Source organism: uncultured Methanobrevibacter sp., from assembly GCF_937881195.1.
Taxonomy (GTDB): Archaea; Methanobacteriota; Methanobacteria; order Methanobacteriales; family Methanobacteriaceae; genus Methanobinarius.
In genome coordinates, this window is record NZ_CALGFC010000072.1 from 1 (window position 1) to 52,914 (window position 52,914).

At 24.5% G+C, this 52,914-nt stretch carries 40 protein-coding genes and 2 tRNA genes; 9 read left to right on the plus strand and 33 right to left on the minus strand.

Going from position 1 to position 52,914, the window contains the following annotated elements:
• The 5 genes from Q0087_RS09475 to Q0087_RS09495 all read right to left on the minus strand — a co-directional run.
• Positions 1-5,321 (minus strand): carboxypeptidase regulatory-like domain-containing protein (locus tag Q0087_RS09475; RefSeq protein ID WP_297899842.1); only part of this gene is annotated, 5,321 nt, incomplete at its 3' end.
• Between the two features lie 1,096 nt (positions 5,322-6,417).
• Positions 6,418-7,461 (minus strand): epoxyqueuosine reductase, encoded by a 1,044-nt coding sequence (locus Q0087_RS09480; RefSeq protein ID WP_297899844.1) that lies wholly within the window; start codon positions 7,459-7,461, stop codon positions 6,418-6,420.
• 310 nt (positions 7,462-7,771) lie between these two features.
• The gene (locus Q0087_RS09485; protein WP_297899846.1) at positions 7,772-10,723 is read right to left on the minus strand and encodes a transglutaminase domain-containing protein; all 2,952 of its coding nucleotides are present in this window, start codon (positions 10,721-10,723) and stop codon (positions 7,772-7,774) included.
• Positions 10,724-11,415: 692 nt separating this feature from the next.
• Entirely contained in the window at positions 11,416-12,654 is a 1,239-nt protein-coding gene (locus tag Q0087_RS09490) for a hypothetical protein (RefSeq protein WP_297899848.1), read from the minus strand.
• A gap of 443 nt (positions 12,655-13,097) precedes the next feature.
• Complete coding sequence (locus tag Q0087_RS09495) at positions 13,098-13,592, minus strand: hypothetical protein (protein ID WP_297899850.1); 495 nt, start codon at positions 13,590-13,592, stop codon at positions 13,098-13,100.
• A 493-nt stretch (positions 13,593-14,085) separates the two neighbouring features.
• On the opposite strand from Q0087_RS09495, the gene Q0087_RS09500 reads away from it, so the two are divergent.
• Positions 14,086-15,666 (plus strand): FAD-dependent oxidoreductase, encoded by a 1,581-nt coding sequence (locus Q0087_RS09500; protein ID WP_297899852.1) that lies wholly within the window; start codon positions 14,086-14,088, stop codon positions 15,664-15,666.
• A gap of 178 nt (positions 15,667-15,844) precedes the next feature.
• Here Q0087_RS09500 and gdhA read toward each other — a convergent pair whose 3' ends face one another.
• From gdhA to Q0087_RS09530, 6 genes are all read right to left on the minus strand, one after another.
• A complete protein-coding gene (gdhA, locus tag Q0087_RS09505) occupies positions 15,845-17,188 on the minus strand; it encodes an NADP-specific glutamate dehydrogenase (protein ID WP_297899915.1) in 1,344 nt (447 codons plus the stop codon).
• Between the two features lie 324 nt (positions 17,189-17,512).
• The gene (locus Q0087_RS09510; RefSeq protein WP_297899854.1) at positions 17,513-18,079 is read right to left on the minus strand and encodes a DUF1523 family protein; all 567 of its coding nucleotides are present in this window, start codon (positions 18,077-18,079) and stop codon (positions 17,513-17,515) included.
• A gap of 68 nt (positions 18,080-18,147) precedes the next feature.
• Positions 18,148-18,921, minus strand: a complete 774-nt coding sequence (gene xth / locus Q0087_RS09515; protein WP_297899917.1) for an exodeoxyribonuclease III — start codon at positions 18,919-18,921, stop codon at positions 18,148-18,150.
• Positions 18,922-19,371: 450 nt separating this feature from the next.
• Positions 19,372-19,569, minus strand: a complete 198-nt coding sequence (locus Q0087_RS09520; RefSeq protein ID WP_297899856.1) for a 30S ribosomal protein S17e — start codon at positions 19,567-19,569, stop codon at positions 19,372-19,374.
• Positions 19,570-19,580: 11 nt separating this feature from the next.
• Entirely contained in the window at positions 19,581-19,922 is a 342-nt protein-coding gene (locus Q0087_RS09525) for a chorismate mutase (RefSeq protein WP_297899858.1), read from the minus strand.
• Positions 19,900-20,808 (minus strand): shikimate kinase, encoded by a 909-nt coding sequence (locus tag Q0087_RS09530; RefSeq protein ID WP_297899860.1) that lies wholly within the window; start codon positions 20,806-20,808, stop codon positions 19,900-19,902. Before Q0087_RS09530 ends, Q0087_RS09525 begins: the two co-directional genes overlap by 23 nt.
• Positions 20,809-21,283: 475 nt before the next feature.
• Between Q0087_RS09530 and sppA the strand changes: the two genes are divergently transcribed.
• Positions 21,284-22,102 (plus strand): signal peptide peptidase SppA, encoded by an 819-nt coding sequence (sppA, locus tag Q0087_RS09535; protein ID WP_297899862.1) that lies wholly within the window; start codon positions 21,284-21,286, stop codon positions 22,100-22,102.
• A gap of 192 nt (positions 22,103-22,294) precedes the next feature.
• On the plus strand, positions 22,295-23,107 hold the full coding sequence (locus tag Q0087_RS09540) for a DNA alkylation repair protein (protein WP_297899864.1): 813 nt from the start codon (positions 22,295-22,297) through the stop codon (positions 23,105-23,107).
• 285 nt (positions 23,108-23,392) lie between these two features.
• Here the strand turns inward: Q0087_RS09540 and Q0087_RS09545 are convergent, their stop codons facing one another.
• The 10 genes from Q0087_RS09545 to Q0087_RS09590 all read right to left on the minus strand — a co-directional run bounded on the left by Q0087_RS09545 (position 23,393) and on the right by Q0087_RS09590 (position 33,655).
• Positions 23,393-24,049 (minus strand): protein-L-isoaspartate(D-aspartate) O-methyltransferase, encoded by a 657-nt coding sequence (locus Q0087_RS09545; RefSeq protein ID WP_297899866.1) that lies wholly within the window; start codon positions 24,047-24,049, stop codon positions 23,393-23,395.
• Between the two features lie 181 nt (positions 24,050-24,230).
• Positions 24,231-26,309 (minus strand): DEAD/DEAH box helicase, encoded by a 2,079-nt coding sequence (locus Q0087_RS09550; RefSeq protein WP_297899868.1) that lies wholly within the window; start codon positions 26,307-26,309, stop codon positions 24,231-24,233.
• A gap of 132 nt (positions 26,310-26,441) precedes the next feature.
• Entirely contained in the window at positions 26,442-26,912 is a 471-nt protein-coding gene (moaC, locus tag Q0087_RS09555) for a cyclic pyranopterin monophosphate synthase MoaC (RefSeq protein WP_297899870.1), read from the minus strand.
• A gap of 328 nt (positions 26,913-27,240) precedes the next feature.
• Entirely contained in the window at positions 27,241-28,353 is a 1,113-nt protein-coding gene (locus Q0087_RS09560; protein ID WP_297899872.1) for a glycosyltransferase family 4 protein, read from the minus strand.
• 342 nt (positions 28,354-28,695) lie between these two features.
• Positions 28,696-29,925: a cobalt-precorrin-5B (C(1))-methyltransferase CbiD gene (gene cbiD, locus Q0087_RS09565; RefSeq protein ID WP_297899874.1), complete on the minus strand. Its 1,230-nt coding sequence runs from the start codon at positions 29,923-29,925 to the stop codon at positions 28,696-28,698.
• Between the two features lie 537 nt (positions 29,926-30,462).
• The gene (locus Q0087_RS09570; RefSeq protein WP_297899876.1) at positions 30,463-30,705 is read right to left on the minus strand and encodes an MJ0307 family thioredoxin; all 243 of its coding nucleotides are present in this window, start codon (positions 30,703-30,705) and stop codon (positions 30,463-30,465) included.
• A 501-nt stretch (positions 30,706-31,206) separates the two neighbouring features.
• The gene (locus Q0087_RS09575) at positions 31,207-31,710 is read right to left on the minus strand and encodes a DUF308 domain-containing protein (RefSeq protein WP_297899878.1); all 504 of its coding nucleotides are present in this window, start codon (positions 31,708-31,710) and stop codon (positions 31,207-31,209) included.
• A gap of 399 nt (positions 31,711-32,109) precedes the next feature.
• Positions 32,110-32,619, minus strand: a complete 510-nt coding sequence (locus Q0087_RS09580) for a DUF308 domain-containing protein (protein WP_297899880.1) — start codon at positions 32,617-32,619, stop codon at positions 32,110-32,112.
• Between the two features lie 325 nt (positions 32,620-32,944).
• The gene (locus tag Q0087_RS09585) at positions 32,945-33,244 is read right to left on the minus strand and encodes a DUF2098 domain-containing protein (protein ID WP_297899882.1); all 300 of its coding nucleotides are present in this window, start codon (positions 33,242-33,244) and stop codon (positions 32,945-32,947) included.
• A gap of 186 nt (positions 33,245-33,430) precedes the next feature.
• Positions 33,431-33,655, minus strand: coding sequence for a PRC-barrel domain-containing protein (locus Q0087_RS09590; RefSeq protein ID WP_297899884.1), 225 nt, complete (start codon positions 33,653-33,655; stop codon positions 33,431-33,433).
• A 566-nt stretch (positions 33,656-34,221) separates the two neighbouring features.
• Here Q0087_RS09590 and Q0087_RS09595 point away from each other — a divergent pair.
• The 4 genes from Q0087_RS09595 to Q0087_RS09610 all read left to right on the plus strand — a co-directional run bounded on the left by Q0087_RS09595 (position 34,222) and on the right by Q0087_RS09610 (position 38,196).
• Positions 34,222-35,835: a tRNA uridine(34) 5-carboxymethylaminomethyl modification radical SAM/GNAT enzyme Elp3 gene (locus Q0087_RS09595; protein WP_297899886.1), complete on the plus strand. Its 1,614-nt coding sequence runs from the start codon at positions 34,222-34,224 to the stop codon at positions 35,833-35,835.
• A gap of 199 nt (positions 35,836-36,034) precedes the next feature.
• A complete protein-coding gene (gene deoC / locus Q0087_RS09600) occupies positions 36,035-36,748 on the plus strand; it encodes a deoxyribose-phosphate aldolase (protein WP_297899888.1) in 714 nt (237 codons plus the stop codon).
• Between the two features lie 325 nt (positions 36,749-37,073).
• Entirely contained in the window at positions 37,074-37,421 is a 348-nt protein-coding gene (locus Q0087_RS09605; RefSeq protein WP_297899890.1) for a hypothetical protein, read from the plus strand.
• A gap of 523 nt (positions 37,422-37,944) precedes the next feature.
• Positions 37,945-38,196, plus strand: a complete 252-nt coding sequence (locus tag Q0087_RS09610) for a hypothetical protein (protein ID WP_297899892.1) — start codon at positions 37,945-37,947, stop codon at positions 38,194-38,196.
• Between the two features lie 224 nt (positions 38,197-38,420).
• Here Q0087_RS09610 and Q0087_RS09615 read toward each other — a convergent pair whose 3' ends face one another.
• The 4 genes from Q0087_RS09615 to Q0087_RS09630 form a co-directional block, all read right to left on the minus strand.
• The gene (locus Q0087_RS09615; RefSeq protein ID WP_297899894.1) at positions 38,421-38,852 is read right to left on the minus strand and encodes a pyrimidine dimer DNA glycosylase/endonuclease V; all 432 of its coding nucleotides are present in this window, start codon (positions 38,850-38,852) and stop codon (positions 38,421-38,423) included.
• Positions 38,853-39,122: 270 nt separating this feature from the next.
• Positions 39,123-39,195: transfer RNA gene (locus Q0087_RS09620), tRNA-Phe, on the minus strand.
• Between the two features lie 3 nt (positions 39,196-39,198).
• Positions 39,199-39,270, minus strand: a tRNA-Val gene (locus tag Q0087_RS09625).
• A gap of 431 nt (positions 39,271-39,701) precedes the next feature.
• Positions 39,702-39,902 (minus strand): histone family protein, encoded by a 201-nt coding sequence (locus tag Q0087_RS09630; protein ID WP_042703508.1) that lies wholly within the window; start codon positions 39,900-39,902, stop codon positions 39,702-39,704.
• 637 nt (positions 39,903-40,539) lie between these two features.
• On the opposite strand from Q0087_RS09630, the gene cofH reads away from it, so the two are divergent.
• Positions 40,540-41,646 carry a 5-amino-6-(D-ribitylamino)uracil--L-tyrosine 4-hydroxyphenyl transferase CofH gene (gene cofH / locus Q0087_RS09635; protein WP_297899898.1) on the plus strand — a complete coding sequence of 369 codons (1,107 nt, stop codon included), beginning with the start codon at positions 40,540-40,542 and terminating at the stop codon, positions 41,644-41,646.
• Between the two features lie 236 nt (positions 41,647-41,882).
• Here cofH and Q0087_RS09640 read toward each other — a convergent pair whose 3' ends face one another.
• The 5 genes from Q0087_RS09640 to tes form a co-directional block, all read right to left on the minus strand.
• Positions 41,883-43,184 (minus strand): tRNA (N(6)-L-threonylcarbamoyladenosine(37)-C(2))-methylthiotransferase, encoded by a 1,302-nt coding sequence (locus Q0087_RS09640; protein ID WP_297899900.1) that lies wholly within the window; start codon positions 43,182-43,184, stop codon positions 41,883-41,885.
• A 324-nt stretch (positions 43,185-43,508) separates the two neighbouring features.
• Positions 43,509-44,150 (minus strand): HVO_0476 family zinc finger protein, encoded by a 642-nt coding sequence (locus Q0087_RS09645; RefSeq protein ID WP_297899902.1) that lies wholly within the window; start codon positions 44,148-44,150, stop codon positions 43,509-43,511.
• A gap of 444 nt (positions 44,151-44,594) precedes the next feature.
• Positions 44,595-45,080 carry a homoaconitase small subunit gene (gene hacB / locus Q0087_RS09650; RefSeq protein WP_297899904.1) on the minus strand — a complete coding sequence of 162 codons (486 nt, stop codon included), beginning with the start codon at positions 45,078-45,080 and terminating at the stop codon, positions 44,595-44,597.
• A gap of 405 nt (positions 45,081-45,485) precedes the next feature.
• Positions 45,486-46,475, minus strand: a complete 990-nt coding sequence (locus tag Q0087_RS09655; protein ID WP_297899906.1) for a beta-ribofuranosylaminobenzene 5'-phosphate synthase — start codon at positions 46,473-46,475, stop codon at positions 45,486-45,488.
• Between the two features lie 412 nt (positions 46,476-46,887).
• Positions 46,888-48,387 carry a tetraether lipid synthase Tes gene (gene tes, locus Q0087_RS09660; RefSeq protein WP_297899919.1) on the minus strand — a complete coding sequence of 500 codons (1,500 nt, stop codon included), beginning with the start codon at positions 48,385-48,387 and terminating at the stop codon, positions 46,888-46,890.
• Positions 48,388-49,262: 875 nt separating this feature from the next.
• Here tes and Q0087_RS09665 point away from each other — a divergent pair.
• Positions 49,263-49,778 (plus strand): CDP-2,3-bis-(O-geranylgeranyl)-sn-glycerol synthase, encoded by a 516-nt coding sequence (locus Q0087_RS09665; RefSeq protein WP_297899908.1) that lies wholly within the window; start codon positions 49,263-49,265, stop codon positions 49,776-49,778.
• A 363-nt stretch (positions 49,779-50,141) separates the two neighbouring features.
• On the opposite strand, the gene Q0087_RS09670 is transcribed toward Q0087_RS09665, so the two are convergent.
• The 3 genes from Q0087_RS09670 to Q0087_RS09680 form a co-directional block, all read right to left on the minus strand.
• The gene (locus Q0087_RS09670) at positions 50,142-50,828 is read right to left on the minus strand and encodes a hypothetical protein (protein ID WP_297899910.1); all 687 of its coding nucleotides are present in this window, start codon (positions 50,826-50,828) and stop codon (positions 50,142-50,144) included.
• A 57-nt stretch (positions 50,829-50,885) separates the two neighbouring features.
• Positions 50,886-51,944, minus strand: a complete 1,059-nt coding sequence (locus Q0087_RS09675; protein WP_297899911.1) for a hydantoinase/oxoprolinase family protein — start codon at positions 51,942-51,944, stop codon at positions 50,886-50,888.
• Between the two features lie 163 nt (positions 51,945-52,107).
• On the minus strand, positions 52,108-52,914 hold an 807-nt coding region (locus Q0087_RS09680), incomplete at its 5' end, for an ATP-grasp domain-containing protein (RefSeq protein WP_297899913.1).

Sequence of the window (52,914 nt, forward strand, 5' to 3'; positions counted from 1 at the left end):
ACAATAACTCCACTAATAGCCAATAATTTTCCAACTTTACCATTAGAAACATTAACTGTAGATTTAGTAGTTGTTTTTGAAACAATGAAATTTACATTTTTTGCAAATCCTTCATAAATATCATTACCTATCCAAGAAGCATAAACATCATAACTTCCATTCTTTAATGTAGTAAAATTAACACTCCACTTACCATTACTATCAGTAGTAACATTATATAACATACTACCTACAGAAACAGAAACTCTAGCATTAGCTACAGGATTACCACTTTCATCAACAATAACTCCACTAATAGCCAATAATTTTCCAACTTTACCATTAGAAACATTAATAGAGGAATTAGTAACTAATTTACTTATTTTTAGTTCACCATTATTGATCATAATTGGATAATATCCAATTCCACCATATAATCCACTTACAGATAAAGTGTTATTAGGAAGTCCAGTTACTGTGTAATTTAATTTAGCAGAACCCTCATCAGATTCTACACTACCAATAAATATATTATTTACATAAAAACTTATATTCTGACCAGTAATCGGATTCCCCCTATCATCAACTAAATTAGCATTTAATTGTATAATAGAATCTTTTAAAACTTTAAGTGTATTATTTCCTAATAATGATAGATTTAGATTACTTATTGAGCCATTATTGTAGATATAATTCCCTTTAAGGCCAGCAGAGCAGTTAATCATTGTGTTATTTTTAATGTTTAATGTTCCATTATTATATATTGCCCCACCTACATTTGCACTTTCATTAGTAAATTTTGAGTTTGTTATATCTAATTTAGAACAATTATTACCATTGAATACTGTTCCTCCAAACTTAGCAAAATTTTTAGAAAATTCACAATCGTTTATTTCTATGTTTCCCCAGTATATATCAGGGAATTCATAATATCCATAGTTAGATATCGCTCCTCCATTTTCTCCAGCAATATTCGAAAATATTGAGCTAGAATTAATATTTACAATTCCACAATAATTTAAAATAGCACCACCATCAATTAAAGCACTATTATTATTAAACCTAGAATTTAAAATATCTACTTTAGAATATGAATTATAATTATATACTACTCCTCCATTATTTGCAGAATTATTTAAAAAAGTACAATTATCTAGAGTAATATTTCCCCAATATTCATATGGGAAATTATAATGACCATAGTTAAAGATAACCCCACCATTTTCTCCAGCAATATTGTTAGAAAATCTAGTATTATTTATGCTTAAAATTCCAAAGTAATTTGAAATAGCACCACCATTTCCAGATAATGCAATATTATTCTCAAATATAGAATTAGTTATGTTACCATAAGGTACAGAATCATAACCAGAAAATATAGCACCACCATCAACACCAGCAGTATTATTTATCAAAGTACAGTTATCTATTACAAACCAATCAATTTCAGTTGTAACATTTTCACCAGAATAAATAGTTGTATAAGTATTTGCTAATTCAAGAGCTCCTCCATTATTTAAAGCAGTATTATTAATAAATTCTGAATTTTTTAAGATTAAATTTGCAGAATGATCATAAATAGCACCACCAGATGCAATATAACCAGTACCTTTATCAATAGCCTTATTTTTAATGAATGAACAATTAAGAATATATGCAGGAGCAATATTTAAAAATATAGCGCCTCCACGATTTGCTTCATTTTCAATAAATTTACTGTTTGTTATTGTGGTATTACTTTCTGGATAAGTGCTACTATCTGCATAAATCGCACCAGCATAAGTATTTGCGCTATTGTGAATAAATGTTGAGTTATCAATAATTAAACTACCATAACCACTATTTTGAACTGCGCCAGCATAAGCAGAGGTAGCAGTATTATTTCTAAATATAGAGTTTTTAATTATTAAAATACCCCATGACTGAATAGCACCGGCTTCACCAGCAGTATTATTTTCAAAAATACAATTATCAATAGTTAAATTTCCACCAAATTGAACATGAATAGCTCCACCATATCCATCATAATAACTTGTAGAGGCATTACCATTAGCAAGTATGAGATTAATCAATGTTAAAGAAGAACCTTTATCAATATTAAATAACCTTGTAAGATAATCTCCAGAAATTATTACAGGATTAGATGAATCTAAAGAAGTTATAGTAATAGTTTTATTAACTTCCCATGGTTCAATTGGCATATATCTATGTCCAACATCTATTTCAGAATCAATAATATATAAACCACCGATACCTCTAATTACATCATTTATATTAGCTGCATCAACAGCTAGTTGTAATGTTCTATATCCTTTATCACCAATAAACCACCTATAAACCGCTTTTTCAACAACTACATCAAAAGTCTGATTATCAATTTTTGCTTTAATGAAGCCTGAATTTTCACCACCAATAAATGATACAATAGCAGTGCCATTTTCTAGTAATATATTTGTTCCATTTAGTGTACCAGAACTATTGGTAACATTTAGAGTAACCCAATCATTTGGCAATGTTTTTGATAGATTATTATAAGTTATACCATCAGTAACAGTATTTAATCTAATAGTTATATTAGAAATTTCACTAGTGTAAACTTTGGTAGTATTAATAGTCATTATTACCCAATAATCAACATTTACGCAAGTTGGTTTATTATTATTACCCCACCAATTATAATTAGCAGAAACATTGCCATTATTGTTGGTTATAATGGTATTATTTAGAATTGAGTAACTAACATCTAAAATACCACTGTTATTAATAGCTAGGTTACCTTTCTTATTATTAATAGTTGAAAATGAAATAGATAATTTTCCACCCCTAATAACAATTGCACCACTAGTAGAATTAGCATTTAATGTTAATCCATATAATGAAACATTTCCATTAGTAATATTAAATATCTGATTATATCCATATCCAGTAATTATAACAGTTCCATTAGCTATAATTTCTAGATCATCACCAATAGTTAAATTACCTTCATTATATGTTCCATTTAAAATAATTATCTTTTTAGATCCCCCTTCAAGTGTAGCTATTTCTATAGCTTTTGAAATTGAAGCTACAGGAGCTTCTTTTGAACCTATATTTGAATCAGTTCCAGAATTAGAAACATAAACAGTTCCAGAATATTGAGGACCTACAGTAAAATTATATTGTTTAAAATTACTTGGAATATTAAAATTTATTGATTCATAACCTACTTTTAATGCATTATAAATCATATTCTCCTTTGTATTAATTATAATAGAATTTGAATCAAATGATCCCAAAGTAGAGTTTCCATATATTGTTATTTCTGGCATTATTTCAGATAGATTATAATTATTTACACCATCAGTATATTTAGTAAAATCAATGGTAAAATTAATACTATCTCCAGGATCTACTTCAGTAGAATTTGAACTAATAATTAAAATAACCCATTTAGTAACATTTACTCCACTAGAAATTGTTGAGTTGTTTGGTTTGGTATTTGTTCCCCAGAAATTATAGTCTGCAAAAACCTTAACACCACTTTTTGCATAAATTCCATTTAAACCATTACTACTAGTAGCAGAATTATTGAGGAAATTACAATAGCTAATAGTTAAATTATTATCTTGAACATTTATAACTCCACTATAAGCTTGAGAACTAGTAGCAGTGTTATTTATAAATGAACAATTAGTTATTATTGTTATTGCAGTTGTGTAAATTACTGCCCCATTACTACCTTTATTATTAATAAAGGTACAGTTATTTATTATTAAATAACGACCAGCATTACCACTTCCACCACTAATAGTACCTGTATTAATACAACCAGCATTACCATTACTATTAATAAATGTTAATCCTTCAAATTTAGTATATTTTGCTGAACTTCCAGATATATAAAAGTTTCTAGAATTATTCCCATCAATAATTACATTACCAATACCTATCATAGTAACATTAGCATTTATTGTGTAATCTTTAACATAATAATAACCTTCCTCAATAATTACAGTGTAATTACCGCCTAGAGCAGTATTTTGAGTTAATGCTTTTGTTATTGTAGCGTAAGGATTTTCTTCAGAACCATTACCTGAATCATCATTTCCTCTACTACTTGAAACATAAATAATATTAGTAGGAGTTATAGAATTAACAGTAATTGTTCCATTAAAAATATTAGATCCATAATCAACAGTATTTGAACCAGAGTATAAACCAGTGATTATATATTTTCCAGTTTGATTGAAAGTAAAATTATAAGTGGCTAATCCTTCATTTAAAGAACTAGAATAAGTATTTCCCCCAATTATAAAACTTAAATTTCCCCCAGTAACTGGATTTCCCATATCATCAGTGACAGTAGCATTTAATAATAAAGTACTATCTTTAGTAATATTAACAGAAATATTATTTAAAAAAGATACATTTGTAACTCCTATTTTACCAGAATTATAATAAATATAATTGCCAGTTATAGCACTACAATTGATCATATTATTGTTATTTAAAATTATATTGCTATTACGAACTACAAGTGCTCCCCCAGTAGAAGTTGCATTATTTGAATCAAATTTCGAATTTTTTATATTCAATGTAGCAGTTGAACCATAAGAATAAATGGCCCCACCATTTTTTGCTTTATTGAGTCTAAAAGTAGAATTATCAATATTAGTTTTACCACTTCCAGAATAAATTGCCCCTCCTTCCTCAGAAGCAATATTATATTCAAAAATACAATTACTAATATTTAATGTTGAATAACTATAACCATTAATAGAAACTGCAGAACCATATTCTGCATTATTATTAATAAAATGACTATTTCGAAGAATTAAATCTCCACCACCTTGATAAATGGCACCACCATAAGTAGAATATCCATTAGCAACATTATTATCAAAATAACAATTATCAATAGTAGTAGTTCCATCCCTTATATAAATAGCTCCTCCACCATCATAAATATAATCATTCTCATTATTTCCATTTTTGAAAGTTATATTTATAAAAGTAACTTCAATATCAGAGTCTATTAGAAAAATTCTTCCATTATTCTCAGCATCAATAATTACATTATTTCTGTCTTCTCCAACAATCCTAATAGATTTTGTTATTTCATAACCAGAATCCTCGTAAACACTATAAGTTCCATTTTTTACAAATATAGAACCTCCTTTATCTACTGCTTCTTGGATATTATTAAATGGATTGTCTATTGAACCATTTCCTCCACTTTGAGCATCAGCAGAAACATAAGAATCATAACCACTTGGATCTTCTGCAAAAACTGAAGGAACAGAAATAATTACAAATAAAAATGCTAAAATAATTGTTATGCTTTTTATATTAGCTTTCATTTTTATATATTTCCCCTTATTTAATCTTATTTTTCTTATTTTAAAAAAAAATCTTATTTTCAGAATTCTAAAGATTTATTTTTTATTTTCACTATTTAGGGAGTTATTTAGCTTATTTCCCTATTTTAAATATATTATTTAATATTTAATTTTCTATTTTTTCATAACATAATCACAATTTCTAATTTTTATTTAGTATTCACCACCCATTCAGCAATTAATTTTATTCAATCATATTAGAATAAATTAATTTAATTCAATATATTGAATAAATTTACAGATATGATATGAATTAATATTCATAAAGACAATTATTTTCAAAATATATTTTATAATTTTGATTCTATATGAATTAATATACATATCGATATGTGTAAAAAATAATATATATTAAATAGCCTATTTAAATCTTATTACTTGAAAATGATAATAAAATAAATATTAATAAAAAAAAATTAAATACAGAAATATTAAAATATCAAAACTAATTTGAAAAGATTAAAAAGAAATTTATACTTAGATTCTATATTTATTAAATTTTATACAATTAATATATTAATATTATTCATATCGATAAAATCAATGAGAAAAAATGAATATTAAAAGTTTATATGAAAATAATGCAAGAATTGCATATATAATAATTCATATCGATGCAGATTATTAAAATTTTAGAATACCCCATAAATAATTAATAAAAAAAATATTTATAAAATATAGAAAATAAGAATAATAAGTTAAAAATAACTAAAAACAGATAAAAAGAAACTAAAAAATAGTTAGAAAATAAGTAAAAAATTAGGATAAAAAATAACTAAAAAATTAGGATAAAAAATAATTATAAAAGTATGATAGAAAACAATACTAAAAAAAATATATGCTTAATATGTCAATAATATATTGTAAATTTTACAAATAATAGGAAAAAATTAATTAAAAATAAATTAAAATAAAATATACATCTAAAAAAAATATTATAAATAGCTAAAATATTTAATAGAAGTAAATATTTAATATAAATAATTTATAACTAAGTGATTTTTTAAATTCATTATATTCTTAAATCCGTTGTATAAAATATATTTTTAGCATTCATTTAATCAATATATAACTTTTTTCGATCATTTTCCATATTTTCAATGAAACTATTTGCATAATCAGGAGATACTTTTTTTCTATTACCCATTTCATCTTCAATAATTACACCACTATTTTTAAACAAGAGATATCTTTCCTTTCTCACTTTTTTATCAGGATTACAAACAAGTTGACAAGTACTACAAGTATATTGCATCTTATGATTTGGTACTCCTGGGTGATAAAATGAAGGATCTTTAAGTGTTCTTTTAACATATGAAGGCATAGCTTTTTCCCTTAACTTTTCAAAATCTTTATCTTTTTTAGGAATTTCAAATCGTCCAGGTGACCATGTTGAGTATTTTCTAGAAGGATGGAGACCAGTTGCACCTCCACAAACAAGTATACAACGCCAATGGCTTTTAGGATTTTGATATTCAAAATCAAAACCTCCGATGTTAACTTTTGTTTTTTCATCAGATATATAATCAGGAATACATACAGCTTTACACAATTTACATCCATCACAGTAATTATCTGATTTTTTAATTGGGTCAGTAGCAATTAATTCTGCATTTGTAACAACTGAACTTAAAACAATTGCAGAACCATTATCTTTAGTTAATATATGACCAGAATGTCCAAAAAAACCAACTCCTGCTCTTGCAGCTAAATATTTATGAGAAATTATTGGTTTTCGATCCCTTATGCCATTTGGAGTATCTTTTCTATATACAAAATTAGGAGCTATTGGAATAGCTCCATAATCCATTTGATCTAAAAATCCTGCAATTTCTAAAGATATACCTCCTGCAAATGTTGTTTTCCTGATTTTATCTTCATTAAGTGAAAAATCTTCTTTTGATAAGTAAGGATTTATTAAATCCTGATTAAGTGGAACAGCAAAAATAATAGCAGATTTAGCTCCTTTCAATGCATCTTTTAATCTTGTTGATTCTGGACCCCCTTTTAAAGAATCATTAGTAGCTATCCCCACTTTAGATGCTCCTAATTCTAGAGCCATATTCTTAAGAGTTTCAGAAAGTTTTTCTTTAGTATACACAATATCCCTTATTTTTTATTAATTTATATTATTAAATTATATATCAATCAATATAAATATATATTTATTGGTCAATAAAATGTACCAAATATAATAAAGAAATCTAAAAATCTAAAAATGAACAACTAAAAATCAAAAGAGAAATGTGAAAAATTTAAAATAAAAAAATAATAGAAATAGAAAAATAAGAGAAAAAAGGTATTGCAAATAGTAGATAATTATTATTATCATATAAAAGAATAAAATTAAAAATTGAAAAAATTTGATTATTAATAAAGTAAAATAATCAAAAAATTTTAAAAACTAAAATTTAAAAAGTTATTTCAGCATACTTACCATATACTGTAGCAGTATTGGTGTTCCAATTAGTAATTTTACCTAATGTATTACCAGAACTAGTTGTATCTGCAATAACCCATTTTCCATCAATATATATTTCTGCCCATACATGCCCATATACATTTCCACTACTAAAAGTTGCTTGTCCATTAACATATCTTGCAGCAATTCCACTTGCTCTTAAAAGGGCTATTAATAAGTGAGTTTTATCTACACAGTTCCCAGATTTTGCACTTAATGTTCCTACAGCACCTTTAACTGTATTATAATAGAAAGAGTAAGAAATTTTATCCCTAACATAGTTGAAAATTGCAGTTGCTTTAGCTAAATCTGTTGTTAGGCCAGATGTTAATTGACTAGCTAAAGATTTTATAGTTGAATTAGTTACTTGACAATTTTTTGTAGCTTTTAAATAAGGAGCTAAACTACTATTAGTACTTGCATTACTAGTAGAATTACTACTAGAACTAGATCCACTATTAAGAGTACTAGGATTAGATGTATTAATAGTAAGTGTATTTGGCATTGCTCCATTGACATTTAAATATGCCAATACTTTTGAAAGTTCATATATTAATGATTGAAATTGTATGTTTCCAAGTTGTGAACTTGCATAATTTGGTGCTTGTCCATTAGCTATTATATAATTTGATATTCTTAATGCAAGGTCAGTGTAATTTCCAATGTTAATTGTTCCTGCAACTTTAGACCCAGTTGGACTTGAAGGACCAATAACAGTAATCGGAGAAACTCCACTAGTTGAACCACCATTAATATTTACAATAGCTTTAGATAATAGATATAAAAAGCTTGACATGGAATATTGAGTTGTGCCTATTGTTACATAACTTGGTAGGACACCATTAGCATCAACATAAGCTTTTATCCTTGATGCTGCATCTATTATACTGTTTAAACTTATAGCTCCTGAAGAGTTAGTAGTTGAACTTTCAAAATTATAAGAATCCACTGTAGAAATTAATTTATTTATTAAATTAGAAGTTACAGATGAATTTTCATACATATAAGTTTCATATAATATAGTAGGTATTCCTGCTTGCACAAGAGGATTAGTTAAATATTGTGGACTTGTTTGTGAAGAAGGATAATAATAAGTTAATTCAGGTATTTTACTTATTATTGAATCAGCGATTATTTTTGATGCAGTATGATTTAAAGGAGCAAATATAAAGTTAGTTTCTTCATAATTACCTCCAACTGTTCCCTGATTAGAATGAACATCAATAACTAAATTGTAACTATTATTTATAATATGAGGAAGTACAAATTCCTGTGCAAGTAATTGGCCATTCATCCTACCTTTATCATAGTCAGTTGAATCTTTTGTAACATTTATTCTATAAATATAATAACAATATTTTAAATTACTTTTTGAAATTATTGCATTATATAATGCACTATGTGCAGCATACTCCAAAGGATGTAAACCAATTACATAAGCAATCTTTATCTTTGAAGAAGTATTACCAAAAGCACCTATTAATTCCACAGTCCCCTTATCATTAGACCCTAAAATCTTTGTAGATATACCACCCGCAGTACTATTAGTGTTAGAACTGCTTGAACTATTATAAACTGGTAAATATTTATTTAATGAGTTAGAACTGGATATTTTTATAGTTAATGTAGTTGGAATTGCCTTATTAGTAGCAATATAACTTCCTACACAAGCTAACCCATATATTGCTGTTTGATATTGTATATTCCCTACACCATAATTAGAACTTAAATAATTAGGCGCTTTATTATAATTAGTTATATAATTTACAATCCTTTTAGCCATATCATTATATTGAGCTTTTGTGAATGTTTTACTAATAGTAGCTCCACTTGGAGATGAAGGATTTTTAATGTTATACTTAACAGTTATTGAACTAGTTGATCCAGCTAATCTTGTGTTTATAGCTTTTGATAAAAGATATAAAAACTCAGGCATTGGATATTTATAACCAGATATTGTAACATAGTTAGGTAATTTTCCATTTGAGGAAACATAATTTTTAATACTTGATGATGCCACCCATATAAGACTTTGGGAAATAGTAGTTGGTTTAGATGTATTTGAATTAGTAACTTCAGACCCTAAATTACTTGAAGAACTTCTTTCATATTTAGGTAAATTTTTATTTAAACTACTTGACTTAGAAACACTTAAACTAACTGATGATGGCAAATATCCTTTAACTGCAGCATAATAAACAATTTTATTAAGCATATATATAGCAGTTTGATATTGTATCTTACCAAGTTTTGTAGTAACATAGTTAGGTGCCTTGTTATAATTTTTAATATATTTAATTATATTTTTAGTATAAGCATAATATTGGGCTTTCGTTAAACTTCCTTTAATTGTAGCTCCACTAGGACTACTTGGATTTTTTACATTGTATTTAATAGATATTTGGCTTGTCTTTTTATTATATTTGTAGTAGATAGTTACACTAAGTAAATACATGTACTCAGTCATTGATATATTAGTTCCAGAAATAGTTATATAATTAGGTAATTTATTATATTTACTTATGTAGCTATTGATTGATTTAGAAGCTTGTAAAATTTGGCTTTGACTTAACTTAGTAAGTTCACCTGCAGCTTTAAATTCTGTATTTGAATTTGTATTAGAACTTGTATTAAAAATCTTTACAGTAGTATTTGAATCATTAATACTATTAACAATAGTATTATTTGTTTTTGAATCAGTATTAGAACTTATATCGGAATTTGCATTAGCATTTACATCAGAATTCTCACTAGTGTTTTCATTAATAACACTACTATTAATATTATCTGAATATATACTATCAGCATTTTGATTATTGTTTTGGTCAATATTTGTATTAGTGTCTTCTGCAAAGCTTGAACTTATACTAATGAAAAAAACACATAATAAAGCAATAATCAATATCGTTTTATTTAATCTAATTTTTCCACCTCTTGATTAAAATAAAATTTAATATCTAATTCATCTTAAAAAATTAAAACAACATTATAAATTCATAAATTTAAAATAAAATATATATTTTAAAATCCATGATAAATACCATATAATTGTGAATTAAATTATATAATAGTAAATTAAATTATATACTTGTAAATTTTATCATAGAAACTTTTATAATAATATAATGATTTTATATAATTATTTTAATTAAATTTTACCATTTTTTATATAATACAGTATTATATAGAGTTAATAGTTTATAAATATTCCTAAAAAAGATTAAAAAAAGAAAAAAAGGCATATTTTAAAAAACTAGTAATTAAATAGAACTATTCAAATCTTGGATTTAAACAATATAGGATTATGGTCTAATAGTATGAAACAAAATAAAAAATTCAAAACTCATATATAATTTATAAATTTGGAAAATAAAAATAAATTAGCCAACTATAACTAAAACTAATCTAAAATACTCTTTTTTAAGAAAAATTAGAAATTAAAAATTATTTTTATAAATATTAAAAAAGTTAAATTTTAGATAAATTAACTTAATAGTCCATAAAAACTTTATAGACTTTTTATAGATTTAAAATATATAAAATAAAAAAAATTTAAATTAAAAAAATTGAAAAAAATCCTAGTATATTTAAACACTAGAATTTAAAATATAAAGTCTTTGAAACTTCTTTTTTACCCGCAGAATTGTAAAAAATCATATTAGCTACTTTTTTATATTTAAAACTTGAATAAGTAGCAGGAAGAATTACTTTCACTGTGATAAGTTTCCCCGGACTTATTCCTTTTACTTTAACAGTTTTTTTAAATTTACCTGCAGATATTTTTAAATAAGAAGTTTTAGATTTTGATTCCCCGATATTGGCTATTTTAAAAGTGTATAATCTACTATTGGTATATCTTGAAACTTTCAATGGAATCATCCTTGGACCAAAATAGTAAACACCTGGAAAGCCACTTTTAGATATCATTGAAGATCCTGAAACTTTAACATATTTAGAAACAGCTGCCGCTATTCCTTTTTTAGCATGTATAGTGCTTTTGTAAATTGAACCTTTTGAATTAGTAGAGTTAAATCCATAGGATGAGGATCCACTTAAAATAATCTTAGATCCTGAAATTTTACCATCCCATTTTTTAGCATATATTCCATAATCTTCAGATTTTCCACTTATCTCACTACTTACAAAATTTCCTATCCATTCAGATGAAGTTATTCCAGAAGAAATACTTTGCATAGAAATTTTAGTATTTGTAAAATTGCCAGTTAATTTATTTAAAATAAAAACTCCAAAACAATAATTTTTACTAAAAGTAATGGAACTTTTCTGAAAATTAGTATTTAAATTATTAGCATACACCCCATAGTTATATATACCATTTCCTCTCACATTAGAATTTATAAAATTAAGATTACCCTCACCAATACTAACCCCAATACTATAATTTTTATTTAGATTAATGGAAGTGTCTTTTATTGTAACATTTTTGGCAGGTAGTGGTGCGAAAATTGTGTAAACTGGGGATTTATAAACACCTTGCCCATTATTATTTATAACTAATCCAGAAAAGCTGATTTTATTTGCAGCAACTACAAACATGTGTTTATTTTGATTAAAATTAATTTGAGTTTTTTTATCACTTTTAATATTAATAGATTTAGTTAATAATAATGTGTCTGATAATTCATAGCTAGAAACATTAAAAATTAAATTATTTCCATCTACAGTATCCCAATCATCAAGCCAATTATTAATATCTTCATGAGAAGTGTTTGAATTAACAGTGAAATCTGCAACAGAAGCGGAACTCAACAATATTAACATTAAAAAACAAAAAATAGATGTAATTACCATTAATTTACATACTTTAGACATTAAGTTACCTCATTAAATATTTTATTCATTAGATAGTTCATTCAATAGATATTTTTATTCACTAAATAGATATTTAACAAATTTTATTAAGTATATTCAAAAAAAATTTTATTAATTTAATATAATCTATTAACAAAATAATCATAAAATATAAAATTTACTATGTATCCCTCAAATAAACATTAGATAATTTTATGATTAATATATACTAATCTATAATAATATATTATTAGTAATATAATCCATAATAAATATTTCCATTTAATTTTAAAAAAATTAAAGTTAATTTTATTTTTATAATATATTGAAATTTAAAAAATATTTCTTTAATATCAATATTCATTTTTTATTAATATTCATTCTCTATTAATATTCATTTTAAATAAATCCCTAAAAAATAGATTTTATTATATCTTAGAATAAATAAAATAAAAAAATATTTTTTATTTAAAATTAAAAGTCTCAGCCATATGAATCGCATCCTTTATATCATGGGCAGTTATTACTACAAAACCATACCTTTCAGGAAAATCAACTATTATTATATACCCATTGACATAAAAATTTTCTGAAGGATCTACTTTATAAATAGTACCACTATAATTATGCTTTGAATCATTCATTGCATATTTTGATAACCTATTTTTTTCCTCGGCAGAACTTTTTTTATATACCTCTTGAGCATACTGAAAATTTGGGTCTAAAGAAATAGCTATAATCCCCTCTTGATTATCATCAGTGCTATATGCACTACTATTCATATAACTATTGTCTTTTTCATCAAAATTGAAATTGAAATCATATGGGATTTCTACTTGAATTCTGTCATCACTAAATTCTTTATATTCTGGCACTAAATAATCATAAGCTAGAAGGCCAGATACTCCCGCAATTATTATTATAAAAAATATTATGACCATCGATTTTCTTTTATTCATTTACATCACATTATAAATTTTAAATTAATTTTTTAAAAATTTGACATATATTAAAGTTTAATACAAAAATTTTCATGAAAAATATCATATATGAAAATAATCATGAATTTATTGAAATAAATAATAATTAAAAAATATAATTTCAAAAAGTATTACTCTGAAAGCTGAAAAACTGAAAAGAGTAATACTAAAAACTATTATTTTACTACAATTCTATTTATAAACATCATATATAAATCTTTATAAAAAATATGACATATTTATAGAAAATATGGAATAATTTGATAAAAAATATTCAAAATTCAATTAAAACCATACAAAAAAAGAGTTAAAATCATATTAAAATGCAATTATTAATATTTAATTTAAAAAAAGTTATAATTATTTAATGATTGAAAAACATCATGTAAAAAGATAAATTAAACAATATTTATATTAACTTTTATAAACATAATATATAACTAAATCATTTCGAAAGGTGTTGATTTTTATTATGAAAAAACATTACTCAATTTGGTTAGATAATGAGGAGAATATAAAATTCCCTCATGTTAAAGATGGGATAAAAGTAGATGTAGCTATTATTGGAGGAGGAATAGTAGGGATTACAGCAGGTTTAATGCTTAAAAAAAAAGGTTTTAAAGTTGCAATAATAGAATCGAAAAGAATATGTTCTGATGTAACAGGATCTACAACAGCTAAATTGACAATATCTTCAAATTTAATTTATAATCAATTATTATCAAATTTTGGGATTGAAACTGCTTTGAAATTTAAAGATAGTAACATATTAGCTTTTAATAGAATATCTAAAATAATTAATGAAAACAAAATTGATTGTGATTATAAAAAACTTCCATTATATATTTATTCTACAGACAAAAATAATTTTAAAGATATTGAAAAAGAGTACGATGCAATAAAAAAACTCAATATAGATGCTGATTTAATTGATGATTTTCAATTACCTTATGAAAAATCATTCAAAGAAATTAATGAACAAAATAAAACAACGATAATAAAAAATAATATTAGTGATTCTGATAATAAGATTATAAATAAAGCTATCAGATATAATAAACAAGCCCAATTTCATCCTAAAAAATATTGCAATGGATTAGCAAAACTTATATCTGGAAATGGATCATATATATTTGAAAAAAGTAAGGCAATTAATATTGAAGAAGGAAAAACAAATAAAATAATAACTGAAAAAGGAAATATTTTTTGTGATGATATCATCATAGCTACAAATTCACCAATATACGATCCAAATTCAACAGTTTCATATATGAATCCGATTAAATCTTACATGTTAGGAGTATATGTTAAAGAAAAAATACCTGAAGCTATGTTTGTTGATATAAACCCCTTTCACACATATAGAAAAACTCAAAATAATAATAATAATAATAATAATAAAGATTTATTGATAATTGCAGGAGAACATCACATAACTGGTCATGGTGAAGATACCAATGAACACTACAAAAAATTAATTGAGTTTACAAAGAAAAAATTTAACATTGAGTCCATTGAATATTTTTGGTCAGATCAAGATAATAGAACTGCTGATGGATTACCAGTCATTGGTGAAACTTCTCAAAAAGGAATTTATTTAGCTACTGGTTTTAGTAGCTGGGGATTAGTGAAAGCAACATTAGCAGGGATAATTTTAAAAGATTTAATATCAAATAAAGAAAATAAATATGCTAAAATTTTCTCTCCAAATAGATTTAAAAAAGAAAAATCAATAAAGAAAAAATGCATGAGTAATTTCAATAAAAAAGATCTAAACCAAGAAGAATTAAAATTATTAAATGAAGAACTATTAAATTTAAAAAAAGATGAAGTTAAGATAATTAAAATTAACAACAGAAGGATATCTCTCTATAAAGATTTAAAATCCAAGATTTTTGTGCTTCAAGCCAATTGTACTCATTTTGGTTGTCCTCTTAGCTGGAATTCAGCAGAAAAAACATGGGACTGCCCACAACACGGCTCTATTTTTGATTACAAAGGTAATTCTATTCATGGACCAGCTATTAAAGATTTAAAAGATTACTTAAATTAGGAAATACCAATGAATCAATTAAAAAAAATAAAATAATTAAAAAAATGAAGATTTATTAATAAAAAAAATGAAAGATTTAACTAAAATTGACCATATTGAAACTGAGAGGACTAGATCATCCTCAAAACTAAATAAAAAGATAAACAAAGCTTTTTAAAAACATTATAAACTCAAAAAATTAAACCACACCTTGAGCAAGCATTGCATTAGCTACTTTTATAAATCCTACAATATTAGCACCAACTACATAATTACCTTCAGCACCATATTTTTTAGAAGCTTCATCTATATTTTTATATATATTAACCATTATCTTTTTTAATTTAGAGTCAACCTCTTCAAATGTCCAAGATAATCTTGAACTACGTTGAGCCATCTCTAAAGCACTTGTTGCAACTCCACCAGCATTTGAAGCTTTACCTGGGAGATAAACAAGATTACTATTTAAAAATACATTTATAGCTTTCAGTGTTGAAGGCATATTTGCCCCTTCAGCTACATACTTTGTTCCATTGGAAACTATAATCTTTGCAGATTCTTCACTTAATTCATTTTGAGTTGCACAAGGCAAAGCTATGTCGCATTTAACATTCCAAATAACACTTTTTTCAACATATTCAGCAGTTAAATCTTCTTTTTTAAAATAATTTAGATAATCAGATATTCTGCCTCGATTAACTTCCTTAATCTCTTTTATAAAAGGTATGTATAAACCATTTTCATCATGAATGTAACCAGAAGAGTCACACATAGCTATTACTTTAGCTCCCATCATTACAGCTTTTTCTGCAGCATAAATAGCTACATTTCCAGAACCAGAAATAACAACCTTCTTATCTTTAAAAGAATCATTTCTAACTCTCAAAGCTTCATCAGTAATGTAAATAAGACCATAACCAGTAGCTTCTTTCCTTACAAGAGAACCTCCAAATTCCATTGGAGCACCAGTTAATACAGCTACATGGACAGTAGATAGCTTTTTATATTGTCCAAATAAATAAGCTACTTCTCTTCCACTAACACCCATATCTCCTGCAGGAATATCAGTATCTGGACCTATAAATCTAAAAAGTTCACTCATGAAACTTTGACAGAACCTCATAACTTCTCCATCAGACTTTCCCTTTGGATTAAAGTCACTTCCACCTTTAGCTCCACCAATTGACATACCAGTGAGACTATTTTTAAAAATTTGTTCAAAACCTAAAAATTTAAGAATAGACAAGTTTACAGTAGGATGGAAACGAAGCCCACCTTTATATGGACCTACTGCACTATTAAATTGGACTCTGAAGCCCCTATTTACTTGTATCTTTCCATTATCATCAACCCAAGGAACTCTAAACATTATTATTCTTTCAGGTTCAACTAATCTCTCAAGAATATTGTTTTCCTCATATTCAGGGTGTTCATCAAGAACAGGACCTATAGATTCTAAAATTTCAGTTGCTGCATCAATAAATTCCACTTGATCATGATTTTTAGCTTTTAAATCTTCTAAGATTCTTTTTACATAGGAAATAAAATCACCCCAGTTATTAGTTAATTAAAAAATATACTCAAATAATTTCAATTTGAACTTTAATAATCATTATCTAAATAATTTGAGTATATTCTTTATTTTTAACTTTGTATTATTCATTAATAAAATTTTACTTTATTATTAAATTAATTTTATTAATTAAATTAAGATAGATATTTATAAATAGTATAAATATATACATTATCTGAAAGTTTATTAATATGATTTTTCCTAATTTTATAAAAAAATGAATTTTTTGTTTTTAGAATAATAAATTAAATTAAGAAATTTATTAATTAATTTATTAATTCATTAATTAATTTATTAATTTGCAAATTTAACACCAAAATAATCTCCATATTTATTATTTGATGTATTATTATCATTAACAACTTTTTCAACACTTAAAATATTAGGGAATCCACTGTTAAATCCATTTCTCCAACCATAATACTTAATTTTATATGTGCCATTAATTTTAAGCTTATTAAATACATCTCTCGTATTAAATTTATTAAATAAGAAATTCTCTTCATTAACGAAGCCCTCATTATCAGTCGTGATAAGCATTAATTGGTCAGCATTATCTATAACCATCATACCTTCATTATTATATTTAATTCCTGCTTTAGGTTGCCATTCTTGAACAGTGATAATTTTTTCCTGGACAGATGGAACCTCATAAGCATAATGCCAATATACACTGCCAATAGGTAACATGATTGCAAGAACCACTATAAAAGCTAAACCTACACTAAGAATACCAAAAAATTTACTATCTTTCTTTTTCTTAACTATAAAACCTACAATTATAGCTACAACTAATGGAATTACTATAAATATTCCAAACTGTATTAACCATCCTTCAAACCAATTCGGTGCTACAAACATATAATCAATCCTAATTATCACAAATGTATTTTACTTCAATTATTCGAATTATTTATTACTTTAGAATACTAAATTTCAATATTCAATCCAATTGGACAATGATCTGATCCCATTACATCAGAAAGAATATAGCTATCAATTACATTATCTTTAAATTCTTCATTTACAAAGAAATAATCAAGTCTCCATCCAACATTACGGTCTCTTGCTCTTGTTCGGTAGCTCCACCAAGTATATTGCTCTGGTTGGCCATTAAACATTCTAAATGTATCCACATAACCATTATCTAAAAATTTATCTATCCATTCACGTTCAATTGGCATGAAACCTGAAACTTTCTCGTTTTCTTTAGGCCTAGCTATATCTATTGGTTTGTGTGCAGTGTTTAAGTCACCACATATCACCAGATTATTTCCTTCATCACGTAGATTATTACTGTAGTCTAAAAATGTATCATAAAACTCAAGTTTAAATTGCAGGCGGTCCTCCCCCATACCACCATTAGGCCAATATAGATTTAATAATATAAAATCATCAAAATCAAATCTTTGAAATCTCCCTTCATGATCAAATTTATCAATACCCATATCCATAGCTGTTTCTTTTGGTTTTAAAGTTGAATATGTAGCTACACCACTATAACCCTTTCTTTCTGCAGGATTAAAATAGCTATTATAACCATCAATGTGTTTTAGTTTACGAGGTAGTTGTTCGACTTGAGCTTTAATTTCTTGAATACATAATATATCAGGTTTAGAACTAGAAAACCAATCTAAAAAGCCTTTTTTTGCTACTGCACGAATTCCATTTACATTCCATGAAATTAAATTAATCTTTGTAATAGAAACTCCTCCATATTATTATAAAATAAAATTAAAATATTCTCAATAATAATGATAATAAAGAATAATAAGATAATAATAATTATAATAATAATAATAATAGATAAAATTATTATATAAAATTTATTATTTATTAATAAAATATTTAAATATTATCATGTTTTGATAAAATATAATCTAAATTAAAAATAATATAAATTAGAAAATATATGAATTATCTATAAAATAAATAATAATAAATAATTAAAAAATAATTAAAAAAATAGTTATTATAATTATATAAAAAATAGATACAATTAGAAAATTAATTAAAAAAATAGTTATTATAATTATATAAAAAATAGATACAATTAGAAAATTAATTAAAAAAATATTTACAAAAAATAGTTATATGTAATTATATAAAAAATAGAATTAAAAATAAAAGAATATAATAATAGAAAAACAAACTTACATTTCAGCTTGTTGTTGTCTAACTAATCTAGTAATATATCCAGCTATTTTATTTCTTAAATGTTTTGTACTTACTGTTGATTTTTCAGCAACTAATTTTTTATTTTCATCAAAATCAGTAGTAAAAACACCTTGATGAATTTCAATGAGTTCTTTTGAAGTCCTTTTTACAAATGAAGTTCTAATATTTCCCATAATATTTCCTCCTATAAATTTTTATCGATAATCTTTTTTTGTTCAGATTTACTTAAACTTGTTAATATATTCACAATTTCAATGATAGAATTTTTAGTATTTTCATTCAAATTCTTTTCATTAGCTATTTTTACTATTTTTTCATAGATAAGCTTTTCCCTTGACTCATCATATATTTCCATATTTAAAGCTATTTTAGCCATAACAATATCTTTAGCTAATGAAGTTCTTTTTTGAATTAAATCTATTAATTCATAATCAATATTATCAATTTCTTCTCTGGAACTTTTAAGAATTTCTTTTGAACTTTCTAAGTCCTTAAATCTTTCTTTATTTAATGATTGATGTTCCAAGATTATCTACCTCAGTTTCAATAATTATTCCAGAATCAGCATAAGAATTCCAAATATCTTTAATATCATCTTTAGATTTATCATCAACAATAGCTACATAAGAAGAACCAGTTCCCGAAAGTCCAGAAGCAATAGCCCCAGCACTTAAGGCATCAATAGCTATTTTAGTATCAAAACCTAAAGCATTAGAATACAATATTCCATTTAAGTTTAAAGCAGTGTAATATTCTTTTTGACTTGCTTTTTCAAATGCTATTTCAACTAATGGAGCTAAAAGCTTCATCCTATCTACATCAGAATTTGCAGTCATTGAATCTATGTTTGGCATATATATTAATAGTTTATGGTTATCCATTTTTTCCTTAATTAAAATTTTGCGATTTATATTATCAGTAACAGTGACTCCTCCAAAATAAGAAGCTGTTGCATCATCAAATGCCCCAGTAATAGTTACTCCTGCTTCAAGAGATGAATCAATAGCCAAATTAATAATTTCTAAATCATTCATCGGCTTTTTATCAAATTCATTAGAAATTAACTCAGAAGTTGCTAAAGTAACTGCATTTGAAAGTGCACTACTACTTGAAAGACCAGAAGCGGGAGGTAAATTGGATTTAGTTGAAATTTCAACACCAATAATTCCTTCATTCCCATTTAAATTTTCTGATTCTTCATTAAATGAAATCCCATAATGATTAAAAACATTTCGAGCACAAATTTCCATAAGAGTAGTATCAATGTCTAAGTCCGGAGATGATTTAATCCCTGAATCAATGATTTTAACTTCAGCCAAAATATCTAAATTAATACCAAATGCAGAACCTGAACCAGTCGCAATAGCATTTACAATAGTCGCAGAACCTGGAGATCGAGCAATTTTTTTCATTAAAACACCAAAAAAGATAAGATATAACTGATTAAATATATTCATTACTATTTATAAATATCATTAGAATTAATAATTTACTGCTTAATTATAATTAATATTTAATAGTATATAAACCTGATTAAATATTATAAACCCATTTCGATTACATTTAAATTCATTTAAATATGTAAAACTCCTTTTAACCACACAAAAACTAAAGAAAAATATAGAAAAATATAGAAAAATAATAAAATAGGTATTATTTTTCAAGAAAAATTTATATAATTAAATGAATATATAATTATAGACAAAATATTGATTTAGTATCTAAATATAAAAGTATAATCTTAATTTTAATTTAGTATCCAAATATAAAAGTACAAATTAAATATTGATATTAATAACAAATTATTTACTTTTGAATATCGATATTAATATAAATTATTTACTTATATCAAAATTATTTAGATATAATATATAAATATGTGATAAAATGGAAAAAAAGACAAAATATTTCACATTAGGAATATTAGGCGGATTTGGTATAGTAGCTATAGTAATAGCTATTTTAATGTTTATTCCATTAGTTTCAATGGTTACTGGACCTAATACTGTAGCAGTCATACCCGTTGTTGGTGAAATTGGTTATGGTGCAAGTAGTGAGAATTTAACTGTAGCTAATCCTGATGTATTTAGTAAAATGATGGATGAAGCTAACAATGACCCAAGTGTAGGAGCAATAGTTCTCGATATTAACAGTCCAGGAGGGAGTCCTGTTGCTGGAGAGGAAATGCTTGAAAAAGTTAATAGCTCTAAAAAGCCAGTTATTGCTAGAATAAGTGATACTGGTGCTTCAGCTGCTTATATGGTAGCTAGTGGAGCTGATGAAATTGTTGCTAGTCCTTCTTCATGGGTTGGAAGTATAGGAGTAATATTAACACTAAGTGATTTATCTGAATATTATAATAAACAAGGCATAGATATCTATTCTATTACTGGTGGAAAATATAAAGACATGGGAGCAGATTATAGAAATTTAACAAGTGAAGAAAAAAATATGCTCCAGACAATGATTGATGAACAATATGACTATTTTATAAAAGTTGTAGCTCAAAACAGGCATTTAAGTGTAGATTATGTAAAAAAAATAGCTGAAGGAAGGCCTTATACTGGCCAACAAGGACTTAATATTAGTTTAGTTGATCGTCTAGGTGGAAAAGATTATGCTATTGATTTAGCTGCAAACAAGTCCAATATGAGTTATTATAATGTTATAGATTATGGCACAGGATTTGGATTTCTAGGTATTTAATAAATTTAAATTGTTTTAAAATAAATTACCTCAAAAATAAAAATTAGTTAAATTTAGAATCATCTAAGTTTAGAAATTAGCTAACTTTAGAAATTAGCCAGATTTAAGATTTGTCTAACTTTAAAAATTAGCTAATTGAAATATTCTTATTAATATTAACAAATATCAAAATATATTTTAAATAGGAAACATATGAAAATAGAAAATAGGAAAGGAGCTAAAAATAGAAAAGAAGTTCCAAAGGAAGTTAAAAACCTTTTAAATGAGGGAAAAATTTCAACAGTAAATCTAGTAGAAGGATTAGTCATTGACCAGGAAAAATTACTAGAAAATGTTTTAATAGATATGGGTTCTGAAAAATACATCATTAAATGTAAAAAATCAATTGAGGATTTGAATAAAAAAACATACACCAAACTCACTTCTACTATTGGAAAAAGTTTACTAATAGAATTAAAAGAAAATAATGATACTAGAACATTTAAGTTACTTGTTAATCATGAATCAGATACTGTAAGATCATGGGCAACAAATATAATTGGATTTGACGATGAAAAAACTACAAGTGAAAAATTTGAATGTATAAAACAATTTGTTAGTGATAGTCATTTTGGTGTTCGTGAAAATGCTTGGATGGCAATGCGAGAAACAATATCAAATAATTTAGAAGATTCAATAAATATATTATCAAAATGGAGCAAAAGTAAAGATTTAAATCTTAGAAGATTTGCAAGTGAATCAACAAGACCTCGTGGTGTATGGACAAAACATATAAAAGAATTAAAAGAAAACCCAGAATTAGGACTACCTATATTAGAACCCTTAAAATCAGATGAAGAAGTTTATGTTCAAAATAGTGTAGGTAATTGGTTAAATGATGCAAGTAAGTCTAAAACTCAATGGGTTAAAGATATTTGTGAAGAATGGATAAATGAATCCCCTACAAAAGAAACAAAACAAATAATAAAAAGAGGTTTAAGAACTATTAAGAAGAATGAAAAGTAGAAAAATATGAAAAAAATTCAAATATATTATAAAATATGAGTTAATAAAAAATAAAATATTCAAATTATATTAAATAATAATAATAATAATAATAGTAATAATAGATTTACATCTCTAATTGAAGAATTATATCTCTAATTTTAATTTTTTATTTTAATTTTTAATTAAATAATATTTTCTTTTATAATATAATAATTAATTTCTTTTAAATATTCTATTTATCAATAATATTATAATTTATTTAATAATCAAATAATATTATTATTTTTATTATAAAATACATAATTATTTCTCAGACCAACCATATTTACCAATCATTGGAACAAAAACAACTTCTCCTAATGATTTTTCTATAAATTTATTTTCAGATTCTTTAAAGATACAAATAAGGTCTTGAAAATCAGACTTATCTCCAATGGGGATTAATAATCTACCCCCAACTTTAAGTTGTTTCTTTAAGGATTCAGGAACATATGGATTTCCCGCAGTTCCATAAATCCTATCATAAGGCCCTCCTTTTTCATAACCTAAAGTACCATCTCCAATAATTACATCAACACTCTTTTCATATCCATTTCTTTTAAGATTATTAATTGCAGTTTTAGCAAGAGATTCTATTCGTTCTATACTATAAACATGCCCCTTTTTATTCATAACTTCAGAAATAACAGCTGCATTATATCCAAATCCAGTTCCAATTTCCAAAATATTCATTCCATCCTTAATTTCCAATTTTTCACAAATAAATGCTACCATATGAGGTGCTGAAATGGTTTGACCTTTAGATAAAGGTAATGGCCGATCCAAATAAGCATATTTTTTCATGTTTTTTGGGATAAATTCTTCTCTTTCAACTGTCTCCATAGCTTTTTTAACTTTTTCTGATTGTATATAGCCATTTTTTAAAAGATTTTCAATCAAAATCTTTTTTTCATCTATCATTGTTTCATATCCTTTTATTAGCTAAATTATATATTATTTAATGGATTAATTTATTATTTAATAAATTAAGAGGATTTTTTATAGAATAACTCCTATAAAAATAATCCTATATTAATACCATAATTAAAAAGTTAATACCCTAATTAAAAATTATAAAAATAATCAGTCATTAATTTACTAATCAAACATTATAATTTTCTGAAAAAATTTTTATTTTTTCAGCTAACTTTGGACCTATACCTTCTACTTTTTGAAATTGTTTTTCAGAATAAGGCCTTAAGTCTTCGCCAAAAGTATTTACTAATGCCCTAGCTCTTTTTCTTCCAAGACGTTTAACTCCAATAACAAGAGAAATTAATTCTTCTTTTACACCATAATAAAGTCTTGCAGAGATATAATCTAAATCCTTAGAATGATTATATTTTCCTATAGCTTCAAAAATATTTTTAAGGAATTTAACAAGAAGTGAAGCTTCATAAGCAGAACGGCGTGTAGATGCCGAATAAACATTGTAAGCATTCTCAATTTCATACTCATTTCTTTCATTAATCCATTCAATTAGAGCAACAGTTGTAGCTTCAGGATTTCCAATATTGACTGCAAATAATCCCTTTTCAGCCATCATTTCTCTTACAGGTTCTTTACTTTTTCTACTTTTAAAAGAAATCAATGGCAAATCAGGAGTAGAAGAAAGATGATAAATGAGTTGATTTAAATCGATTTCTTCAACTTGTAATGCATATTCTTTCAGTTTAACAGCAGTTTCAACAGCATAGTTTGATTTAGCTATTATATTTCCAAAAGGAGTAGCATTTAATCCACTAGGAGTAGCTTGTATAATCCCATTTTTGAGTAAGAATTCTAATGCAGACTCTATTTCAAATTTTAATGATTCATCAGCAAAAAGAGCCATTGAATCATTATTATTCATTTGATAACCATAAAATGTCATTTTGAAAAAATCCTGTATTTCTTCAGGAGTTTTTGATAAATTTGAAGCAATTTGAGCTATAATTTGTTTATATATAGCATCCTTATTTTCAATTAGTTTAGAATTAGTAGTTTCAACATCCCCATTAACATACCTTTCTTGTAAATCATATGCCTCATCTAATGATTTAGCTATTAAATATGAAAATCCTTCATCATCATATTGAGGCCTTCCAGCTCTTCCAGACATTTGTTCATAGTCAAAAACAGGAATAGCTTGCGGTCCTTGAGAAGTCCATCGAGTATAGTCCCTTATAATTACAGACCTTGAAGGCAAATTTACACCATACATTAAACTAGGAGTAGCTGCAATCATCAGGAGATTACCTGCCCTGAATTCTTCTTCTATAATCTCTTTTTGTTCATTGAAAAGACCTGCGTGATGGAAAGCAGCCCCATTTTCAGCAGATTCAGCTAATTTAAGACAAGTGGATGTTGGTCTTGATCCTTTCTTTTTTGGAACCTCCAAAATAGATTCCGCCACTTCTTTAAATCTCTTCTTTTGATCTTTTGTTATTTTCCTTTTTATTTTACCTGAAACATAATTTGCTAAGCTTTCTGTAAATAATCTAGTTGAAACAAAACTCAAAGCTTGAGAATTATCTTCAATTGCCTTTTCGACAATTTTAACAACTACCTCATTTTTATTACTCGTATTAAACATTTCAGTATTTAAGACTTCTTTTTTCAAGGGTACTGGTCGATAGTCATGTTCAACTATTTTAGCATCTAACCATCCTTCAATTTCCCCCATATTTTGTAATGTGGCAGATAATGCAACAATTCTAAGATTTGGATTAATTATTCTAGCCCTTGTAATCGCACATTCTAGAGTTGGTCCTCTAGAATACTCACCAATCATATGAAACTCATCAAGAATTAAAGTATCTACATCCCGAAGTGTATCCCATGAAAAACGAGTCAATGCATCGAAAGATTCAAAAACCATTATAGATAAATCAGAAGCTCCTGGATGTTTTCCTACTTTTATTCCATGATCTTCAAATTTTTTAAATTCTTTAACTTTTTCATTTTGAATTGAAATTAAGGGTGCAGCATAAACAGCTTTACCACCATTGAGTATAGATTTTAATGCTGCCATTACTCCTAAAACAGTTTTCCCACTAGCTGTGGGAATAGCTATCACATAGTTCTCTTTATTTTCCAAATATCCAGAGTCAATAACATGTTTTTGAGCTGGGTTAAATTCTTTAATATAAGGATAACACTCATTGATGATTTTTTTAATTTCTTTAGGTAAAGTTTCCATATTAATCCATCTTTATATAAAATAAAATTTAAATATATTCGATTGAAGAATTTTACAATTAAATAATTCATTAAACAAAGTTTCAATATAGTTAATTAGATAAATTATTTATATATTCAACTATTTTTAATATTATATTTTTTCTTTTTTTATCACATAAATGTCAGTGATTGCAGTATTTGGATATTGGCCATTTTTATCTTTTTCAACAGCTTTAACCATATCCCATATAGTTAAAAGACCAATACTAACTCCAGTAATTGCTTCCATTTCAACACCAGTCTGACCAAGAGAATTTACACATACAATACATATAATTTCATCATTATTAACTTCAAAATCCACTTCTATACCAGTGATATTTAGAGGATGACAAAGAGGAATCATTGAAGCAGTATTTTTAACACCTTGTATAGCAGCTATTTGAGCAGTAGTTAATACATTACCCTTTTTAATTTCCTCATTTTCAATCATAGCTATTGTATTTCTTTGAAGTTTTATTTTCCCAGTAGCTATTGCTTTTCTTATTTGGTGGTCTTTTTCACCAACCTCTACCATATGAACTCCATTTTCAGTTAAATGTGTAAATTCTTCATTTGACATTTTATTAACTCCTACAAATATAATCTAGTATCTAATCCTTAATATTATATGAATTAGATTATAATCTTAAATAATTAATTATTTCAACATTAAAAATTTTATGTTAAATCTAAATATTGTTAAATTAAATCTAAATAATTTTAAACTAAATCTAAACATTGTTAAATTAAATCTAAATAATTTTAAACTAAATCTAAATATTGTTAAATTAAATCTAAATATTATTAAATCTAAATATTATTAAAATAATTATCTTAAATTTAACTATTATTAAATTGATTGTTTTTAATGAAATCATTTTTTAATATAATTAAATTCCATCAATTTATTATTTATAATATGGAATATCAACTTCCGAAAAATCAATAGCCCTATTTCTTGCATTAGATTGAAATTTTTCCCTTAGTTCAGTATTAGATAATATTGAATCAATTGCATTAGCTAAACCTTTAGAATCAGTAGGTTCAACAAGCAAACCTACATCTTTAGTTATAATTTCTTTTATTCCTCCAACATTACTCCCAATCACAGGTTTGCCACATGCTAAAGCTTCAATTAAAACTAAACCAAAACTTTCTGAATAAGAAGGGAGTATTAAAAGACTTGAGCTTTGAATAACATTAGCTATATCACTTCTAGCACCAGTAAATATAACATCATCAATTTTCTCTAAATCAACTTTTTCTTTTAAACTGCTTAAAAGAGGACCATCACCAACCACAACTAATACACAATCAGAATCCAATTGTTTTTTTGCATCTATAATAGTTGCTACATTTTTTCTTTTAATAACATTACCTACAAAAAGAATAATTGGTTTTTTTTCAGGAATATTAAGTTCATTTTTAAAATTATATCTTGAATCATCATCAGCTATCTTAAATTCATTTATATTAACAGTATTCCAATTTAAATGAACTTTTTTATCAATATTTGGAATTCCAGTTTTTAAAATTTCCTCTTTTAATGATTCACTAACTGCTAAAACTACATCCGCTCTTTTTAGAACAAATTTTATGACAGGCCTCATAAATTTGTGTTTAGGATATAAACAAAACATATCGGAACCATGAGATGTTACATACACTTTCTTTTTAGTGAATAAACCTCCTAAAACAGCTATCAAACCTGCAGGATAAAGATAATGTCCATGGATAATATCAATATCATACTTACGGACAATTTTAATTAAATTGAAAGTACCAAATAGGACATAAAACAGACTTCTAAGGCCAGGAATATTAATTCCTCTTGTTCCAATAACTTTAATACCATTATTATCCATATAATCCTTATTAAGTTCATTTTGAATCTTTTTATGAGGATATGTGATTACAAAGACTTCTTCTCCATTTTTAAGAAGTTCTTTTGATAAACTGTTAATATGTACTCCAACACCTCCAATATGAGGTGGAAATTGACCAATCATTGCTATTTTCATTCTTAATCCTCAATAAAAAATTTTATTTTAATTTTAAAAATATTTTACAAATATTTTATTTTATAATATCATTAACATAAATAATAATAGTTTTCGCTAGTTTTTGAAAAGTAATTTATAGTAAAAAGCAATTTAATAATATTATAATATTTATTATTTTGTAAATTAATTAAAGTATAATATTTATTATATTATAAATTGATTAAATTATAATATTTATTATTTTATAGATTAATTAAAGTATAATATTTATTATTTTATAAATTGATTAAAGTATAATAGTTATTATCTTACAATAGTTTGTTATCTAATAATATTTGTTAATTAAATAGTAATTAAATATTAAATATTTGAATTTAGTAAATTTCCTTCCATATCTACCAATATCACTTTAACATCTATATCAAAATTTTCCAAACATCTTTTTTTAATAGCTAAACTAATATTATTTAGAACCTCAACATCAATGTCTTCATTTTTAAGTATATCAATCATTTCTTCAGTTGTTTTTGAATTAAATATTAGTCTAATTGTATCTTTTTTTGCACCAATTAATCCTGCATGAGCAGCCATTATTTCACATCGACAGTCAGCAATAGAATGTTTAGTATTGAATATACCTCCAGCTATTTTAATCAGTTTGCCAATATGACCAAAAAGAATGAAATTGTCAATTCCCCTTTTTTTAGACTCTTTAAACATGAAACCAGGAAAATTTCCCATTTGAATAATCTGATCCTTTTTAATACCTTTATCATATATTTCTTTATATTCCCCATATTTATTAATATGCTCTTTAATACTTTCTTTATTATTTTTTTCAAAATTTTCGTTACTATTATTAATATTAAGACTATTTAAAGCAATTTTCTCCCCAATGTTTCCTGGAACAAAAATAAGACTATTTTTAGAATAAATTCCTTTAGAAATCATAGCACTAGCTATATCCAGTTGACATAGGAGAGAATCTTTATAAGCTTTATTAGACATGGCTCGAGCTATTCCAGTAGTTCCAAGAATAGATATACCCCCAACAATCCCTAACTTAGGATTCATTGTTTTTTTAGCTATTTTTTCGCCTTCAGGGGCTGAAATTATTATTTTAGCTATTTTATCTTTGGGAACTAAAGGTTTAAGGTTTTCCTTAATCATCTTTAATGGAACAGGATTTATAGCTGAATTTCCTTTAGAAATTTGAAGACCAGGCTTAGTAACAGTTCCTATACCAATACCTCCTTCAATGATAATATTTTCATTAGAATCAAAATTTTCATTGGAAAAATTAGCTAAATCTAAAAGTTCAACAGAAGAAGTAATTTCTAAATTAACAGTAACATCAGGATCATTATAAGGATATTTTATAGCAATTGATTTCGCTTTGTTTTTAGCTAAAAGTTCTGAATTTTCAATATCAACATCAAACTCATCAAAAGGAGTGGTTATTTTAACAGAACAAATATCCATTTCAGGATTTATAATTTTTTTAAGAGAGGCTAAAGATGTGGCTGTAGCTAAACTTCCAGTTGTTAAACCATAATCAACATTTGATTCATTAGTTTGATAATTATTCATAATCAACATCTACTATTTTAATTTTTTTAATATTATTTATTTTTAAGTTTAAGCTAATTAAACTATTATTATAATTAATATATAATATTATATAGTGGTTAAAATTAATTTTAAAATATTAATTTAATAATATAAAAATATAGATTATATAAATTATAATATAAATTGAAAAATAGTCTACTTTAATAATATAAAATATAATAATAAAATTTTTAATTATTTTTTAATTATGATTTTAATTATGCCTTATATTATTTTCCTATACTTAATTTCTATTTATATATGATTATATTAATTAATAATATTATTTAAAATAATTGAAATTATTAATTTAATTAAAAATAGTCGTTAAAACATTATTTTATCTATAAAAATATAGTTTAGTTAAAAGTAAAACATGATGAAGAGTATAAAGATAAATAGTACTATAAAAGAATAAAAAATAGATATTAATCATTAATAACTTAAAAAAAAGAAAATATTAAAAAATATTTAAAATAATAAAAAAAAAGAGAAAAATAAGTAATTATAAAACTATTATTTTAATTTAGCCATTAATTCATTTTTACTTGGTGCTCCTACAAATTCAACAACACCATTAATAGCTATAGCTGGAACTGCCATTATACCATAATCAACAGCTCTTTGTCTATCAGTCATTATATTAATAACTTCTACTTCCATTTCATCTCCAATTTCTTTTTTTGCTTCATCTACAACTTGTTCAGCCATTGGACAATAAGGACAACTTGGGGATGTGAATACTTCTACTTTTAACATTTTAAAATCCTCCTATTGTTCTGAATACTCAACTAAAATTAGGAATAAATTAGCATTAATATTTTAAAAATATATTTAAAATGATACTAATTTTAAATCAACTAATCTTAATATAATACCCATTAACAATATAACTCATTAATAATCCATAATAGACATCTAAATATATAAATTTAAATTTATCATTAAACAATTAATATCAACAATTATCTTAACTTAGGACTGTTCATATTAACAATATAAATATGTCTTTATTAATATTTAAAATTTTTGATATTTAACTTCCATTGCCAAAAAATTTTTAAAATGAATAAATCGATGAAAATCGATACCTTATGAAATAAAAAATATTTAGTAATTAAAAAAATAAAAATTAACAATTAAAAACTAATCAAGAAGAAAATAAACTATTATAACATATAAATAATAAAAAAGAGAGGACAAATATTAAAATAAACAAAATTTGTAATTAAAATAATTAATATTTTTTGTTAGTTATAATCATTCTTTAGGTTGATCAAAGTTTCCCATAGCAATAGCTATTCCATCAATTACTAAACTGATTCCTAAAATTATAGATACATATATTGGGCTTAGTAATGCGAAATATCCTAAGATAATAGTAATTATACCTAAAATAGCCATTAAAGCAGCGGAAGCTTTTGTCATCATTATGCTTCTTGTTAATAAACCAATGAACCCAGCTAATAATAACATTATACCTACTATGTATAAGTATAAGCCTATTAAAAGATCGAATAATAATATATCTCCTAAAAGAATTATTCCTGCAATAATACCAAAAATACCCAAAATGATATGGGCAATTGAACTTCCTTTACTTATAGACCATACATTTGATCCAAGAATGATATAATAAATACCTAAGATTAAAATCCCGATTCCAGCTATAATAGATAAAACAAACTGACTCATGAATGGGAAAATCATTATAATAAGACCCAAAATAATCGCTAAGATTCCTACAATATTTTTATTCTCCATATAAACACCTTCATTAATATAATCAATATTTATAAAATATATTTATATATTAATCCCCTCTATTAAACAAATAATATATATAATTTTATATTTATCCTTCTTAATAAATGTTTCCATTAAAAAATGTCCCTAAAGAAAAAATAAATCAAAAAAACCATGAATGATAAACAACAAATGTTATTATAAACATGAAAATAAGAAAAATGAAAAATAAAATATTAAATCCTACAATAAAAAATAAAACCACACCAAAAAAAATATTAAAAAATATTAAAAAATATTAAATAAAAAATATTAAAAAATATTAAAAAATATTAAATAAAAAATATTAAAAATAATAAAATATTTTATAAAAATAAAATATTAAATATAATATAAAAAATTGAAGGATTATAATTTTTATTTAGTATCTTGTTTTTTATCTTTTGATTCTAGAGTTAAGGAGATACCTTCAAATATTAAAGCTATTCCAATAATAATTGACAAGTAAAGTGGATTTTTAAATATTAAATTAGCAAATATTAAAAGCACAATCCCAAATATAAAGAATAATAAAGAAGATACTTTCGATATAATATTTTTATTATTAATTATTCCTGCTATACCAAATATTATCATTAAAAATCCAATTACATACAATAAAAAGCTAGAGGTATATAAAAATAGTGGGAAATTTCCAGTTAATACAAGCCCAAAAAGAAATGCGAAAAAACCTACCAGAACATAAAGAACACAAAGTGCTTTATTTTCACCCCAATTTTGTAATCCTCTGATTATCCAATAGATAGAAAGAATACAGACAGCTAATCCTGCAGCAAATACAAAAAATTCAACACTGAGGAGAGGAAATGCAATTACTATAATCCCGAAAATGACAGCTAAAATTCCCATGAACGTTTTATTTTCCATTATTACACCCTTTTAAATATAAAAATATCTAAAAATACTGTTTAGTATAAAAATTATTGATAAGATATTACCCAACATAAAAATACTACATAAAATAGCATATAACGATACTATATAAAATAGTATATAGTATATTATATAAATATTACATATAAATACTAATAGGAATGATTTTTAACTTAACTATAAAATACCATTTAAAGAATAAAAACTGATTAAAGATAAAAAATCATTCCAAAATAAATATGAATGTTGAAAATTAAATAAGTCAAAAAAATATCATTAAAGAATATTATTTAAAAATTATATTCAGATATTGATTAGACTAACCTCCTCCTTCAGCACCACCAGAAGTTATTGAAGTATCTTCTAAAGCATGTTCTTTTTCTTTAAATTCATCAATGTTAAATTTCTTATCTTTAAAATCTTTATTTTTAATATTTTTTTCATCAAGTAGTTCTAATACATTTTCAGAATACCATAAATCGGGTTCTTCCATTTTAGCCCAACCTATACCCTTTTCATCGATTTTTAAGTCGGTTACTTTACCAAGAGTTCCAGTTCTAGTGTATCTTATGAAAGAACCTAATTCAATGACTTTTCCCCTAGCATCTTTAATTTCCATATAATCCCCACTAATATTAGCTTTTAGAATCTGAATAAAAGATATGATAGATAAAATGAATAGTAGATATTAAATAATTAATTATTAATAAAAAAATAACTAATAATAAATAAATAAAATTACAATAATTAATCAATAATTCATTTAATATAAATAAATAAGGATTTTATTTATTAAAAATGACAATTATTTATTATCAATATTTATTTTTAATAATAAATAGTCACCAATACTTTTAATATTATCATAATGAACTAAAATTTCATCATGAGACAATATATTTTTTTTTAAAGAAATAGCTATCTTGTTTATTTGACCATTAGATTCATTAAAATCAACATCAGTAACTTTTCCAATATCCATTGCATCTATATCCAATACTTGCATCCCTAATAGGTCTTTCATTCTCATAATATCCCTCCAAAAAAAGACATTGACATTATAGAAATAATTACTATAAAAAATGCCTCTTTTATATAATAATTATAATAAATATTGTATTAAAAAATATATATAATTATCTATAATTTCTAAAGCTTATCAAAATTAAACAATAGACTAAATTTTAAAAAAAATAAATAGTAAATGTCTTATTTAAGTAGAAAAAGTCCTTATTTTAGATTAGAATATTCAATTATAATTATATTTATCCAAATAGTTATATTTAATATTAATATGGATAATTTAATTAATAAATGTAAATTATTATTGATAAAAATATAAAATTATTAAATTAAATCATAGATAAAAATAAACAATATATATTTAAAAATCAGATTTTAAATACTATTAAAAACATATTATTAATGAATAATTAAATTAGTAAATTTAATGTATAATTTAAATGAATATAATGAATAATTAAATAAAATGGATGAATATTTAAAAATATAAATCATAAAAGATTTTAATTTTAATATAAATTTAGTTAATATAAACATGAAATATTTATAAACACTTAAAAAAGGAGAAAAGGTATGGAAAAAGCATGTCGAATCATAATTAATGATATTATAAATGAAAAAATAGTTACAAGGCGTGATTTAGAAATAGCTAAAAGAAAGATCTGTAGAGATTTTGATCTTCCAAAATTTATGAGTAATACTGAGATATTAGATTGTGCAACAGAAGAAGAAAGAGAAATAGTTTCAAAAGTTCTTAGAAAAAAACCTACAAGAACAATATCAGGAGTTGCTATTGTTGCAGTTATGTGTCACCCCCATGAATGTCCTCATGGAAGATGTTTTTATTGTCCAGAAAGTGATGTTGCACCTCCAAGTTATACTGGAGAAGAACCAGCTGCACTAAGAGCTAGAATGTTTAAATTTCATCCCTATGAACAAACATATAACAGACTCAAACAACTATCAACAGTCGGGCATCCAATAGATAAAGTAGAATTAATAATAATGGGCGGCACATTCCCTTCAAGAGATTCATCATATCAAGAATGGTTTATCTCACAATGTTTGAAAGCAATGAATGATTTTAGAGGTAGTTCTTATGAAGTTAAGACATATCCTCCAAATGATTATGTTTTACTTGAAGAAGTTCAAAAAGCAAATGAAAATGCTAAAGTCAGATGTATAGGAATGACATTTGAAACGAGACCTGATTTTTGTAAAATAGAAGATGTTGACAGAATGCTTAAAATGGGAGTTACAAGAGTAGAATTAGGGGTTCAAACATTATATGATGATATATATGAAAAAATGGAAAGAGGGCATACTATAAAAGATGTTATTGATGCAAACAAAATACTAAGAGATTCTGGAATTAAAGTAGCTATGCATCTTATGCCAGGATTGTTAAAAACTCCTGAAGAAGATTATGAAATGTTTAAAGAATTGTTTAATAATTCAAATTTTAAACCAGATATGTTAAAAATTTACCCATGTCTAGTGACAAAAGGAAGTAAATTATATGACTTATGGAAAAAAGGAGAATATAATCCTTATAATGATGAAGAAGCTGTAGAATTAATTGTTAAAATTAAGAAAATTCTTCCAAAATGGGTTAGGACAATGCGAATACAAAGAGATATTCCTGCAAAATTAATAGAAGCAGGAGTTAAAAAATCAAATCTTGGAGAGCTTGTTTATAACAAATTAGACGAAGAAGGATCAAAGTGTAAATGCATAAGATGTAGAGAATTAGGCCATATGCTAAACAAGTCAAATAATACTTTAAAATTAAACTATGATGATTTCAAACTGTTTGAAGAAAATTATGATGCAGTTGATGGTAAAGAAATTTTTTTATCTTATGAAGATAAAGATGAAAAAACAATTGCAGGATTCTTAAGATTAAGGTTCCCCTCTAATAAAGCACATAGAAAAGAAATTACCAAATCAACAGCAATTGTTAGAGAACTCCACGTATATGGAAATATGTTAGAAATAGGTTCAAAAGGAAAAACAGTTGGACAACATACTGGCTTTGGGGAAAAATTACTTAAAAAAGCGGAAGAAATAGCTATTGATAACAATAAAGATAAAATGATAATAATTAGTGGTATTGGGGCCAGAAATTATTATCGTAAGTTCGGATATGAAATAGAAGGCCCATATATGGCCAAAAAACTATTTTAATCTATTAGCTATAAAAAAATATTAAATATATTACTTATATAAAAAAATATTAAATATCTTACTTATAAAAAAATAACAAATAAAAAAAATTTAATAAATAAAAAATAAATATTCTAGTAACATTTAATCCATATATAATTTAATAAATAATAGATAAAAAATTAAATAATTAGATATTAATTTAATAGAAGTGATAAATATGATGAAAATAAATTCTTCTGAAGAATTAGCTATTAAAATTGAACAAACAAATTTAGATAATCTTGCAAAGAAAGAAGACATAGAATATTTAGTAAAAAAAGCTAAAGAATATGGTTTTTGTGCAGTTGTTGTATCACCTTATTTTGTTGAATATGCAAAAGAATTATTAAAAGATACTGAAATTAAAGTAGTTACAGTAATAGGATTTCCTTTAGGCTTTACAAGCCCTGAATCAAAACAAAAAGAAGCAGAAATTGCTGTAAATTCTGGAGCAGACGAAATAGACATGGTTGTTAATATTCAAGCATTCAAAGCAGAAGATTATGACATAGTTTCTAAAGAAATTAAAATGGTGAGAGAAGTTACTGAAGGAAAAATTCTTAAAGTGATTATAGAAGCCGAATATTTAAATGATGGAGAAATTATTAAAATTAGTGAAATAATCAAAGAAACAGGAGCAGATTATATAAAAACATCAACTGGAATGAGTAGCCAAAGTCCAAAAGCAGCAAATATTGTTTTAATTAGGAAAATTGCCCCAAACATGAAAGTTAAAGCTTCTGGAGGAATTAAAGATTATAAAACTGCAATTAGACTAATAAGTTCAGGAGCTGAAAGAATTGGCACTTCTTCTGGAGATTTAATTATAGAAGAATATAAAAGAATTTATGATAAACAACTCATGGATGGCCCAACTGGTTTCATGAAATAATTAATTATTATTAATATACTAAAAAGCATTTTGAGTATTATAATTTTATTATTATAATATTCTACTTATAAAACTCAATTAAATTAAAAATTATCATCTCTGAGATTTACATGTTAAAATTTGCATATTATATATTTACATATTATATTTTTTATCCATATAATAAAATTTTTAATATAATAAAATATTAGTATAGATATTTTTAAGCGATATAATATCATTAAAGCATTCTTAGATTAATAAAATATTATTAAAAGAATATTTAGAGTAATGAAATATTATTAAAAGAATAATTAGTTTAATAAATATTTTTTATGTGATTAAAATGGTTAACCAAGAAAGAGAATATTTAATAACTTTTAATAATTATTCTCTAGAAATGAAAATTTTAATAAATTTCAATGGACCAAGTAGAATTTATTTCACTAAATACCAAAAAATATTTGATAATGAAGAATGGTCCTCAATCGATTTAATAGAGGGAGATTTAATACCTCTTATTAATCAATTAGATGAGATTAATAGAACTAGTGAAATAAATGAATACGAAGATTTTCGGGAAAAATTGAATAATATTTGGGAAAATTACCTTTTAGAAAGAGAATCTTTGAGGTTAGATATTAATCAAGAAAAAGATTTTGATAATGGAATTAAGATAAAAAGAACTAAATAAATACTATTTAAATACTATTAAATTAATTTAATTAATAATTTTAATATATTTTAATATATTTTAATTGTTTATTTACTGATTTTCATACTAAATTATAATAATATGCCTTCCAATACCCTATTAATTAAATTTCTAATAGCTCTCCTTAAAAAATTTTAAATATACTTAAAAAATTTCTAATAATTCCCTCCAAAAATAAATTTTTAATAATTTTTCTAATTAAAGAAATTTTGAATAATTCTTCTCCTTAAAGAAATTTTTAATAATTATATTTCTTAATTTTATACATATTTTTAGAAGATTATTTTTATTTTATAAACTAACATTCTATTAAATATTTAATTTTATAATTTTATTAAAACAATGCAAAAAATATGAATTAAATTAAAAAGAATTTATAAAAATAATTTCAAAATCAAACTAAGTAGTAAAATATTAACAAAATAAATTAATATCTGATAAATTATTATACTACTTAAAACAAATAATAATATTATATCATACTATATAAATTGGTGAAAATATGAGTGACAAAGTAGGTAAAGGAAAAGTAATAGATTTAATGAATAACTACAATTTATCTGATATAGTAGTAAAAGGGAAATTTTTTACAGCAAAATTAGATGATAAAAATGATTTTGATAAAATTAAAAAACTTGGAAAATTTGATGTGAAATTAAATAATGGGAGAATGATATTTGATTGTGAAATAGATAATCAAACTTTATCCGATGACGGATGTATTATTAGAGGTTATTTCGTAAAATTTGAATAAAAATCAAAAACAATAATTTTTAATAATCTAAAATTTCCATTTAATTATTATTTTTATTTTTATATGATTATATCAATATTTAATATTTAATTTTTTTATTTTTAATTTTACATAATAATATTAATCTTTTATTTTTACTATTTTCCATATTTAATTATTTTCCATATTTAATAAAAATCTTTTTTCAATTTTTAACTTTTAAGTTTATTCAGTAAAAATTCTCTCTACTTTACAACTTCCCAGTTTTCAATCTCGCCTTTTATGACCTTAAACATAGGATGAGGAACAAATTCTTTTTTCTTATTCAGTTCTTCAAATCTTAAGTTGTCACGAGTTTTTAATTTTTTAAGTAGATGAGATCTTTCATATTCCATTTGTCCATTTGTTACAGATAGTATTATAGATGAAAAACTCCAATTAATTCTTTTTCTGTCAAAATTATATCCTCTAATTATAGATTCTTCAAAAACGGAAGTTAGATATTGATTTATTGCATCTTGAGGATTATTTACAAGTTTAAACCTTTCAAGCTGGGGATGATTAAGATAACCTTTTGTCTTACCTTCAAGAACATTTTTTGCTAGTAATGTTTCTCTCCACAAAGCTACAAGTCCTTTACTATCTAAATACTTTGGATGAATAGACCAAATTCTCATAAATATGCAACCTTTAATGAATTTTATAAGTTATTAACCATAAAGTATATATTTATTTCTCATAGTATAAAAAAAATATTGAAAGTATATAAAATAGATTTTTTGGTAGTAAATTCATTAAAATTAAAGGAATTAAAAGAATTTTTTAGGATATAAATATTATAAATATAAAATAAGATTAATATTGATCATATAAACTTATAAAAACAGTGCAAATATAAAAATAATCCAAAAAACAAATTATATTAAAAAATAAGTAAAAATAGTAAGTGCCGTGGGCCGGACTTGAACCAGCGACATCTAGATCTTCAGTCTAGCGTTCTCCCAACTGAACTACCACGGCAAATGGGCCGAGCGAGATTCGAACTCACGATCACCTCCATGTCAAGGAGGTATCATACCCCTAGACCACCGGCCCTATACCTTTCTAAGATTTAGTTTAATTCATATATAACCTTTTCTATTTTTTTGCGATATTTTATCAATAATATGAAAAAGTTTATTTTTTACATTTTGAAATTTTCGCTTGAAAGATTTTTATAAGTTTGCTAAACAGCAAAAAATCAAATTTCGATGAAATTTTAGATAATCCTTTCTAATATAGGTTACAGAATGGTGGTTATAAAGTGGTACACTCTATAAAAAAATACAAATAGTATTTATAAATATTTACAATGAAATATTTAAATTTTTATAAATTAAAGTATTATAAATTAAATTTTTATATAATTAATAATAAATAAAATTTTAAAATAAAATTTTAATATAAATTAAATTTAAAATTAGATAGTTAAAACCGTATAATAAAAAAATAAATTGGCCAAAATCGGCCAATAGCAAAAAACTTCCTTATTTGATAGCTAATTTAATATCTTCAGCTTTCACAGTTTTCCTACCGGCATGGCGAGCGTAGCTAACAGCACTTTTAGCTAAAGCTTCACCTTGTTCTTCTAGTGCTTCTGCTAATGCAATTTTTGCGTCATCACTAATTCTTTGAGCACCGGCATTTTTTAATATACGACCTACAGGTGCGATTGGTAATTCACTCATATTTTCACCTCCAATTTAAAGTTGTACTACTTACTATATAAATCTATCGGTTATAAGTCATTAATATTAGATAATATTATAAAATTAATCATTTTTAATTTAGGATTATACAATAAAAAAATAAAAATCCTAAAATCCAAAAACTAAAGATGTAATAAACTAAGATAAAAAAAATAGTTAATATAAAGAACAAAAAATAATAAGAAAAATTTAACAATAATTATTAATTTCAAACAAAAAAGATTAAAATAATATTAAAAGACTAAAAAAGGAGTAATAGATTGTTAATAATTTTAAAAAATTATTTAAACAATAAAAATTAACATGCCAAAATAGAATAAATTTAAAATAGAATTTAAAGATTAAATAAAACTATTTAAAACAAAAAAACTATTTAAAATCAATGAATATTGTAAAAATAAAAAAGTTATTTGAAATTAACAAAAAAGATAAAGTTAATTAATTTAAAATAAAATTATGAAAAATAAAGAAGAAATAAATATAAAATTTTAATAAATATAAAATATTATTAATAAAGTAATCAAATAGAAATATAAAAAGTCAAATAGAAATATAAAAAGTCAAATAGAAATATAAAAAGTCATAATACAATTCTTATAAAAGTGGAACTGATGATATGCTAAATATAAGTGAAAAAACCAAAAAAATTTTAGAAAAAAGTATTGATGAGCCTTTATCTTATGATGATGCATTATACTTGATGAATGTGAAGGGGCATGACATTAATGGTTTAATAGCTACTGCAGATTTAGTAAGAGATGAAATTGTTGGAAATAATGTGACATTTATTAATAATTGGAATATAAATTTTACAAATATATGTTCTGGTACATGTGGATTCTGTGCATTTAAGAAAAATGATGGAGAAGATGATTCTTTCTTTATGAGTATTGATGAAATTGTAGATATAGCTAAAGAAGTTCATAAGAATGGTGCAACAGAACTATGTATCCAGGGAGGGTTGCATGAAAATGTAGATGCTTATTTTTATGAGGATATTGTGAAAAATGTTAAATCAGAATGCCCTGATGTTCATCTACATGCATTTTCACCTATGGAAATATATTATGGATCAAAACAAGCTGAACTTTCAGTAGATGAAACAATCAAAATGCTTAAAAAAGCAGGACTTGGAACCATAACTGGGACAGCAGCAGAAATATTAGATGATGATGTTAGAAAAGTAATATGTAATGGAAAACTAAGTGTAGCTGAGTGGGAAGATGTTGTAAAAACTGCACATAGAAATGGTATTAGAAGTACTTGTACTATGATGTATGGCCATGTAGAAACACTTGAAGACAGAGTAAAACACATGGAAATACTTAGGAATATACAAAAAGAAACACATGGATTTACTGAATTTGTTCCACTTACCTTTATGCATGAAAATACCCCAATATACCAAAGGGGAAAAGCTAGTCCTGGTGCAACAGGTGTAGAGGATCTTAAAGTTTATGCAATATCTAGATTAATGTTTAGAGACTTAATACCAAATATTCAGGTTTCATGGGTAAAATTAGGATTTAAATTTGCTCAAACATGCCTATTAGCTGGAGCTAATGATATGGGAGGAACTCTTGGAGAAGAAAATATTTCTAAATCCGCTGGAGCATCATATGGAGTTAGTACTGAAATAGAAAATCTAAAATCAATTATAAAAGATATTGGAAGAACACCAGCAATTCGAGATACATTGTATGAAAACATAAAAGAAGTCTAAACAAAAATGAATTATAAATAAAACTGAATTATAAATAGAACTGAATTATAAATAAAAATGGTATAATAAAATTCATATTAAAAAAAATAAATGTTAAAAATTATAATAAAATATATTAAAATATATTAAAATATATTTAAAATAAAGAAGATATAATGAAATAAATTTATAAAAATATTAAATTTAGAGATTTATATTAAATTATATCATAAATATCAGAAACAAAAAATGTTTTATTATAATTTAACTCCTTTTAAATAAGTACTAGTGGCTTCATAAATTTTAACATCCACAAATTTGCCAATTTCAACATCTTCAATAACAACAGGAACATATGAATCAGTTTTAGCTATGAAACCACCTTTAGAACCTTTTTCTACAACAAGTACTTTTTGTATAGATCCCACCAATTCTTTATTTTCGTATTCAGTGATTTCTGATTTAATATCTGTAAGATATTTTGAACGTTTTTTCATTACTTCATGAGGAATTTCATCAAGAACAGATGACGGAGCACCTTCCCTATGACGATACTTTGAAAGATGAATAAGCCCGGGTTTTAATTCTCTTAAAATTTCAGCGGTTTTTTTAAAATCTTCCTCTTTTTCAGTAGGATAACCTACAATTATATCTGTAGCTATAGTTAAATTAGGAATTTCATTTTTAAAACGATTAACAATTTTAATATATTCTTTAACAGTGTGGCCTCTTCTCATATCCACTAATACAGAATCACTGCCCGATTGTATAGGAATATGGATAAATTTATATACATTAGGATGTTTAAAAGCCTCAATTAAACTATCTAAATCATCCCCAATGTTATTAGGATGCATCATTCCTACACGAATTCTAAAATCATTATTAATTTCAGGATCATTAACAAGACCAGATACTTCTTTAATTAAATTAGATAATTTTTCATTAGTATCTTTTCCAAAAGCAGCAGTGTCTTGAGCAGTTAGTTGAATTTCAACACAACCATCTAATAAAGCACCTTTAGCTTCCTTTTTAATTTCAGAAATAGAGTAACTATTTAAAGTACCTCTAGCAAATCTAGTACAACAATAGCTACAAGCCCCTAAACAACCCTCACAAATCTGAATTATATGAATAAGTTCATCAAAACGGATTTTTGGAATACCTACCTTAGTATCTTTAGAAAACCCACACTCCCTACTTATTTCCCCATTTAATGTAGCTTTTACTACATTAGTAGTTTTATTAAGTTGATGAGGCCCAATCCATGAAGTATCTGGAGCTATTTTATTCAATTTTTTTGGGTCAATTTCAACCATACACCCACTAACAATGACTTTTAGCTCGGGAAATTGATCTTTTAACTTTTGTATCCTATTAGTTACTTTATTTTCAGTAGGCTGCTTTACATAACATGTATTGATAATAGCTACATCAGCATCATCAATAGAATTTACAATTTCAAAATCATTTTCAACCAAATTCCCTGCCATTATTTGAGAATCTGCTTGATTAAATGTACAACCAAAAGTATCTATAAAAACCTTTGAAACTACCATTTTATCCTCTAAAATATCAAATAATAAGATAATTAATTTTAAATTTACATTAGTCTAATATTTATTACAAAATTTTATATAAAAAACAAATTTTATCAAATTCTTATTATATATCCATATAAAAAATTAAAAAATAGAAAAATATAATAAAATTAGAAGAAGTTTAATACAATTAAATAATTAATAATCCTCATAAAAAAATATATTTTAATAAGAATATTTTAATAAGAATATTTTAATAATAATATTTTAATAATAATATTATAACTATAAAGAAATCTATTCTTAAATAAATAAAGAAATAATAATAAATTATAAATAGATTTATTTAATTTTCTTATCAGTTATTTTTCTTGAAACAATTTTATCAGTTAAATCATAATCATAATTCCTAAATTTAACTGGCTTTCCATAAATTCTTTTAATAACCCTTGCTTTAGCATATCCTTTTCTTGTCTTTCTTTCAATTGTCTTAATAACATTTATACGAATTATGTACTCAGCTATTTTAACAAAATCATCTGTAGCAAACTCAGATTCCCTATCTACTTCTACTTTAAATGAATCAACATTACCTGTTAAGTCTACAGAAACTCCAAATCTTGAAGGAATTTCAATTGAACTTGCCCAAATAGTAGAAACATCTTTCGCAATTGAACTTTCGATTCTTCTTCCATCTTTTGTTTCAAGAGAAGTAATTTCAACCTCACCCATATCAGATAGGAGAATATTATCTTTTGATAATACTTCATCAGGATAAATATCAATAGAAGTCTTTTTTGAGCTTTCATATTCACTTATGATAAGCCTAATTGATAAAGGTTTACTTTCTGTAATTTTATCTTTAAATACAGACTCACAATCATTACATTTTAATAATAATTCATTGATTTCTTTACTTTTTGATGAAATTTTCTTTGATTTTAACATATCGATGTTTTCCGACCCACAAATAGGACATTCCATTTTTAATACCTCTTGAAACTTAAATATACATATTCAAGAATTAATAAAATTTAAAATAATTATTGATATATTTATTTTTATTATATTCCTTTTAATTTTTAGTAGTTTTATTATATATTATTAATGTATTAATATATTTAAGATTAACATAATAATAAATATTTCAAAAAATAATATTTTAAAAGTGCAATTTATTTTAATATTAATATTATCGAAAAATATTAAAATTTTATTAAAAACAATTTATTAAATAAATATTTCATTGAATATAAACATTATTAACAAAAATAAGTTTTATTAAAAATATATAAAAAATCCTAAAAGAATAATTTAAAATAGATAGAAAATAATTATTGAAAATAAATAGAAAATAATTATTAGCTAATATCAAGCAATAGAACTTAAAATAAATATTAATAATAAATATTTGTTAAATAGTGATCTTTACTCTTTTTGATTTAGATAATGATTTACAAGACCACCATTATTAAGAATATTCAACATGAACTCTTTAAATGGTTCAATCTTAAATGATTTTTCAGAAGATTCATTAATGACAATCCCTTTTTTCAAGTCCAAAGAAATTATATCTCCTTCTTTAGCATCTATATCTGCTTTAATGACTGGAAGACCTATGTTAATAGCATTCCTATAAAAAATTCTAGCAAAAGATTTAGCTATTATTGCTGAAATTCCCGCAGTTTTAATAGCTAATGGGGCCTGTTCTCTTGAAGAACCACAACCAAAATTATCATCAGCTAATATTATATCTCCAGATTTAACATTAGAAGCAAAATCCTCTCTTTCACCAGCCATGACATGTTTTGCCAAATCTTTAGGGTTAAATGTTCTTAAATATCTTCCAGGGATGATAACATCAGTATCAATATTATCCCCAAATTTCCAAACTTTTCCTTTTATTTCATCCATTTTATCAACAAGTTATTCAATAAAAATAAATTATTTAATTAATATGATTAAAATTTTATATTCTCAAGAATTTAATTTAGAAATATATTATCTTAAAAATATATTAATCATAATAGTATTAATTGTATAATAAATAATTTTAAATAATTTTATAATAATTTTATAATAATAATTTCATTATATAATTAATCTATTTAAAAATTAGTTATATAAAATATAAAATTGCATTATAATATAATAATGCATTAGAATATTAATCTATCAGTATAAATTACAAGTTATTTAATGTAAGTAATGTTTTATATAGCTAACGATAATAATTCTAAAAAATACTCAAAAATAATCAATACAATATAAAAAATGAAATAAAAAATATCAAATTATTTATTAAAAAATTAATTAAAATTATTTTTCAATTTCAAAACCATGATTTTGAGCTTTTGTTTTAAATACAATACCGTCATTCCCAATATAATCTTTAGTTGCTTTAAAAACATCTTGATTCTTTTTATCGATTAATCCATAAATTGCTGGGCCAAATGAACTCATGCCTACACCATAAGCCCCAAATTGTTTCATATTATCCATTAAATCCTTAACATTCTGAGATTGTCTTGAAACTTCTACATTCTTGAAACCAAGTTTTTGAATTCTATTAATTGAGTCGCCAACAGATTCAATATTTTTTTCTAATAAAAAAGGTATAAGATTCATGAATATTATATGAGATAGCTGTTCAACATCATTTTTTGGAACAGGACAATACTTCTCAAAAATATCGTCTTCTTTCATACCAGTAACAGTTGTATCTGCATTACATATTGCTACAACTATTTCCCATTCCTCAGGAAAGTCATATCTACCAATTAATTGAGGAGGTTTAGCTGGATTAATTGAAGAAGGTAGAACAGAACCTCCTTTATCATTTAAATCATGCCCTCCATCTACAATAAAACCTCCAAAATCAAAAGCACCCATCCCAATTCCAGAACTTCCACCTCTTCCAAGAATACTACCTAGATGAATACTATCGACTTTTTTTTCATTAAATTCACAAATAAGTTTTGCTGTAGCTAAAGACATTTGTGTTCCAGACCCTAATCCTGAATGAGGAGGATAAGCTTCTTCAACAGTAAAATGGAACCCTTCATCAAAATTAAAATTAGAAATTACTTTTTCAGCAGAGCTCTGAATCTTTTTAATAGCTTCTTTTCTTATTTCATTATCAGTAATTTTTTCATTAAAATCAATGGAGATTCCTCTATCTGAACTTTCACACTTCAATGTAAAATTAGGTTTATTTATTGTTAATCCAATACCACCATCCGCTCGACCATATGACCCATTTAAATCTATTAAAGTCATGTGTAATCTAGAGGGTGTTTTAATAAGCATATAATAACTCCTTTAAATTGTTTCAATAATCATTAACAAAATATAATCATTAATAAAATTAATTATAAATCCAATAAATAAAAATTCTAGAATTATAAATAAAATCTAGTAAACATATATCACATTATAATATATTAATTTTTATATTTAATTCTAGATTAATCATTAAAATAAGTATAGAAATTAAAATTTATACTAAAAATGAGAAATAATAGCAGAATAAAAAATAGAAAAATAAAATAAAAAATAGAATAAAAATAGAAAAATAAAATGAAAATAAGAAATAAAATAAAAAATAAACAAAAATAGAAAAATAAAATGAAAATAAGAAATAAAATAAAAAATAAACAAAAATAGATAATATAATGAAAAAATAGAAAAATAAAAACTAAATTAAATTAGTTTTCAATTATTATTCTTTTTTAAATGGAACTGAAAATTCGTCTTCTATTTCCTGCCTATACATAGAATTCATTGTACAGAAAGGTATTATACGACCATCAGGAACCGCATAATGTATTACACATTTTTTAACCCTATCTTCATCAAAATTGAATGGATCCATAAAATGCATACAAGAAATTAGTAGTGAATTATGATGGAAATCACCTAAAGCTTCATAAGAACGATCTTTAAATACATTTACTAATATTTTAGATATATCCAAAGAATCTGGAGCTTTACTTCTATCTAAAACCCTTGGAATCTCCCTTGTAGCTTTAGCTAAAACTCTTGGTTTTATAGCAAAACCACCCTCTTCTATTTTTTGAGCATTTTCATCTAAAAATTCTAAAAACCTATCAACATCAATAAAATCGGTAACTGGAACAATAGACTTATCATTATCAACAAAAATATAAGTTGCTATACCACAATGTTGATGACAATTTAAGGTTACAGATGGTTCTTCACCTTCTAAAGCACCAATAAATCTAGATATAGGTTCTACTGAAGAAGGAGGATAAAAATCTTCTTCTTTAATCTGATTATCTGTTTGTTCAGAAGTTAGTTTAACAAAATCAGGAATAGTTATTCTCTGTTCTTCAACTTGATCTTGAGGAGTTCTGCCTGCAAAAGATACTGGTTGGAAATTAACCCCATGAACAATATCAATATTATTAATAGCAAATTGAATTATATCTCCAACTTGATCATCATTAATACCTTTAACTAAAGTAGGAACTAAAACAATTCCAAGGCCTGCTTTTCTACAATTTTCGATAGCTTGGATTTTCTGAGGAAGAATATTCTTACCTCTGTTGTAAATATAAGGTTCCTCAGTAACCCCATCAAATTGAAGATAAATGGTATTTAAGCCCGCATCAGCTAATTCTTTAGCTAAAGATTCTTTTCTTGCTAATCTTAATCCATTAGTAGCTATCTGAGTATGGGAAAAACCTTCTTCTTTAGCTAGTTTAACAAGTTCTACTATATCTTTTCTAACAGTAGGTTCTCCACCTGCATATTGAATAGCAGGAGTAGGATTTGGATCCAATCCCCTCAAATTTTTTAACATTTGACGTATTTCTTCAAACGTAGGTTCATAAAGTTTTTTAGAAACTGCAGCATTAGCAAAACAGACAGGGCATGTGAGATTACACCTATTTGTAACATCAATTAGACCCAGTACAGTAGCAGTCTCATGATCGCTACAAATTCCACAATTATTAGGACATCCCATCCCTTCATTGCTTAGATTTAAATTAACTTGAGGGTTATTTATTTGCTTAACAGATGATTTATAACCGTCAACTCGTTTATATAACTCCGCATTAGTCCAGTAAGTATTATTAAAACTACCATGTTCTGGACACTCCTTTTTTATCCAAATCTTCCCATCTTCTTCATAAACTTCAGCTTCAACTGGTTTAAAGCAAGTTGGGCATAAACTCATTGTTTTCTTAATAAACACCAAAATGATCACCTATCGTTTTAAACAATCATGATTAAATTTTAAATTTAATTATATAAATATCAACTATTTCCCACAATAATTATTAGCAATTAAAAGTAATTGATGATTTTAAATAATAACCAAATTGATTAATTAGATTATCATTATTAATAAAACTTATTGATAATTAGGATTATCAACTATAATAATTCATTATAAATCAAATAGTTTGAATTAATAATTAATTGATTATATTAAAACTATGAATTAATAATTAAAATTATTAATTAAAACTAATATATTATTAAACATCGTATTATAGTTCTAGATTAACACCATATTCTATTAATTATCTAAAATTATTTTTATTCACCCAATTCAATTATTATCTTATTATTTTCTATGATATTATATTTATATTTAAGTATTATATTTATATATTTACATTAGATAAGAAAATTTAGTAAAAATAGTAAAATAAAATATTAAACAAATAAAAAATAAGAAATAGGATAAAAGATTAAATAAAGTAATATTTAATCAATATTCCAATGAAAACAGCGATTTTAAAATAGATAATAATTCAAAAAAGAGGAATGCCTAAATTAAATTTTATAAAAAGTAGAAAAATATTATAAAATTTAATAAAAGTAATAATAATTATAAAATAAATTAAATTTTAGAATTTATTAAATAAAAAATTCCATTAAAAAATACACAATAGTAATTATAAAATATGATTTTATAAAAAATAAATAAAGATTAAAAAATTTAATTGAAAACTTAAAAAATTAAAAGAGTAATACTATAATCAAAGAAAATAAGTAACTTTATAAATTAAAAAAAATAATATGAGATAAGCTAATGTATTATTTAAAAACTAGAGGAAAATAATGTCAGATATAAATGCTTTTATTATGACCTGTCTGAGTGCAGTATATTTTATAATGCCTGCATATATTGCAAACCTTAGCGGTCTTGCATTTGGAGGAACCACCCCCGTAGATTTTGGGAGAAGTTTCATTGATGGTAGGAGAATTATTGGAGATGGAGTTACTTGGAAAGGACTCATTTTTGGAACTATTACTGGAACTCTAGTAGGAGCTATAGAAGGAATTTTAATTTGGGATCCTGTTTATGGAATCATAATCGGATTTTTATTAAGTTTTGGTGCATTATTAGGTGATGCTGCAGGCAGTTTCATAAAAAGAAGAATTGGAATAGGAAGAGGAAAACCAGCACCTATTTTAGACCAATTAGATTTTATTGCAGGAGCTTTAATTTTAGCATCTTTATACACAACCATAAGTATAGAAACAGTTATAATAATTGCAGTTTTAACATTAATAATACATCTAATTTCAAATATGATTGCATATCTCATTGGAATGAAAGACGTTTGGTATTAGTTTTTTAATTATTAACCTTATTTTTATCTTCTTGCACATATTATTCCATGTACTTTATATTTTTATTTTGATAATTATAAATTAATATTTAAATAAGACAATAATTAAACTAATTTTTAAATTAAAAAGAAAAATGATTGTTAAAATAGTATTTAAAATATAGAATAACAATAAATAACAAAAATAATAAATTAAACACAGAGATGATAATAGATTAAAAATCAGAATTAAAAAAAATTAAAAAAAATTAAAAAAGAATTAATTATGAAAATGAATATCAAGAATTCATATGTATAATTTTTTTTATTATTATATTTATTATTAGGAATATAATATCATATAATAATATACTGAACTTTTTAGTCAATTTAGGCTGTTGAATGAAGCTTTGATAAGATCATAAGACTGAGTTAAAGCTTCTCTAAAACCTAACCATTCAGGTATTTCATAGACAAAAACAGGAGTCCCAGTAGCCACAATAGGATTATCCACATTTGTAATAGAAGTACTTTTAGCTGATTTAGTAGTATCTCTTTGGTAATAATTAAAATTAGGAAGTTCTTTAATTGCTTTTTCTGCTAGACTAACTGATTTTGAATCCATTGACGGAGTAGCTATATAAAAACCTTCACCATAACCTTCTTCATGATCATGACCAATGATAACAAGACCATAATTTTCTTTAGCTACATCATTAACAACATAATCATGAACTAAAGATTCACCATTGCTTCGCCCAATATTAAAATCATCAGGATTATCTAAAACTGTTACTTCATAGTTTACTATATCTACCTTATTAAAAAGAGCATAAAATTTTACTGCAACAGGTAAAACTCCAGCAGAAAGTTTTTCACGAGAATGCATACCTGAAACAATAGCAATAGTATGATTCGATTCTCCATAATGTGAGTAAGTATATTTTGTAACATATCCCAAATCATTGGAACCAATAACTTCACTTTGAGAAAGGTTTGCAAATAGATATATTCCTACACTAATTATTACTAAAAGTAAAATTATAATAAGAGTTATATGTCTTTTTTTCATCATATCTCCATTAAAAAAATTTGAATGTATATAAAATATAAAGCATATTTTAAAATATTAAGAATTTAAGCTATTTAAATATTTGTTTGCCATTATAGCAGTTCCAATTGCAGGAGCAACAACACATTCTTCATCAGTCAATGTTTCATCCATAGACTTTACTTCTAGTTTCAATTTCTTTGCAGCTTCCTTAGCCAGTATATCTTTTCCAAGGCCAGTAGTGACAATTAAATCAAGATTTTCTCTATTAACAACTTCTTCTAAGGACCTAGCAATCTGATTAACTTGATTCTGATGAATATCAATAGAAATGTCGATAATGTCCTCAAAAGAAAGAATATCTAAATCAGCACATAATACTCTTGAAATTCTTCTTGCAGATTCTTCCTTAGATTTTCCAGCACCATCACAGGTATCACAAACATAATCTTCAATAGTAATTTTATCTAAGACATTATAAACATCTGCAGTAATAGCAAAAAGTTCAGAAGCAACATTATAATCCTTATTTTTAAATGAAACTGTGTTCAAAAAACTAGCTAAATTAGTCCTAAGAGTTCCAGTATATACTAACTCTTTAGTACCCAATCTTTCAAAATCAGATCTACCTTTGGCACATTCATTACCATTTTTAATAGGAATAATATCCGTAGTTGTACTCCCCGTATCAATAAAAATACAATTAGGACTTATTTGAGCAGCTATTTCTGCAGTAGCTATCCAATTAGCCGCAGCTATCTGAGAAGAATTTGATTTTACTTCTTCTAACGAAAGAACTTTATTAGTGCCTATAAAAACTATTGGAATATCTTTTGAAGAATTTTCATTGAAAATTTCTTTTGATTTATTAACTATATCCAAAACTCCTTCTTTTTTAGTTTCATATGCATCAACTAGTTCTGCAGTCATAGATATACCAATACAATCAATAGAATTAATATCTCCAATATTTTGGATTAATTCAATTAATGTATCCCCTAAATCATCATTTTTACTCCACATTGGAAGATATTTAAAATCACAAGCTATATTTTTGATTTTATTAGTTCCTTCTATAAAGTCAACTATAGCCAAGTCAGTATTTGCACCACCAATATCGAAACCAGCTATCTTCATATAATGTCCTCCGTTTAATAAATTAATATAATAAAAATCAATAAATATTATTATATTATAATAAAAGTTAATAAAAATTATTACACATAATAAAAGTTAATAGAGATTATTATCTTATAATAAAGTTAATAATAATATAAACTAAAAATAGTTTATATAAATCCTATAAAATTTTAATATTTAATTCATTTCCCTGTTTTTTAAATCTAACCGTTTTATCAAACTTATTAGACCCAATATATTTTTTATATTGAGTATTATCTTTAGATATCTCACTAATTTTTAATTTTTTATCTAATAAATTAATTATTAATTCCCCAATATTAAATTTAGCTATTTTACTAAGTCCAACATAAGGAGTAGTAAATCTAGAATTAATTTCTAAAAAGTAGATAGACTCATTATCAAAATAATCATCTTTTTTAATATAATCTTTTCCTTTTATATGATTATCTGCTTCTTTTATAAAATTATCTCTTTTTATGAAATCATTTTTTATAATTAAATCAACCCCAACAAATCCTTTAATACCTCCAATGGATTCAACAGCTTTTGTAGCTATTTTAAAAGCTAATTCAAACTTTGGATGATTATAGGGGAGTTCTCCACCAATATAAGATTGATTTTCTTTATTTATAGTTATATATTGTTTATTCAAGCTAATTGGAATAGCATTTTTACCATCAGAAATTAAACTAACACTAAGATTAATCCCCTGAATAAATTCTTGTACTAAAACTTCTGTTTTGTTAGGAAATGCTTTTTTTATATTTTTTATATCTTCAATTTCAGAAATAATAACCATATTTTGACAATCCACCCCATAAAGAGGTTTAACAATGAGTTTATAATCATTAATATCTAAAACATCGTCCCCAAACAAATTATCTTGAAAATCATCCGATAGAGAATTATCATTAGTATTAGTATTAGTATTAGTATTAGTATTAGTATTAGTATTAGTATTAGT

Coding starts and splice junctions, on each gene's coding strand:
- deoC (WP_297899888.1), top strand. CDS start 36,035: ATGATGAAAATAAATTCTTCTGAAGAATTAGCTATTAAAATTGAACAA.
- moaC (WP_297899870.1), bottom strand. CDS start 26,912: ATGTCAAATGAAGAATTTACACATTTAACTGAAAATGGAGTTCATATG.
- cbiD (WP_297899874.1), bottom strand. CDS start 29,925: ATGAATAATTATCAAACTAATGAATCAAATGTTGATTATGGTTTAACA.
- Q0087_RS09575 (WP_297899878.1), bottom strand. CDS start 31,710: ATGGAGAATAAAAATATTGTAGGAATCTTAGCGATTATTTTGGGTCTT.
- Q0087_RS09570 (WP_297899876.1), bottom strand. CDS start 30,705: ATGTTAAAAGTAGAAGTATTCACATCCCCAAGTTGTCCTTATTGTCCA.
- Q0087_RS09520 (WP_297899856.1), bottom strand. CDS start 19,569: ATGGGAAATATTAGAACTTCATTTGTAAAAAGGACTTCAAAAGAACTC.
- Q0087_RS09610 (WP_297899892.1), top strand. CDS start 37,945: ATGAGTGACAAAGTAGGTAAAGGAAAAGTAATAGATTTAATGAATAAC.
- Q0087_RS09595 (WP_297899886.1), top strand. CDS start 34,222: ATGGAAAAAGCATGTCGAATCATAATTAATGATATTATAAATGAAAAA.
- Q0087_RS09655 (WP_297899906.1), bottom strand. CDS start 46,475: ATGCTTATTAAAACACCCTCTAGATTACACATGACTTTAATAGATTTA.
- Q0087_RS09495 (WP_297899850.1), bottom strand. CDS start 13,592: ATGAATAAAAGAAAATCGATGGTCATAATATTTTTTATAATAATAATT.
- Q0087_RS09540 (WP_297899864.1), top strand. CDS start 22,295: ATGAAAATAGAAAATAGGAAAGGAGCTAAAAATAGAAAAGAAGTTCCA.
- Q0087_RS09675 (WP_297899911.1), bottom strand. CDS start 51,944: ATGAAGATAGCTGGTTTCGATATTGGTGGTGCAAATACTGACTTGGCT.
- cofH (WP_297899898.1), top strand. CDS start 40,540: ATGCTAAATATAAGTGAAAAAACCAAAAAAATTTTAGAAAAAAGTATT.
- hacB (WP_297899904.1), bottom strand. CDS start 45,080: ATGGATGAAATAAAAGGAAAAGTTTGGAAATTTGGGGATAATATTGAT.
- Q0087_RS09510 (WP_297899854.1), bottom strand. CDS start 18,079: ATGTTTGTAGCACCGAATTGGTTTGAAGGATGGTTAATACAGTTTGGA.
- Q0087_RS09645 (WP_297899902.1), bottom strand. CDS start 44,150: ATGGAATGTCCTATTTGTGGGTCGGAAAACATCGATATGTTAAAATCA.
- Q0087_RS09615 (WP_297899894.1), bottom strand. CDS start 38,852: ATGAGAATTTGGTCTATTCATCCAAAGTATTTAGATAGTAAAGGACTT.
- Q0087_RS09585 (WP_297899882.1), bottom strand. CDS start 33,244: ATGGAAATTAAAGATGCTAGGGGAAAAGTCATTGAATTAGGTTCTTTC.
- sppA (WP_297899862.1), top strand. CDS start 21,284: ATGGAAAAAAAGACAAAATATTTCACATTAGGAATATTAGGCGGATTT.
- Q0087_RS09545 (WP_297899866.1), bottom strand. CDS start 24,049: ATGATAGATGAAAAAAAGATTTTGATTGAAAATCTTTTAAAAAATGGC.
- Q0087_RS09550 (WP_297899868.1), bottom strand. CDS start 26,309: ATGGAAACTTTACCTAAAGAAATTAAAAAAATCATCAATGAGTGTTAT.
- Q0087_RS09530 (WP_297899860.1), bottom strand. CDS start 20,808: ATGAAAAAAATTGCTCGATCTCCAGGTTCTGCGACTATTGTAAATGCT.
- Q0087_RS09560 (WP_297899872.1), bottom strand. CDS start 28,353: ATGAAAATAGCAATGATTGGTCAATTTCCACCTCATATTGGAGGTGTT.
- Q0087_RS09580 (WP_297899880.1), bottom strand. CDS start 32,619: ATGGAAAATAAAACGTTCATGGGAATTTTAGCTGTCATTTTCGGGATT.
- Q0087_RS09490 (WP_297899848.1), bottom strand. CDS start 12,654: ATGTCTAAAGTATGTAAATTAATGGTAATTACATCTATTTTTTGTTTT.
- Q0087_RS09640 (WP_297899900.1), bottom strand. CDS start 43,184: ATGGTAGTTTCAAAGGTTTTTATAGATACTTTTGGTTGTACATTTAAT.
- Q0087_RS09670 (WP_297899910.1), bottom strand. CDS start 50,828: ATGAAAAAAAGACATATAACTCTTATTATAATTTTACTTTTAGTAATA.
- Q0087_RS09630 (WP_042703508.1), bottom strand. CDS start 39,902: ATGAGTGAATTACCAATCGCACCTGTAGGTCGTATATTAAAAAATGCC.
- Q0087_RS09590 (WP_297899884.1), bottom strand. CDS start 33,655: ATGAGAATGAAAGACCTATTAGGGATGCAAGTATTGGATATAGATGCA.
- Q0087_RS09500 (WP_297899852.1), top strand. CDS start 14,086: ATGAAAAAACATTACTCAATTTGGTTAGATAATGAGGAGAATATAAAA.
- Q0087_RS09605 (WP_297899890.1), top strand. CDS start 37,074: ATGGTTAACCAAGAAAGAGAATATTTAATAACTTTTAATAATTATTCT.
- Q0087_RS09665 (WP_297899908.1), top strand. CDS start 49,263: ATGTCAGATATAAATGCTTTTATTATGACCTGTCTGAGTGCAGTATAT.